35 protein-coding genes are annotated in these 42611 nt (G+C 68.7%); 13 read left to right on the forward strand and 22 right to left on the reverse strand.

From position 1 onward, the window contains the following. The first annotated feature begins 404 nt into the window (after positions 1–404). The gene (hpf, locus tag RIV12_RS11225; protein ID WP_075417119.1) at positions 405–1055 is read left to right on the forward strand and encodes a ribosome hibernation-promoting factor, HPF/YfiA family; all 651 of its coding nucleotides are present in this window, start codon (positions 405–407) and stop codon (positions 1053–1055) included. A gap of 135 nt (positions 1056–1190) precedes the next feature. On the opposite strand, the gene RIV12_RS11230 is transcribed toward hpf, so the two are convergent. From RIV12_RS11230 to mtrA, 3 genes are read right to left on the reverse strand one after another with little or no spacing between them, the layout of a single operon-like run. Continuing rightward, positions 1191–2972, reverse strand: coding sequence for an LpqB family beta-propeller domain-containing protein (locus RIV12_RS11230; RefSeq protein WP_309323922.1), 1782 nt, complete (start codon positions 2970–2972; stop codon positions 1191–1193). After that, positions 2969–4852: an MtrAB system histidine kinase MtrB gene (gene mtrB / locus RIV12_RS11235; RefSeq protein ID WP_075417118.1), complete on the reverse strand. Its 1884-nt coding sequence runs from the start codon at positions 4850–4852 to the stop codon at positions 2969–2971. Before mtrB ends, RIV12_RS11230 begins: the two co-directional genes overlap by 4 nt. A gap of 34 nt (positions 4853–4886) precedes the next feature. Beyond that, complete coding sequence (mtrA, locus tag RIV12_RS11240; protein WP_003786992.1) at positions 4887–5567, reverse strand: MtrAB system response regulator MtrA; 681 nt, start codon at positions 5565–5567, stop codon at positions 4887–4889. A 279-nt stretch (positions 5568–5846) separates the two neighbouring features. On the opposite strand from mtrA, the gene RIV12_RS11245 reads away from it, so the two are divergent. The 5 genes from RIV12_RS11245 (at position 5847) to RIV12_RS11265 (ending at position 11643) form a co-directional block, all read left to right on the forward strand. Then, entirely contained in the window at positions 5847–7283 is a 1437-nt protein-coding gene (locus RIV12_RS11245; RefSeq protein WP_309323924.1) for a DUF7847 domain-containing protein, read from the forward strand. Positions 7284–7290: 7 nt separating this feature from the next. After that, entirely contained in the window at positions 7291–7977 is a 687-nt protein-coding gene (locus RIV12_RS11250) for a DUF4129 domain-containing protein (RefSeq protein ID WP_309323926.1), read from the forward strand. Further along, positions 7974–9185, forward strand: a complete 1212-nt coding sequence (locus tag RIV12_RS11255) for a DUF4350 domain-containing protein (RefSeq protein WP_309323928.1) — start codon at positions 7974–7976, stop codon at positions 9183–9185. The genes RIV12_RS11250 and RIV12_RS11255 overlap by 4 nt, the downstream gene beginning before the upstream one ends. Continuing rightward, on the forward strand, positions 9182–10285 hold the full coding sequence (locus tag RIV12_RS11260) for an AAA family ATPase (RefSeq protein WP_309323930.1): 1104 nt from the start codon (positions 9182–9184) through the stop codon (positions 10283–10285). The genes RIV12_RS11255 and RIV12_RS11260 overlap by 4 nt, the downstream gene beginning before the upstream one ends. Before the next feature lie 65 nt (positions 10286–10350). Beyond that, the gene (locus RIV12_RS11265) at positions 10351–11643 is read left to right on the forward strand and encodes a DUF58 domain-containing protein (RefSeq protein WP_309323932.1); all 1293 of its coding nucleotides are present in this window, start codon (positions 10351–10353) and stop codon (positions 11641–11643) included. 23 nt (positions 11644–11666) lie between these two features. Here RIV12_RS11265 and RIV12_RS11270 read toward each other — a convergent pair whose 3' ends face one another. Continuing rightward, the gene (locus tag RIV12_RS11270) at positions 11667–12662 is read right to left on the reverse strand and encodes a stage II sporulation protein M (protein ID WP_075417112.1); all 996 of its coding nucleotides are present in this window, start codon (positions 12660–12662) and stop codon (positions 11667–11669) included. Between the two features lie 17 nt (positions 12663–12679). Between RIV12_RS11270 and RIV12_RS11275 the strand changes: the two genes are divergently transcribed. Next, complete coding sequence (locus tag RIV12_RS11275) at positions 12680–13558, forward strand: RDD family protein (protein ID WP_309323934.1); 879 nt, start codon at positions 12680–12682, stop codon at positions 13556–13558. A gap of 58 nt (positions 13559–13616) precedes the next feature. Here RIV12_RS11275 and RIV12_RS11280 read toward each other — a convergent pair whose 3' ends face one another. Together RIV12_RS11280 and RIV12_RS11285 are read right to left on the reverse strand one after the other, a co-directional pair. Then, positions 13617–13853, reverse strand: a complete 237-nt coding sequence (locus RIV12_RS11280) for a Trm112 family protein (protein ID WP_309323936.1) — start codon at positions 13851–13853, stop codon at positions 13617–13619. Further along, a complete protein-coding gene (locus tag RIV12_RS11285; RefSeq protein ID WP_034491867.1) occupies positions 13850–14284 on the reverse strand; it encodes a DUF3499 domain-containing protein in 435 nt (144 codons plus the stop codon). Before RIV12_RS11285 ends, RIV12_RS11280 begins: the two co-directional genes overlap by 4 nt. 234 nt (positions 14285–14518) lie before the next feature. On the opposite strand from RIV12_RS11285, the gene RIV12_RS11290 reads away from it, so the two are divergent. After that, entirely contained in the window at positions 14519–14821 is a 303-nt protein-coding gene (locus RIV12_RS11290) for a metallopeptidase family protein (protein WP_081379986.1), read from the forward strand. 42 nt (positions 14822–14863) lie between these two features. On the opposite strand, the gene RIV12_RS11295 is transcribed toward RIV12_RS11290, so the two are convergent. From RIV12_RS11295 to RIV12_RS11305, 3 genes are read right to left on the reverse strand one after another with little or no spacing between them, the layout of a single operon-like run. Continuing rightward, positions 14864–16789 carry a DUF5719 family protein gene (locus tag RIV12_RS11295; RefSeq protein ID WP_309323939.1) on the reverse strand — a complete coding sequence of 642 codons (1926 nt, stop codon included), beginning with the start codon at positions 16787–16789 and terminating at the stop codon, positions 14864–14866. Next, the gene (locus RIV12_RS11300; RefSeq protein ID WP_309323941.1) at positions 16786–20874 is read right to left on the reverse strand and encodes a glycosyltransferase; all 4089 of its coding nucleotides are present in this window, start codon (positions 20872–20874) and stop codon (positions 16786–16788) included. The genes RIV12_RS11295 and RIV12_RS11300 overlap by 4 nt, the downstream gene beginning before the upstream one ends. Then, entirely contained in the window at positions 20871–21191 is a 321-nt protein-coding gene (locus tag RIV12_RS11305) for a WhiB family transcriptional regulator (protein ID WP_003787027.1), read from the reverse strand. Before RIV12_RS11305 ends, RIV12_RS11300 begins: the two co-directional genes overlap by 4 nt. Positions 21192–21519: 328 nt before the next feature. On the opposite strand from RIV12_RS11305, the gene RIV12_RS11310 reads away from it, so the two are divergent. Then, complete coding sequence (locus RIV12_RS11310; protein WP_309323942.1) at positions 21520–22353, forward strand: TIGR03089 family protein; 834 nt, start codon at positions 21520–21522, stop codon at positions 22351–22353. Between the two features lie 9 nt (positions 22354–22362). Here RIV12_RS11310 and manA read toward each other — a convergent pair whose 3' ends face one another. Both manA and RIV12_RS11320 read right to left on the reverse strand, forming a co-directional pair. Continuing rightward, complete coding sequence (gene manA, locus RIV12_RS11315) at positions 22363–23553, reverse strand: mannose-6-phosphate isomerase, class I (protein WP_309323944.1); 1191 nt, start codon at positions 23551–23553, stop codon at positions 22363–22365. 68 nt (positions 23554–23621) lie between these two features. Further along, positions 23622–24203, reverse strand: coding sequence for a dTDP-4-dehydrorhamnose 3,5-epimerase family protein (locus tag RIV12_RS11320; protein ID WP_075417141.1), 582 nt, complete (start codon positions 24201–24203; stop codon positions 23622–23624). Between the two features lie 203 nt (positions 24204–24406). Between RIV12_RS11320 and rfbA the strand changes: the two genes are divergently transcribed. Next, complete coding sequence (gene rfbA / locus RIV12_RS11325; protein ID WP_075417104.1) at positions 24407–25279, forward strand: glucose-1-phosphate thymidylyltransferase RfbA; 873 nt, start codon at positions 24407–24409, stop codon at positions 25277–25279. 139 nt (positions 25280–25418) lie between these two features. Here rfbA and RIV12_RS11330 read toward each other — a convergent pair whose 3' ends face one another. From RIV12_RS11330 to RIV12_RS11340, 3 genes are all read right to left on the reverse strand, one after another. After that, positions 25419–27155: a DUF2142 domain-containing protein gene (locus RIV12_RS11330; RefSeq protein ID WP_309323947.1), complete on the reverse strand. Its 1737-nt coding sequence runs from the start codon at positions 27153–27155 to the stop codon at positions 25419–25421. 54 nt (positions 27156–27209) lie between these two features. Continuing rightward, positions 27210–28127 (reverse strand): SDR family oxidoreductase, encoded by a 918-nt coding sequence (locus RIV12_RS11335; RefSeq protein WP_428978937.1) that lies wholly within the window; start codon positions 28125–28127, stop codon positions 27210–27212. A gap of 135 nt (positions 28128–28262) precedes the next feature. After that, entirely contained in the window at positions 28263–29384 is a 1122-nt protein-coding gene (locus RIV12_RS11340) for a glycosyltransferase family 4 protein (protein WP_309323950.1), read from the reverse strand. A gap of 167 nt (positions 29385–29551) precedes the next feature. On the opposite strand from RIV12_RS11340, the gene RIV12_RS11345 reads away from it, so the two are divergent. From RIV12_RS11345 to RIV12_RS11355, 3 genes are all read left to right on the forward strand, one after another. Further along, complete coding sequence (locus tag RIV12_RS11345) at positions 29552–30664, forward strand: glycosyltransferase family 4 protein (RefSeq protein ID WP_309323968.1); 1113 nt, start codon at positions 29552–29554, stop codon at positions 30662–30664. Beyond that, complete coding sequence (locus tag RIV12_RS11350) at positions 30661–31671, forward strand: glycosyltransferase family 2 protein (protein ID WP_309323951.1); 1011 nt, start codon at positions 30661–30663, stop codon at positions 31669–31671. The genes RIV12_RS11345 and RIV12_RS11350 overlap by 4 nt, the downstream gene beginning before the upstream one ends. Before the next feature lie 139 nt (positions 31672–31810). Beyond that, positions 31811–32860: a glycosyltransferase family 2 protein gene (locus tag RIV12_RS11355; RefSeq protein ID WP_075417098.1), complete on the forward strand. Its 1050-nt coding sequence runs from the start codon at positions 31811–31813 to the stop codon at positions 32858–32860. Positions 32861–32881: 21 nt separating this feature from the next. On the opposite strand, the gene RIV12_RS11360 is transcribed toward RIV12_RS11355, so the two are convergent. From RIV12_RS11360 to RIV12_RS13130, 8 genes are all read right to left on the reverse strand, one after another. Continuing rightward, positions 32882–34135, reverse strand: a complete 1254-nt coding sequence (locus RIV12_RS11360; protein ID WP_309323954.1) for an ABC transporter ATP-binding protein — start codon at positions 34133–34135, stop codon at positions 32882–32884. An 8-nt stretch (positions 34136–34143) separates the two neighbouring features. Beyond that, positions 34144–35010, reverse strand: a complete 867-nt coding sequence (locus RIV12_RS11365; RefSeq protein ID WP_309323956.1) for an ABC transporter permease — start codon at positions 35008–35010, stop codon at positions 34144–34146. Between the two features lie 4 nt (positions 35011–35014). Further along, positions 35015–36109 carry an NAD-dependent epimerase/dehydratase family protein gene (locus tag RIV12_RS11370; protein WP_309323958.1) on the reverse strand — a complete coding sequence of 365 codons (1095 nt, stop codon included), beginning with the start codon at positions 36107–36109 and terminating at the stop codon, positions 35015–35017. Between the two features lie 187 nt (positions 36110–36296). Next, on the reverse strand, positions 36297–37391 hold the full coding sequence (locus tag RIV12_RS11375) for an acyltransferase family protein (protein WP_309323960.1): 1095 nt from the start codon (positions 37389–37391) through the stop codon (positions 36297–36299). Positions 37392–37409: 18 nt separating this feature from the next. Further along, positions 37410–39293 carry a rhamnan synthesis F family protein gene (locus RIV12_RS11380; protein WP_309323962.1) on the reverse strand — a complete coding sequence of 628 codons (1884 nt, stop codon included), beginning with the start codon at positions 39291–39293 and terminating at the stop codon, positions 37410–37412. An 80-nt stretch (positions 39294–39373) separates the two neighbouring features. Then, positions 39374–40216 (reverse strand): NAD-dependent epimerase/dehydratase family protein, encoded by an 843-nt coding sequence (locus RIV12_RS11385; protein WP_309323964.1) that lies wholly within the window; start codon positions 40214–40216, stop codon positions 39374–39376. A 64-nt stretch (positions 40217–40280) separates the two neighbouring features. Then, positions 40281–42350: a rhamnan synthesis F family protein gene (locus RIV12_RS11390; protein WP_309323966.1), complete on the reverse strand. Its 2070-nt coding sequence runs from the start codon at positions 42348–42350 to the stop codon at positions 40281–40283. 111 nt (positions 42351–42461) lie between these two features. After that, entirely contained in the window at positions 42462–42572 is a 111-nt protein-coding gene (locus tag RIV12_RS13130; protein WP_335342697.1) for a hypothetical protein, read from the reverse strand. Positions 42573–42611: the final 39 nt, after the last annotated feature.

The following is a 42611-nucleotide window of genomic DNA, read 5'->3' on the forward strand; positions in this document are numbered from 1 at the left end:
CTGGGGGCTCTGGCGCTGAGCGCCGCCCAGCCCCCGGCGCATGCGCGCGTCATGGTGCCTCCCAGCCCCCGGCGGTCATGGGACTCCGCAGTGCCCGTGACGACATTTGATCCGGGAGTGCCGGACTTGTCCGCCTGCGGCGATCAGGAGGCTTCTTCCGGGCGCGGCGCACGCGAAAGGGAAGCGTGAACAGCCCCATATGGTGTACCTTATGTGGCACAACGCACAGGCGGTTCCCGACGCCGACAAGGACAGTCGACAGGGTCCCCGCCTCGGTGCCTGAGGGCCCTCACGAGGTGATCAGGAGGTGATGACACCAGTCCCGAACCCGCCGTGAGACGTGGCGGGTACTTGTCGCAACGGCCCGTCAGGGTCGGCCCACGAGCCCAGAAAGAGGTTCCACCATGGATATCACCGTCGTCGGTCGTAACGCTGAGATCAGTTCTCGCCTGCGCGACTACGTCGAGGACAAGGCTGTCAAGGTTGAGCAGTTCGACCCCCGGGTCCAGCGCGTCGAGGTGGAGGTCACCCATGAGCGCAACCCGCGTCAGGCCGACACCGCCGAGAGAGTGGAGATCACCGTCGTCTCCAAGGGCCCGATCATCCGGGCGGAGGCCTCCTCCTCGGACCGCTTCGCCGCTTTTGATATCGCCATGGGCAAGCTGACCGAGCGCCTCCGCCGGGCCAGGGACCGCAAGAAGGACCACCACCGCCGTCACACCGTGGCCGCGCCGAACGAGGACCTCCAGACAGCACCTGACACGGAGGAGCCCCTCGTTCCCGAGACGGGTGACGCGCCGATTGAGGACTCCCCCTCCGCACCCACCGAACCGGGCGTCGCCGTTGAGGCGCAGCTCGGCGACTCCCCGGTGATCGTGCGTCAGAAGCTGCACGAGGCCAGGCCGATGACCGTTGACGAGGCCCTCTACCAGATGGAGCTCGTGGGGCACCCCTTCTACCTGTTCATCGAGAAGTCCACCAAGCAGCCCTGCGCCGTCTACCACCGTCACGGGTGGACCTACGGCGTCATCCGCCTGGACGCCCAGGTGCTGTAGCCCCGTCCGGCCCCGCGTCGCGGGGTCCGTCCTGATATCCGGGTGCTCCGCGGTCCTGACCGACCGGGGGCACCCGGAACCGCGTTCAGAGGCGTCGTCGGGACGCGAGCCGAGCGGCCGGAGCGACTCGAGAGATCAGGGCAGGGAGAAGGAGGGGTCGGAGACCTCCGAGGTGAGCACCCGCCACGTCGCCCCACGACGCTGCCAGGTCTGCTCGCCCTCGTCGATGATGATGAGGGACTCCTCGGAGCGGTCGGAGATGACGGAGCGGGCCCCGCGCACCCCGACCAGCGTGTTGACCGCACCGCCGACCTGGATGAGACGCACCTCTGGCACGCCCCCGCCCTCGGCTCCGGCAGCGGCCAGGACGCACACCGCGTTGGGGGCGCACCAGGAGAGTCCGCGCGTGCCCGCCCCACTGGCGCGAGGCATCTCCAGGGCCGGCCCCAGCCCGGTGGGACGGCCGTCCTGGTCCCTGATGATGATGGCGACGGCTACCCGTCCGTCGGTTCGACGCACGGCGATCCGCTCGGACTCCACGGACAGGTCGAAGGCCGTGACCGCACCGTCCTGCAGCCAGGACGATTCCAGGGTGGCACGCTGCCCCGAGCCGTTGACGGCGGTGAGCCGTCCCTCGGCCAGCAACCACGCCCAGCCGTGCCGGTCGCCCAGCGGCGCCCCCAGCCCACCGGCACCCGCGGAGGGGTCCCCCACCGAGAGGATGACACTGGCCGACTGCTGCCCCCGGGGCAGACGCAGCAGGCTGGAGGCCGACAACGCGTAGACGGCCCCGTCCGCCCCCAGGCTCGGGCTACGGGCATCACTGGTCCCCAGGACCCGGTCGGTCGCCAGGGTGATGCGCCTGGCCCCCGTGCCGCGGACGACGGAGCCCTCAGACATCCCCACGATGCCCCCGACCTCGGGGGCCATCGGTGTCAGCTGGGCGGGGGCACCGAGGTCGACGGTGCCTGCGAGCACCCGGACGCGGTCGATGCCGCTGATCTGGATGAGACTCTGCTCGATCTGGGCCACCATGAGCCGACGGGCCTCCTCCGAGGCGGGATCGGAGTCCGCGCTCAGGTGGACGGTGGCGGTACCCGACTCGACGACGACCCCCCGCCCCGCCCGCTCGGCGTTGCGCGGGATGAGGCTGAAGGCCCCCTTCGAGAGCCAGGCCGACGGTCCTGCCAGCAGCCCCGAGACGAGGGAGTCCGCCTGCGAGCTGCGCGGGTACCACCTCAGCTCGGGGACGAACCTGGACCGATCACGGGACAGGAAGGCCAGGGAGCTGACCGCGAAGTTCTGCATGAGTCGGGAGAAGGGCAGCAGGATGCCCTGGGGCAGACCGACGATGCGCCACTGACCGGTGGAGTTGGTGGCCAGGGAGAACTCGCCGGTATAGGTGGACCCCTCCTGGGCGGGGGTGAAGACGCCCCGGGAGTCCAGGACTCCCATCTGTCCGGAGGTCACCGTGAAGGAGCCGTTGGCCGCTACCGAGACCTGCGGCTCGGTCGATCCGCTGTAGGCGCTCACCGTCTCCAGGGGCTTCCACTGCGCGACGGCGTGCTCACTGAGGAACTGCTTGGCTGTGGCGAAGTCGTCGGAGAACCCCGCGATGGCGGCACGCAGGAAACCGTTGACGATGTCTTCGGCCGAGTCCCCCTCGCCCGGTCCGGGCGCGGTCTCGATGAGGGCGTTGGTGTCGGAGGCGGCCACTCCGGAGCGGGTGACGCCGCTGGAGCTCGGAAGCGCTGTGCAGCCGGCCAGCACGCCGGCGGCCGTGGCCGAGATCAGTCCCAGTGCGCTGCGCCGCGACAGAGCGGACGACCGGGGGATCCCAGAGGTCTCGACGGGCTCGGTGGACTCGGAGGACGTGCGCCCCTCGGCAAAGGCATTGCGGTGCGTCGGCCGCTTCATCGGCGCCACCCCTCTTCCTCGGTCTCCTCGGGTGTGCGGGTGGCGGGCTCCTGACCGGGGAGGACGACGACGACCCGGCCGACGTCCTCGGTGACCGCGTCATGGCTCTCCCCGGCCAAGGGGATGTCACCCAGGACGACGCTCTGGCGTGCCCGGCGCGTGGCGGGCGCGGGTCCCAGGGGTCCGACCGGGGAGAAGGACGACTCCTCGTCGATGAGGATCCCGGCGCGGGCCACGGCGGGTGCGTCCTGCGGGACGAGCTCGAGCGGTCCGGGACCATTCAGTCGGCCGGGACCGCCGTCGGACCCCTGGGTGCGGGGCAGGACCAGCAGGAAGGAGGAGCCGTCGGCCGGCCACCCCCAGGCCGACAGGCGACCGCCGTGCAGGCGGGCGTCCTCCATGGCGATGGACAGCCCCAGGCCGGTTCCTCCCAGGCTGCGCTTGCGCGAGGGGTCGGCGCGGTAGAAGCGGTCGAAGACCTTGGTGACGACGTCGGGACTCATCCCGATCCCGTGGTCGCGCACCCGCACCGCGACCGCGTCCTCGTCCACGGCGACGGTGACGTCCAGCGGATGGCCCTCGCCGTGCTCGAGCGCGTTGACCACGAGGTTGCGGATGATGCGCTCGACCCTGGTGACATCGATCTCCGCGGTGGCCGGTTCCTCGGGAAGGTGAAGGCGCAGCTCGGTGCCGGTGGCGTCGAAGTGGAACTGGGTGGTCTCAATGACGTTGTCGACCACCTGGGCGAGGTCGATCTCCTCCAGCCGGAGCTTGACGTTTCCGGAGTCGATGCGGGAGATGTCCAGCAGGTCGGTGAGCATGGTCTCGAAGCGGTCCACTGAGCTCGACAGGACCTGAATGCTGCGCAGGGCGAAGGGATCGGAGATCTCCTCGCGCGCGTCCTGGATCTGTTCAGTGGCCAGGCGGATCGAGGCCAGCGGGGTACGCAGCTCGTGGGAGACGTCGGAGACGAAGAGGCGCTGCACCTTGGACAGGGACTCCAGGCGTTCGATCTGGTCCTCCAGCGAGGTCGCCATGTGATTGAAGGACCTGGCCAGGGTGGATATCTCGTCCTCCCCCTCAATGCTCAATCGCTCGGCCAGCAGCCCGGAGGCCAGCCGTTCAGCGGCCCGGGCGGTGTGCCGCACGGGGCTGAGCACCCATCTGGTGAAGGCCCACACCACGACGATGAGAATGGCCAGGAAGCCCAGACCACCAATGGTGATGTTGCGCGAGGCCAGGGAGACGACGCGCTGCTCACTGGCCAGGCTGTAGACGAGGTAGAGGTCATACTCCCCGGCAAGGGGCAGGCTCACCCGGGTCCCCACGATGAGCCCGGGATCCGTGCCCCCCTCATCGTTGGGAACGGCCACCGACTGCCAGTACTGCGCCCGCGCCCCACCCTCGTCGAGGGCCCGGGACATCTCACCGGTGATGAGGGAGCGCAGGCGGGTGTCGGTCTCCAGGTCGTTGACGACCGTCGTCGAGGTCTCCTCCTCGTTGCGCAGCATGAGAACCCCCACCCCTCCTGAGGAGGAGATCGAGTTCTTGGCCCCGTTGACCTGTCGCTCCGCCGCGGCCGAGACCTCATCAACGGTGACTGCAGTGGTCGAGTCGAACTCGGCCTGGGCGACGCTGGCGCGCAACGCGGCGTCAGCAAGGATGACGTCACGCTGATCGGCGAACACCTCGGACCGGATGCGATCGGTCACGAAGGTCAGCAGCAGCACGATGAGGAGCAGGCCGATCACGGTCGCGGTACACACCATGCGAACCTCAAGGCTGCGACGCAGCAGCCCCGGCAGAGGCAGACGCCGAACCAGCCGCTCCTCCGCGGTGCCCACCGATGACCCCATCGACGTGCCCACTGAATTACGCATCGGGTTCATTGTATGGCGCCCGATGCGCCGTCGCTCACGCGGATTCGCCGACCCTGTAGCCGACACCGCGCACCGTCACCACGATCGAGGGACGCTCGGGGTCCTTCTCGATCTTGGCCCGCAGGCGCTGGACGTGGACATTGACCAGGCGGGTATCCGCAGGGTGCTGGTAGCCCCACACCTGGCTGAGGAGCTCCTCACGGGTGAAGACCTTCCACGGCGAACGGGCCAGGGTCACCAGCAGCTCGAACTCCAGCGGCGTCAGGGAGATGACCGACTCACCGCGCTTGACCTGGTGACCGGCGACGTCGATGTCGAGGTCCCCCGCACGCACATGCTCGGCCGCACCGGGGTTGGTGCGACGCAGACGGGTGGAGACGCGGGCCAGCAGCTCCTTGGACTTGAAGGGCTTGGTCACGTAGTCGTCCGCGCCCGCCTCGAGGCCGGCGACGACGTCCTGCGTGTCGGTCCGCGCGGTCAGCATGATGATCGGCACGTCGGACTCGGAGCGGATGAGCCGGCAGATCTCGACGCCGTCGAGCCCCGGAAGCATGAGGTCGAGCAGGACCAGATCGGGGTTGACCTCATGGAAGGCGTCCAGGGCCTTGGCCCCGTCATGACAAAGTGTGGGCGTGTAGCTCTCCGACTCCAGCATGATGCCGATCATCTCGGCCAGGGATGCATCGTCGTCGACGACCAGAATGCGCGTGCTCATAGCCCGTATCTTGGCATGAGCCCCAGGACCCGAGGGACATCCAGACCACCGAGGAGGCATCCACAGTTTCCTCAGGTCTCTAAGAGAATCCCTTCAGTTACGGGAAAAAACGGCGCCAGAACGCCCGAGAGCCGGAATTATTGCGGCCGAACCGTGATCTTTGAGGCGCCTTCAGACCCTGCCCGGAGTACGCCCGCAGGGGCTCACGCAGCCCCAGCAGCCTGATTTCCTCCTTCAGGGGGAGGGCGCGACGTCGGCCGGGCATGACAGCATGGGCTTATGAGTACCGAATCCCACCCTGACGACGTCAGTCCGAACGGAGTCCCGGGCCGCGAGGCTCCCACTGCCCCCGGTAGCGGCTTCGTCGGAGGCGACCAGGACGGATGGCAGGCCCCCGACGCCGGCGCCTTCACAGGAGCCCCCTCCTACCCGGCGCAGAACTCAGCACAGGGATCGCAGTATCCCGGTTACGGCAGCTACCACACGCCACCGGTCGGCCAACCCGGCTACCCGCCCCACACGCCCGGCGGCCAACCCGGCTACCCGCCCCACACACCCGGCGGCCAGCCCGGCTACCCACCCCACACACCCGGCGGCCAGCCCGGCTACGGAGGCGCCTCGGGGCCCGGTTACGGCCCTTATCCCGGCGCTACTTATCCCGGCGCTGCTGGAGGCCCCGGCGCACCCGGGTACCCGGGCTACGGCGGCTACGCATCGGTCCTGGCCCCCAAGCCGTCAATCATCCCGTTGCGACCGCTGTCCATCGGGGAGATCCTCGGAGGCGCCTTCGAGTCCCTGCGCGCCAACCCCAAGGCGATGTTCGTGCCCTCGCTGGTGGTGATGAGCATCGTGGGGCTCCTGACCGCCGGCAGCCTCGCCCTGTTCCTGTCCCGGCTCGGCCTGCCGAACCTGGCGTCCGGGCAGGTTGAGCTCTCCGAGGCCGAGTCCAGGGCCCGCCTGGACCAGCTCGGGTCGTCGTTCGTGGCTCTGCTCGTTCAGCTCGGGGTGACCAGCGTGCTGAGCATGTTGGCCACCTCGATCCTCATCGGCCTGCTCATCGTGACCGTCTCACGCACCATTCTGGGCCGCAAGGCGTCCCTGAGCGACGTGTGGCAGCGCACCCGGCCGCGGGTCTGGGCACTCATCGGTCAGACGCTCCTCATCCAGCTCATCATCACCGTTGTGACAGTCGTCTTCATCGCGATCGGCTTCGGTATCGGCTGGGCACTCCTGGGGAACATCATCGCCAGCGGGGCTGACGAGGACTCCGCCGGGGTCATCATCCTCGGCGTCCTGCTGATCCTGGCGCTGATCGTCGTGTTCGGGCTGTCCATCTTCGCCCTGATGTGCAAGCTGTGCCTGGCGCCGGCGGCGCTGGTCCTGGAGAACATCGGTGTCCTTGAGGGGATCTCCCGTTCCTGGGCCCTCACGCGGGGCTACTTCTGGCGGATCGTCGGCATCCGACTGCTCTCCTTCCTCATCGTCCTCTTCGCCACCCAGATGGCGTCCTACGGCGTCTCCTTCATCACACAGGGGCTCCTGCTCGCCGCTCCGGACGCCACGATCGCGCTCCTAGTGCTGTCGACGATGCTCAACAGCCTCATCCAGGCCGCGATCCTGCCCTTCGACTCCGCCGTGGTCGCGCTCATGTACACCGACCTGCGGATGCGCTCCGAGGGCCTGGACGTCGAGCTGCGTCGCGCCGCCGGGGTATGAGCCGACCGTGGTCCCTCTCAGCACGATCAGCGCCGAGGCCCCGGCGACCCCCGACGCCGACGAGGCCCGGCGCGCCGCGGGCAGGGAGCTCTCCCGCCCGATCTACCACGACCATCACGATCTGTGGGACCGGATCTGGAGCTGGATCCGGGAGCACTTCGATGCCAGCAGCATGGTCCCAGGGGTTCCCGCCTGGGTGTCGACGACCATCGTGGTCCTCGTCGTCGCCACCGTCATCGCATTGCTGATCCTCCTGCTGACCAGGTTCTCCTCGGCGCGCCGGGTATCGACGACACCGTCACTGTCAGTACTCACCGACGACCGTGACGCCGCCACCCTGACCCGAGCCGCGGATGCGGCGTCCGCACAGGCCGACTTCGCCACCGCCGTCGTCGAACGGTTCCGCGCCATCATCCGCTCCCTCGACGAACGCGGGATCATCGACGAGTATCCGGGCATGACGGCCCTGGAGGCGGCCACGCTCACCCACCAGGCCCTCGGCGAGCACCGGCTCGTGGCCCCGCTGCTTGAGGCAGCCCACCTGTTCGACGCCGTCCTCTACGGTCGAGTGGTCTCCACCCGGTCCCAGGACCAGCGGATGCGTGAGCTCGCCGATCAGATGGCCACGGTTGCGCCTCCAACCGGGCGTACCCTCGTCGGCGCCTCCGCCGAGGATCCGGGAGCACAGGCATGAGCACGTCCACGACGACATCTCAGCAGTCCGGGCCCCCGTCCTCCCCGATCGACGACTCCGCGGACCAGGTGACAGACCAGCGCTGGTCCCAGCGCTGGCGCCGGTGGCGCCCCGGTGTCATCGCCGTGTCCCTCATGCTCATCCCCGTCCTGCTCACCGTGTGGGCCCGGACCATCACCTCCACGGTCCCTCTGGCCATCGACAACCCCAAGGAATGGGGAACCATGGCCGTCGCCGAGCTGCTGCGCCACGAGGGGATCTCCGTGAGCAAGGCGAGCAGCGTCTCCGAGGCCCTGGATGCCAGTCGCCAGGGCGCGACCATCGCCGTGGTCAACGCCGACCGTCTCAGCGACCAGGACAGGCAGGCCCTGGCCCAGGCGGGCGGAGACGTCGTCGTCATCGGCTCCGAGGGCGGCAGCGACGCTCTGACGGGACTGACGGGCATGACCGCCAAGGGAACCGCGGCAACGGCCTCCACCACCCTGGCGCCGCGGTGCGACGACGTCGACGCCCAGGCCGCCCAGAGCCTGGCCGGTACACGCGCCTCCGTGTCCCTGCAGGGCGATGACGACGCCGTCGGCTGCTTCCCAGTGGGTGAGGACCGTTACGCCTATGCCACAGACTCCCTGCCCAGCGGGGCCACGCTGCGTGTCCTGCCCGATCCCGCACCGGTGACCAACACGCACCTGGCCAAGGAGGGGCACGCGGCCCTGGGCGTACGCGCGCTGGGCCACCACAACCGCGTCCTGTGGCTGGACGGGCAGCGCACAGAGACCCCCTCCGTGTGGAACTCCGCCTCCACACCCCCCTGGCTACCGGTCCTCATCCTTCAGCTCATCGTCATCGCCGGTGTGCTGGCAGTCGTCCAGGGGCGCCGCTTCGGCGGCATCGTGAGTGAGGACCTGCCCGTCGTCGTGCGCTCCACCGAGACCACGGTGGCGCGCGGGCGTCTCTACCGTCAGGGCTCGGACCGGCCCCGGGCCGCTCAGGCCCTGCGCTCGGGCACCGCGCTGCGTCTGGGCGCCGCTTTGGGCCTGCCCCCCGGGACCTCGCGCCGCGACGTGATCGCCGCCGTCGCCATGGCCTCGGGAACCGCCCCGACCACGGTGGACTCTCTTCTCTACGGTCCACCACCCTCCAGCAACAGTGCCCTGGCCACCCTGGCAGTTCAGCTTGACCAACTCGAGAGCGAGGTTCACTCCACATGAGCACGGACAGCACCGACCCCCGTCGCGAACCGGGCATCGCAGGTGATACGGGCACCGGCGTCCCCCACCCTCAGGCCCCCGGGGGCCCGGACGCCTCGGGTACCCGCAGTGCCACCCAGGCCCCTCAGGCGGCCCCCCACGAGGAGGCCGCCTCCGACCCGCGCAAGCACCTGGTGGCCGTGCGCAGCGAGGTGAGCAAGGCCGTCGTCGGCCAGGAGGCCGCTGTGACCGGACTGGTCATCGCCCTGCTCGCCGGCGGGCACGTCCTGCTCGAGGGAGTCCCCGGCGTGGCCAAGACCCTCCTGGTGCGGTCACTGGCCACAGCGCTGGACGTGGAGACCAAACGCATCCAGTTCACCCCCGATCTCATGCCCGGGGACGTCACCGGCTCTCTCATCTACGACTCCCGCAGCGCGCAGTTCTCCTTCCGGGCCGGCCCCGTCTTCACCAACCTCCTGTTGGCCGACGAGATCAACCGCACTCCTCCCAAGACGCAGTCGGCACTGCTGGAGGCCATGGAGGAGCGCCAGGTCTCCATTGACGGAGAGCCCCGGGGGCTGCCGGATCCGTTCATGGTGATCGCCACCCAGAACCCCGTGGAGTACGAGGGGACCTACCCGCTTCCCGAGGCTCAGCTGGACCGCTTCCTGCTCAAGCTGGTGCTGCCCCTGCCCGAGCGGGCCCAGGAGATCGAGGTGCTCTCCCGCCACGCCTCGGGATTCGATCCACGCGACCTGCCCTCGGCAGGGCTACAGGCGGTCGCCGGGGTCCAGGACCTGGCTCAGGCCCGGGCCCAGGCGAGCACGGTCGGAGTCACGCCCGAAGTGCTGGCCTACGCGGTGGACCTCGTGCGCGCCACCCGGTCCATGCCCTCGGTGGCCCTGGGGGTCTCACCCCGCGGAGCCACCGCGCTCCTGGCCGCGTCGCGGGCCTGGGCATGGCTCGCCGGCCGGTCCTTCGTCACTCCCGATGACATCAAGGCCCTGGCTCTGCCGGCTCTGCGCCATCGCATCAAGCTGCACGCCGAGGCCGAGATGGAGGGCATCACCCCTCAGTCCGTCATCGAGTCCGTGCTGAGAACCGTTCCGGTCCCGCGCTGAGACGCCGGTCTCGGACGACCAAGAGCACAGAACCGATCACCTGACTGACTCATGACAGGAGTGGCATGTTCCTGACGATGCGCGCCGTGTGGGCGATGCTTGCGGGGATCGTCCTGGTCCTCATCGCGCCACGCCCGGCGACCGTGCTGGCCTGGGCCGGCGTGGTCACCGTCCTCGTCATGATCGACGTGGTCTGCGCTCCCTCGCCCGGAGTGCTGCGGGCCTCACGCTCGGTGAGCCACGGAGTGCGGTTGGGTGAGTCGATCACCGCGACGCTCACGATCACCAACACCGGTCGGCGCCCGGCCCGCCTCCTGCTGCGCGATGCCTGGCCCCCGAGCGCAGGGGCGACCCACGAGCGTGGGACGATGACGCTCCCACCGGCCCAGCGCCGTCGTCATTCCACGGTACTCACGCCCCGACGCCGGGGGGATCGCGAAGCGGGACCGCTGACCGTCAGGCTGATGGGTCCTCTGGGCATCGCGGGGCGGCAGGCGTCATTGAACGTTCCGGCCTCCGTCCGGGTCCTGCCCGCCTTCCGCTCACGTCGTCACCTGCACTCGCGCCTGGCCCGGTTGCGGGAGATGGACGGACGCAGCGCCGTCATGGTGCGCGGTGAGGGGACCGAGTTCGACTCCCTGCGCGAGTACGTCGTCGGAGATGACGTGCGCTCCATCGACTGGCGCTCCACGGCCCGCCGAGGCGAGGTGCTGGTGCGCACCTGGCGACCGGAGCGCGATCGGAGGGTGCTCGTCATCATCGACTCAGGTCGCCTGTCGGCCGCCCGGCTGGGGGACGCCCCCCGACTCGACGCCCAGATCGAGGCCACCCTGCTGCTGGCGGCCCTGGCCTCCCGCGCCGGCGACCGGGTCGACGTCCTGGCCATGGACGACGCCGTGCGCGCACAGGTGCGAGGCAGTTCCGGACCGGTGCTCATGACCGAGCTGGCCGAGCACCTGACGGACGTGGAACCGCGCCTGACCGAGCTCGACTGGACCCTCATGGCCTCCCTGGTGCGTACGACGCTCTCGCAGCGCGCGCTGGTGGTTGTCATCTCCGCCCTGGACGGCAGCGGAGGGGACGCGACGATGATTCGGACGCTGACGACTCTGGCCCGGGATCACACGGTCGTTCTCGCCTCGGCCCTGGACCCCGAGCTGGAGGAGCTCAGGGCTGCTCGAGACGACACTGACTCGGTGTACGTGGCCGCCTCCGCGGAGAAGGACCTGGTGGAACTGGACGCCGTACGCCGCCGTCTGCGCCGTGGCGGGGTCGAGGTCGTGGAGGCCGCGGACCAGGGGCTCGCACCGGCACTGGCCGACTGCTACCTGGGCCTCAAGGCGGCGGGGCGGCTATGAGGTGCACCGTGCCGTCACCCGGCTCAGCCGGCCTCGGGCTGGACGTAGCCGGCCTCGTCATCCTCGAGGTCCCCCGTGGCTCCTCCGGCGACGGCGGAGCGCCCCAGGATGAGCGTGTAGGCCCACAGCAGTGCCAGTGCGCCGGATCCGATGGTGATCTTCACCGGCCAGGCAATGGGGGCCGGAGTCACGAAGGCCTCAATGAGCCCGGCAACGGCCAGGGCGGCGGTCAGGCCCACGGCCACCGTGATGAGGGCGCGTCCCTCGGCGGCCAGCGCGGCGGAGCGGCTGCGGGGGCCGGGGACCAGCATGGTCCAGAAGAGCTTGAGCCCGGCGGCACCGGCAATGAAGATGCAGGTCAGCTCCAGCAGGCCGTGAGGCGAGATGAGCGAGAAGAATACGCCGAGCATGTCGTGGTCGGCCATGATCGCCCCGGCATGCCCCACGTTGACGGCGTTGGTGTAGAGCATGGCGAGCGGCACGAGACCGGTGATCCCTCCAGCCACGCAGACCGCCGCGACACGGGCGTTGTTCGTCCACACCACAGCGGCGAAGTCCGAGGCGGAGTATGTGGAGTAGTAGGACTCGAAGGCCTCATGGGCGTAAGCGTCCAGCTTCTCGGGGCTGCCCAGGGCGGCCATGGCCTCAGGACTGCGCAGGGTCCACACCCCCACCACCAGCGCCAGGGCGATCTCGGCCACCATGACCCCGCAGGTCCACCAACGGATGCGGTACAGGGCCGCGGGCACGGACTGGAGAACGAAGCGACGCACCGAGTGGCTCCTCACCTCCCGCGTTCCGGTCAGACGGCCACGAGCCACCGCTACACGGGAGGACAGCTCGGCGATGAGCTGCGGATCCGGTGCGGCCGAGCGCACCCGCGACAGATGGCGGGCACACGTACGGTAAAGGGCCACGAGCTCGTCGGTCTCAGCGCCGCTGAGGTGGCGACGCCCCACGAGTACATCGAGACGTTCCCACTGATCGCGGTGAGCCGCAGAAAAGGCATCAAGATCCACGCAAGGAGTCTGTCACGATGACCGCGTCACCCACATCCTCCGAGCGGATGATCGAGCCCGAGCTGCTCATCACCGGCGAGGCAGTCGCCCTGGACATCACCCCGGCAACAGTCGTCAATCGCATCACCTCGGGGCTCGTCGACTACACCGTCTACGCCCTGGGGGCAGGACTGTCCGTGCTCATGGTCATGGCACTGACCATCGCCGACGGCTCAGATCTCCAGGAGAATCTCGCGTTCCTCCAGGCGCTGCTGTCCCTGGTCGCCCTCGCCTGGCTGGTCGTCATCCCACTGCTCGTCGAGTTCCTCAGCGGGGGCCGGAGCCTGGGCCGCATGGTGACCGGGGCCCGGGTGGTGCGGGACGACGGCGGCACCGTCAAGCTGCGTCACTGCCTGGTGCGGACCCTGCTCGCCGTCGTCGAGATCTGGGGCACCTGGGCCGTGCCGGCCCTGTGCGCCAGCATCGTCTCCAAGCGGGGGAAGCGGTTCGGGGACATGTTGGCCGGCACCTACGTGGTGCGAGAGCATCACCGGTCTCACACGGCGCCGCCGCTGCTGATGCCCCCCGAGCTGACCGAGTGGGCTGCGGGCACGGACCTGCGCGCCCTGCCCGGGGACCTGAGTCTGACGGCGCGAACCTTCCTGCAACGGGCCTCCTCCCTCATGCCCGCCTCCCGCCACCAGCTGGGGCTGGAACTGGCCTCTCAGGTCCAGGGATACGTCTCTCCCTCGCCGCCTGCGGGCACGCACCCCGAACGGTTCCTCGCCGCGGTTCTCACCGAGCGGCGTAACCGTGAGCTGGTGCTGGAGAGCCGCGACCGCCGACTGGAGGAGGACGTGCTCCGGGACATGGCTCGTCCGCCCTATGAGGTGGGTCGGGAGTCCCGGCGGCGCTGAAGCGCCCCTGACTCGCCCCCAGGCCGGATCGTCCAGGGCGGGACGGGGGCGCGCAGCCTCATCCCAGCGGGGCGGGAACGGGTACGCGTAGCGCCTCGTGGACCAGGAGGATCGGCACGCCGTCGCGCACCGGGTAGGCCAGGCCCGCACCCCGAGAGACGAGGGTCGGACATCCGGCGTCGTCGACGCCGTCAAAGAGCTCGTCCCCGCTCAGCGGGCAGCGCAGAGCGGACCTCAGCCCTATGGGGAGGACCGGCCCGGGCTCGGGCACGGATGCGTTGTCCGACAGGCTCATACGTCGTCCTTCTGTCCGCGCAGGACCCGCAGGTGCCCTCGCCGCAGGATCTCGTCCTCGGCGATCTCCGGCGGGGGCGGCAGCGGGGCCGTCAGGGACGCCGGCATGATCCCGCCGGGGCGGGGCCGGTGCTCGGCCGGCGAGGCGACGGGGCGCGGAGCGCGGGATGCCTCACGAACGGCGTCGGCCAGGGCCAGGAGGTCGTCCTCGCTGGGCGGCGCCGGCTCGAACTCGGTGGCCAGGCGGATGATCTGCCAGCCCCGGGGGGCGGTGAAGGAGGAGACGTGCTTATCACACAGGTCGTAGGCCTCGGGCTGCGCCTCGGTGGCCAGCGGCCCCAGCACGATGGTCGAGTCCGCATAGACGGAAGTCAGGGTGGCCACGGCTGGGCGCTCGCAGCCGGGCTTGCGGCAGTGTCGGACTCTTCTCACGCTCGCAGGTTACCGTGCCGCTGCCCGCCGGTCATCCAGACGCCACCTAGGCTGGCCGATGTGACCGACCTGTTCCCCTTCCCGCCCGGGCCGATTCCGCCGCGATCCGCCACTGCACCGGCGCGGCGCCCGAGCAGTCGTCGTGATCGTCACGGTCGGGGGATGCGTGGTCCGCTCCTGCCGCCGAACCTGCCGGCCTGGCGCACTCGCGCCGAGCGCTTCGATGAGCTCGTCGTGGACGCGGCCCAGGACCTGGCCAGGCGTTGGCCGTCGGTGGATCAGATCCAGTTCGCCGTCGAGGAGGTCCCTCCCTCGGACCCGGCGCCCTGGGAGCGCTCGGTAGTGCTGGGACGCGGCTTCACCGCAGAGCCGCGAGCGGGGCTGCCGGCGCGCGTCGTCATCTACCGACGACCGGTGGCCTCCCGAGCCACGAACGAGGCCGAGCTGGCCGATCTGGTGCGCCGTGTCGTCGTCGAGCAGGTGGCCCTCATGCTGGGACGCCGACCCGAGGAGATCGACCCGGGCTCGGCGCGGTGAGTCGGGCTCTCTCCCCCCCTCCCCCCGCCTGGGCGGAGCCCGTCAGTCCAGCAGGATGCGGCGCTGGGCCTGAACGGCGGCGTCGGGCTGAGCCGGCACGGTGGAGATGAGCGTCCCGGCCAGGTCTCCCCCGGCCTGAGCGGTCACGATGGTGGCGGCGGCCAAGCCACTCGATGTGCGCGACGCCCCCGACGAGCCCTCCTGACCGGCCGAGTTCAGGCGGACGGCGGCGACCTTGGCCGGCACCTCGACGACGACGGAGCTGCCCTTGGCGACCTTGACGTCCTGGCGCCAGGAACCGTCGAGGGAGGACAGGGTGACGGAGGTGGCCACGCCACTGTTGGCCACGGTGACCGCGGAGCTCAGGGAGGCCGAGCGCGGCACGGCCAGCAGGCCAGAGTCCGCGGCTCCCGGCAGGGCGGCCTGCGCCCATGCCTGGTCATGGACGAGGGCCTTGGATCGCGCAGGGTACTCACCACCGCTGCGCACCATGCGGACAGCGGCTCCCACCGGCGTGCTCGAGGTGACCTGCACACCGTAGGTGCCTGCGGGCACACCGGCCAGCTGGATGTCGAAGACGGAGCCGGCGTCAATGGTCACGGACTGCGCCCCACTCAGCGAGCGGGCCCCGTCCTTGCCGAGCATGGTCACCGACACGGTCGCCGGGGCCTGTCCAGGATTGACGATGCGCACGGCCGGGGTGTCGGAGGAGTCGGCACCGGTCTTGGCCTGGGGAACCTCGCCCTGTGAGGCGGGCTCGACGATCTCCACGCCGGGGATCACGAGGTCGGTGGCCGGGGCGGCTCCCGGGGTGATGACGTCGGTGCCGGCGGGGGTCTCCCCGTCGAGGGACTCGGTGACGAGCGCGGGCACCACGGAGCCGCCGTCGGCCTCGACGGATACGGCGATACGCGGGTCCTGGCTGCCCTTCGTCTCCAGGGCCAGGGAGGAGGAGCCGCCCGCGGGCACGGTGACCTCCCCGTTGCTGGGCAGGCTGAGTCGGCCGATGGATCCGTAGAGGGTGACCTTCGCGGTGGCGGGGGTGACGCCGGGGTTGGTCAGTCGCAGCTCGGCCGACGAGCCCGCCGCGATGGAGCCGCCCACGATCCAGGACATGGCGGCCGGCTGGGTGCAGGGAGCCGCGGTGAGCCCCCGCAGGTCACCGCTCTTGGTCAGAGTCGTCACCGATCCGACGGCGTTGGCCACCCGGCCGTCAGCGGGGACGAGGGCGAGGATGCCGCCCTCGGCGCTGTTCATCGAGGTGACGGTGTCGGTGGGAACGCTCCGACCCGCGTAGGTGGCCGACTGGGCGGCCCCGCTTCCCTTCGCGGGAACGATGGCGGTGGTGGAGTCCATGGCGCCGACGTCGGTGCCCCGCAACGTATTGGTGGGCGCATGCGGGCACACGTAGGTGGTGGCGCCTCCGGGCTGGGCCAGGCTCAGGGCCTGCAGCTGCGGGGTCGGTGTGGTCGGTGCGGCGTGCTCCCACCAGGCGACGCCTCCGACGGCAGCGGCGAGCGCGACCGAGGTCAGGATGCCGACGCCGCGAGCGACCGTCTGTCCCAGCGGCCGGCGGTGTCGCCTGGAGCTGCCGGAGCCCCTCCGACGCTTCTTAGAGGGGGTGTCGGGCTCGGCAGTGTCCGGGGCCTTGGAGGAGGAGTCGTCCGTGTCGGCCGTCTCCTCGTCGTCCGCGTGGGCGTCATCCTGGGCGGCGTCGCCGGTATCGGCCGTCTCCTCGTCGTCAGTGCCGGCGCCATCCTCGGCAGGATCAGCGGAGGCGCTGTCCGTGTCCTGATCCTGGCTCACGGGACCGCCGGCGGACTCGTCCTCGACCTCGTCCACGGTGGCGGTCTCGTCGTCCGCCTGATCCGGGCCCGGGCTCATCGACTCGTGCTCCGGGGGCCGGGACTCAGACGTGTCCTGCGACTCCTGCTGGCTGTCGGTGTCGTCCTCACGGGGCTGAGTCATGAGGCCATCTCCTTTCCGCGTCGCAGGGGCAGTGCCGCCACCAGGGTCAGAGCCCAGACGGCCCAGATCGTGTAGGTCGCGGCGGCGGTGGACTTGCGGGTGTGGGTGACGACCAGCTCCCCGCCCTCGGAGCCGACGGCGAAGCCCTGCTTCCAGCTGCCGTCCTGGGTGGGGACCGTTGTGGCCTCGAGGCGCCGACCATCGAGGGTGGCGCTCCAGCCGGCGTCGGCCCGCTCCACCATAACGAGGGTTCGGGCGCCCGATCCAGCGGGGATCCGAGTGCGGGTCCCCGAGCCGGTACCGGTGGAGGCGACCGGGGTGACCTCGCCTCCGGCGTCGACGAGGCTCAGGCGGGCCGAGTCGGGGTGCGCCGAAGACGTGACCCGCCAGGAGTTGCCCGAAGTGGTCTGGGCGAGCTGTTCCAGTCCTGGCGTCGAGGCCAGGCCCACACGGGCCTCGGCGGTGACGGCGTCACCCTCCTTGTGATCGAGCAGGACGACGGCGATGCCGTGGGCCGCCAGAGCATCGGCGGCCCCCTTGTCCTGGCCGGCGGTGGCGCGGGTGACGATCTGGGCGAGCTCGGCGTCAGCCGGGTCCTCCAGGACGAGAGCCTGAGCGGAGGAGGTGAGGCTGCGCCCCTTCCCCTGCCCGTCCCTGGTGGGCTTGAATCCGGGGGCGGCCAGGGCCCCCGCGGCACGGGTGCGCGCCTCGATATTGACCGCTCCGGGCAGGACATCGCTGATCTGGGTGCCGGGCCCGCGCCAGATGGTGGCCTGGAGCCCCTGAGGGGTGGAGGTGAGTCTGAGGACCCTGCCAGCCGCCCCCGACCCCTGGAACTGCTCGGCGATGAGCGGGATCTGCTGGGGCGTGGAGTGCAGCGCCAGGACCTGCGGGTTGCTGCCGCGGTGGGCCTGGTAGGACCAGACGGCGCCGACCACCACCGGGGCGAGCAGGACGAGACAGGCCGCGGTCGTGAAGGCCGCCCTGAGTCGACGTGATCCCGCCCGCCTCGCCTTCGTGTCGGCGGCCGTGGAGGACGTCGCGTCGGTGTCCTTCCGACTCCGGCGCTCCAGGGCTCGACGGCCGCCTCCGGCCCGTTGTCCGATCAGGGTCAAGATGGCCTCGCCCGCGGTCAGGGCCGCCGTGAGGAAACCGCTCAGCGCCAGGGAGAGACCGGCCCCGGCCCAGCCGTTGACGGGGGCCAGGCCGCCTCCGGCGACGTCCGGGCCCAACCCGGTCGGGGTGCGCAGGCAGAGCCCGGCCAGGACGAGGCCGCCCAGGGCCAGGAGGATGCCGGTGCGGGCCACCCGGACGCGTCGGGAGACGAACAGACCGACGACGCCGAGGACCGGGACCAGCGCGAGCACTACCCGGAGCAGAGCGCTCCAGGGCCCCGAGGTGACGAGGGCGTTCAGGTCCACGGGAGAGCCGGCCAGCAGGTCGAGACTGCTCGGTGCCGGTGCGGAGACGGGCAGGCCGATATCGGTCAGCAGCAGCCGAACCCCCTCGGCCCAACCGGCCCTCTGGCCCAGGCGCCAGGCGCCCCACCAGGCCGGGGCGGCGGTGACCAGCATGGGAACCAGGGTGAGGATGAGCTTGAACCCGCGTCGTGTGGTCACGGACAGCAGCAGGATGATGACGGTCAGCACGGCCGCGGTGGCCGGGACGGCCGCGACGACGACGCTCAGCAGCAGTCCCGCGACAGCGGCGGCCGTCGCCGACCCGTACCCGTACTTCTCGGTGGAGGGCAGGTCGACCTCGGCCTCCGGGGCGGCCGGGTCGGGGGCATTGAGGGATTCGAGAACCTCGCGCGCGGTCGCCAGGGCGGAGGCCGCTCGACCGGCCTCCGCCTCGTCCTCACCACGGTCATGAGTGTCATCGCCCGAGGTCCCGGCCTCAGTATCGGCGGAGGCCGTCACACTCGTGGTGCTCGGCTCCGCAGCCGCGCCCACCGAGGCGTCATCCGAGGCGGGCGCCTTCTCAGCGTCCCCCTCCTGCGAGGACTCGGTGGCGTCCTGGACGCTCGAGACGGCCTGCGCCTCCTCGTCCAGGTGGGCGAGATCAGCGACCCTCTCGGTGGAGAAGCGGTCGAGCTCGGCGCGTTCCTCATCAGTGAGCAGGTGGGCACCCACCAGCCCGGACAGAACGAGGTCCCGCCGGTCGGCGCCCACGGCGCGGGCCAGGGCAAGCAGCGCCCAGGGAAGGACGAGGTGGACCAGGAGAGCGCCGAGACGTCCTTGTCCCAGGGAGAGCAGGAGGCTGGGAGCCAACGCCCACACGAGCGCGGCCCAGGCCCGCAGAGCCACCTTCCGGGTCATCGTGCCGGCGGCGAACCATGCCCCCAGTGCCGCCAGGGGCACGGCCAGGAGTATCAGAGCACTGATGAGCGCGCTGGTCTCCACCCCCACCAGCCGCCCCAGAGCCGCCGGCCCGGCCAGGATGGCCAGGAACGGGGTGACGCCGCCCGGGTAGCCGTCCGCCGTGGCGATCCAGGTGCTCCAGGCGGTGTCCCACATCTGACGCCAGCCGCCGCTGAACAGGGGCAGAGCCCCACCGGTGATGGAGCGGGTGAGCAGCAGTCGGGACAGGCCGAAGGTGCTCAGCGCCAGCACCAGCACCATGACCGCGCTCAGGGTGCGGCGCCGGCTACGGGCCAATGCGGCCAGCTCACGCAGCTCGAGCTCACTGGGGGCTGCCGCTCGGGCACGACGCTCGCGCTCCTGGCGGGTGCGGTCACGACGCACCCCACGGATCTCGGCCGACGTCGCGTAGAGACGCCCCAGCGCGGATGCGGGCACCTTGGTGTGCTGGGCGAGCCGGCGTCTGGCCGCTCTGATCCGTCGGCCACGTCCGGCCACGGTCAGAGCCGCAGCGAGCTCGTCACGGGCGAGCGCCGGTGCCTTGGATGCGAGTCGCCACACGACCCGCATCAGTCCGAGAACGACGAACCAGGTCAGCAGCAGACCGATGGGGCGGGTGGAGAAGGCCGCCCAGTTGGTGAGCTGGGCACTGCGCCGAGCCCGGAAGGATCTCTCCGGGTCGGGCTCGGGGAGCTTGACCGCGATGGCCTCGGCATCGGTACGGGGCTGCGCACTGGAGGAGTGCGAGACGGATGCGGGGCGGCGGAGCCCCTGGTAGGAGGCCCGTCGGTGGCGGATGACGGCGGTGGGTTCGACGATGACGCGGTATCCGGCCAGGCGCGCGGCACGTGAGAACTCCAGACCGTCGCCGAAGGGGCCGAGCCACGGGGCGATGCCGCCGATCTCTTCCCACACGGCCCGGTCGACGAGGGCGCCGGCCGTTCCCACGGCCAGGACATCGCTGCGGTCGTCGTGCTGGCCCTGGTCGACCTCGCCGGGGACGATGTCGTTGGCGCGACGGGCCGAGGCGGTGGCGCGCAGCCCGACCTCGAGGAGCAGCTCGGGGTTGTCCCAGCCCACCTGCTTGGGACCGACGACTCCCACGGAGCGCGCATTGGTCGCAGCAGTGAGGAGCCGCTCGAGGCAGTCCTGAGCAGGAGCGGAGTCGTCATGAAGCAGCCAGAACCACACTTGGTGCTCCGGCATCTCCGGGGTGGCCTCGGTGGGCGCGACGAGCCGCTGCTCGTAGGCGGTGATCGGTGAGAGTGCTCCGGTGGGGCCGGTGATGGGACCGGAGCCTGACAGCAGAAGGTCCCGCACCGAGGTGCGCGGCCCGCTCGAGGTGGCCTCACTGTCTGGATCCTCTACGCCGTCGACAGCCTCCGGACTACGGCGTTTGCGGTTGCCGGCGGCGACGAGTCCGGCATAGGCGGCCAGCCCCCGGGAGACGGCGTCTCCGAAGCTCTTGGCCTCCTTGGCCCTGACGACGCGCACTGCGGTGACGGCGTCCAGTCCCGACCTCTCAACAAGCTCCTCGATCGGGGTCCCGTCCCCCAGCCCGTTGGCTCGCGAGGCGACATCGACGACGAGAACGACGTCGGGCGCACAGGTCTGTGCGGTGATCGCGGACAGTGTCTGCGCCAGAAACGGGCTCGCCCCGGCCGACACGACGACGGCCAGGGCTCCTACCCGACTGGCTCCCTGTGTGGAGCCGGTGCGGGTCATACTGCGCGACGCTTGAGCTTGCGCCGCTCGCGCTCCGACATACCGCCCCAGATACCGAAGCGCTCATCGTTGGCGAGGGCGTACTCGAGGCACTCCTCACGAACCTCACAAGTCGCACAGACTCGCTTGGCCTCGCGTGTGGAACCACCCTTCTCAGGGAAGAACGCCTCCGGGTCCGTCTGAGCGCACAGAGCGCGCTCCTGCCATGCCAGAGGACCTTCATCGACGTCGTCACCGCCACCAAAAAGGAGCGACAGTACTTCCGCGTCAGGCTCCTCCGGGTGCTTCAGTGGGCCGTCGCCGAGGATGTTCCACATGCCGGCCTCCCTTCGATCCGAGCTTCTTGCCAGTAAGAATTACATGCGTGTGAGACAAGGCCAGTCAAGCCACCGAGGGAAACTTCACCCTCTCGTGACCACCGACATCATTCCTTGATATCTCAAGGAATAACCCCATCTGGTCGCCACCATATGTCGACTTCCTACAAATCCCCTGGGAGGCTCCCACTGCCTGGCTGACAGCGGGAATACACACGGAATTTCAGAGAATTTCAGGGTGCCTGGCGCACGTTTCCATATTGCCCCGACCGGCTGGATGCCACCAGGGAGTTTCCTGATAGTCAGTAGATCTGCTTCAATCAGAGTCATGCGCGACCCCCTGCTCCCGCTGCTCCCCGGCCCTCAGGATGCCGACAGGCCGTGGCTCATTTGTTATCGAATCGACGAGCGAGTCGAGCTGACCGGACACGTCCTGTCCATGTGGATGGCGAAGATCGCGGGATTGATCACAGCAGAGTCAGTGCAGGGTGACGGAGTCCATGTGGGGCTTCCTCCGCACTGGCGGACCGTCGCCTGGGCGTGCGGTACGTGGATGGCGGGGCGCAGTGTGCTCCTGGGAAGCAGTGAGGAGATCAGCGCCGCCGGCCTCGTCCCCGAGCTGAGTGTGGCCTTCACCCCGGAGGACCTCTGCGATGAGGCCGAGGCACAGGTACTGGTCCCTCCAGCCTCGCTGGCGCTGCGTTGGCCGGGAGAGCTGCCCGCCCTCGTACTCGACGGCGCCGCCGACCTCATGCACTATCCCGACCATTTCACTCCGGTAAGCGCCGCTGCTGACCTGATGTGTCTCAGCGACCTCGGTGACCGCGGCGTCCTCTCCTCCGATCCCGCTGCGCCTGCGGCTCAGGGCGGACCTGCGGGCACTTCCCCGTCAGATCCACGACCCACGTCCCTGACGCGCGCCCAGCTGGTGGCCCAGGTCGAGGCGTCCTGCCGAACCGCAGGAGCCGACAACCGGTCCGCCTCACGTGCTGCCCTGGTGCGCCATGCCGACACCGCCCAGATGCTCCAGGAAGTACTGGTCGCCTGGCGCTCGGGGCGCACAGCGGTGATTCTCACCCCCGAGGCGGGTGACGACATCGCCGCGACCGCCATCCGGCAGGAAGGCATCACCGAGTGGACCGGCGGGGCTCAGCCCCACTGAGCACCGGGGTCAGGGGACATCGGCCTGGACAAGGGTGCCCTCCCCTTCAACGGAGAGGCTGCGTTCGTCGGCACCGACGAACACCGCCTCGCCCTGGGCGAGCGTCTGCGAGTCGGCCTGGGTCACCAGCGTCATGGCGCCCTCGACGGCCAGGAGGATGCGTGGTCCCCGTCCGGGGACCGGCAGGCGGCCGTCGGCGGCCACCACGGTGGTCACCATGAGCTCGAAGTCATCCACCGGCGCGTAGTAAGCCCGAGTCGCGCGAGACAGGTACTCGGGGGCCGGGCGCACCGGCGGCGCCGCCACGTAGTCGACACAGGCCAGCATCTCGGGGACATCGATGTGCTTGGCGGTCAGTCCGGCGCGCAGCACGTTGTCGGAGGAGGCCATGACCTCCACGCCCAGACCGGAGATGTAGGCGTGAACGCTTCCCGCGGGCACGAACAGCGCCTCACCGGGCTGCAGGGTGACCGGGTTGAGCAGAAGCGCAGCGGCGATGCCGGGGTCCCCGGGGAAGGTACCCGCCATCTTCACGACGTTGGAGTCCACTCGCAGCGACGGGGACGTGCCGGCCTCGAACCTGGCTGCGATCTCAGTGACAAGGGCGTCGATCTCCTGGGGACTCGGACGCGTGGCGGCTGAGACGACGTCGGAGAAGACCTGCCTGATGCCGTAGCGGGTGGGGTTGAGGCGCAGGGTGCGGCGCATCCTGCGGGCCAGAGGGCTGTCCAGGCCGGCGAGGACCTCGACGGCGCGGCGCGGGGCCCGGAAACCGGCGACGGCCTGGAAACGGGTGAGGGCCAGGACCATCTCCGGCTTGTGGTTCGTGTCCTTGTAGTTGCGGGAGGGGTGGTCCAGGGCGATGCCCGCCTCCTCCTCCAGGGCGTAGCCCTCAGCGGCCTGGGCCTGACTGGGGTGGACCTGGAGGGACAGTGGCTGCTCGGGCGCAATGAGCTTGAGGAGGAAGGGCAGCCGGCGCCCGAAGCGCCAGATGATGTCCTCACCCAGGAGACGCTCCGGCTCGGCGTCGATGAGATCGGACAGAGAACCGCCTTCAGCGACCTGGGCCGGACCGGCCGGGTGGGAGCCGTACCAGGCCTCGGCCCACGGGGCGCCGTCGTCGGCCACACCCAGGAGCGCGGGAATGGCGGAGGTCGACCCCCAGGCGTACTGCTGGCGGGCGGGCTCAAGTCGTCTCATAGCGCCTCACCGTACCGACTCTCAGGCACGTCCTAGCCCTTGTTACCGTACCGGTACGGTGGCGCGTCCTAGGCCTTGGCCCCGGGAGCCGGGAAGGGCGTGACGTCGGCCAGGCGGGGGTGCGCCTTGTCCTTGTCGGAGAGGATCGCATCGCTCAGCGCGATCGGCCAGGGCACATTCGCCGTCTCGTCGGCCAGGTTGAGGAAGGTGTACTGGGCGTCGGCCGACCAGTGGTCGTTGACCAGGTAGGTGTAGGCAGTATTGGGTTCCAGCGTCTGGTAGGCGTTGCCCACGCCCCGAGGCACGAACACCGCCACCGACGGGTCGATCTCGCAGGTGTAGACGGACCCGAAGGAGGGCCCCTCGCGCAGGTCCACCCAGGCTCCGAAGACCCGGCCGGTGGCCACAGAGACGAACTTGTCCCAGGGCTCGGCGTGAATACCCCGGGTCACCCCGACCTCATTGTTGAAGGAGATGTTGTTCTGAACCGGACCGAAGTCGGGCAGCCCCAGGGCCAGCATCTTCTCCCTCTGCCAGTTCTCCTTGAACCAGCCGCGGTTGTCCCCGTGAACAGTCAGGTCGATCCGCAGGAATCCCGGAATCGGCGTCTTCTCGATCGCGAGCGGCTTGCCCAGCTCGATCTGCCCCATGAACAGTCCCTTCCGCACGTGTCAGTCCCGATATCGGCGTCGCCACCTCGGCGCAGCCCTGTTGACGGAGTCTAACGGCGCCGCCGCACCAGTACCTCAGGGACGCGGCCGCACGAGCCGAACGTGCCGCGCGCCACGGACATGCACCCCGGATTCGCCCGATCCTGGTGCCACTCGAGGGCCGGATGGGTCATGCTTGGGGCATGCGAGGAATCATTCTGGCCGGAGGCTCCGGCACACGACTCAACCCGATCACACTGGGGACCTCCAAGCAGCTGGTGCCCGTCTATGACAAGCCGATGATCTACTACCCGCTGAGCACCCTCATGCTCGCCGGGATCCAGGACGTCCTCATCATCACCACCCCTCATGACGCCCCCTCCTTCCACCGCCTCCTGGGCGATGGCTCCCAGCTCGGCGTCAACCTGTCCTACACGGTTCAGCAGGAGCCCAACGGCCTGGCACAGGCCTTCGTCCTGGGTGCCGACTTCATCGGCTCCGAGAGTGCCGCCCTGGTCCTGGGCGACAACATCTTCTACGGCCCCGGCATGGGCACGCAGCTGCGCCGTCACACCAACCCCGACGGCGGCGTCGTCTACGCCTACCAGGTTGCCGACCCCACGGCCTACGGCGTCGTCGAGTTCGACGAGGACTTCAAGGCCATCTCCATCGAGGAGAAGCCCGCCCGTCCCCGTTCCAACTACGCCGTGCCCGGCCTGTACTTCTATGACAACGACGTCGTCGAGATCGCGGGGAACCTCAAGCCCTCCGCCCGCGGCGAGTACGAGATCACCGACGTCAACCGCACCTACCTGGAGGCCGGCAGGCTCACCGTCGAGGTCCTCCCCCGTGGTACCGCCTGGCTCGATACCGGTACCTTCGACTCCCTGGCCGACGCCACCAGCTTCATCCGCACCGTCCAGCACCGTCAGGGACTCAATATCGGCGCCCCCGAGGAGGTCGCCTGGCGCATGGGCTTCATCGACGACGAGGGGCTGCGCCGGCGTGCCGAGCCCCTGGTCAAGTCCGGCTACGGCGCCTACCTCCTGGGCCTGCTGGAGCACCAGCAGGCCTGAACGGCCACCGGAGCATCCGACGCCGGCTCCTTGAACCAGTACTGCGGGCGGGCGGCACCAGCTGGTGCCGCCCGCCCGCAGCCTTCAGCGTCGACTCGACTACACGACCCCGTTCCTGACGAGGACGCCGGAGAGCCGGCTACTCCTGCTGATCGGCTGTACGCGTCAGCAGCGCCGCGGCGATCCCCAATGCCGCGGTGGCAACGCATGTCGTGAGGAACCAGACCGTCATCGGTGGCACGGGTACGTTCCACCACCACTCGATCTCCTTGTTGAGATTGAACTCCCAGGGCTCCCTGTTCCCGTGAACATACCGCATGATCAGCGTATGCAGGCTGATCGCCTGGCAGACCGCCCCGCAGATGAAGACCCAGACGGCCTGCGGGGCCGTGAACCATTCCCTTTCATCCTGATCAATGGACAGCATGAGGAAGAAGGTGGGCGCCAGCATCGGGAAGAGATATCGGGCCTGGTACTCCTCGATAGGATTCATGGCACCGTTCGCGTAGAACACCGCCGGGAGCCCGATCATCGTCACCACGAGGACCGCTAGAGCCGCCCACTTGCGCCACCCGCCACGACGAAGAGACACTGCCACAAATGCTCCCGCCGCCATAATAGTCAACATATGGGGGCTGCGGATCTGCAAAGGAACATCATACCAACCCGGGCTCCACGCATGCCCCCAGAACCCGCCAAGATACTTCGGTGCGGTCTCTATCCCGACGATCAGCTTCTCGAAGAAAGACTGTTCAGCAGCAGAATGAGCCGGCTCCTCAAGCCGGGAGAAGATAGAGACCCTGGACACCTGCAACGACGACATGAAGGTGAAGAATACGAAGACAACGACTCCGGCAGCAACACACAGCTCTCGCCACCATCGCCGAGCCCGCCGCACAGCGAAAATCAGAGCAAGACCGATAACAAGAAGAACCAACAAGGACTTCCCAACAACCGAATCCATCAAATTCGCGACACGGGAGAAGTAAGCGACTTTAGACGTCTGGGACGATGACGTGAAGACAATGGAACCGACGACAGCCGCCCCGACAAGAACGCACAGCTCCGGCCATCTCCGACGAGTCCATCGCACACTGAAGAGCAGGGCGAGGCCAACAATAAGAAGGAAGAAGGCCGCATCATACCGAGATGTCAGGCACATGACGGCACCAGTCACGGCACAGAGCAGCAGGATGCTGCGGGGACGCCCTTCCTGTTGAGTTGCCAGATACAGCGCCGAGGTATACACCAGAAGCCCTGAGATGGACCATGAACTGGGATTGACGGAGGAGATGAAATAGACCCCCATGGGGATCCACGAGGCTGCGACCGCCCCGATCAGCGGTCGCTTCAGCCTCTGGGGAGCACAGAAGCCGATTGCCCCCAGAAGAGTGACAGCGATCAGCACATTGACCCCGCGCATGACCAGCACCGAGGTCTGCACGTCATGCCCGACGAAGAGATGATGAAAGTGGTAATAGCCAACCGGGTAGGCGCCGTTGTCAAAACGCGCCGACCACCCTATCTCGGAGTCCTGATATCCAGGCACACACCCCGCAGAAATACTCGATTTGAAGGTATAACATTCCACGACATCGCTGGCCACCGCGATGGGGACACGAACCACTGGCTTACCATTGACCGTATCCATCCTGCATGACCCGTCCGCCGGACGCGGACACCAAATGCTACCCAGGTGATAGTCCTCGTCAGGAGAGCCCTGTACTGGCGAGGACACCGCCCACCCAAGCCCGGTGAGCAGCATGAGGAATAGGAGAAGCCCAGCGATCAGTGCCGATCGCCGCGGCGACGCCACTGAAGTCGCAGAGCGGACTGAAGTCGGCAGTCGTAAGTATTTTGCGAGCTCACGTCTCATGCTGATCTCCGACGGGAAACAGGGACTAGGGATTGCAATCCGGTCGGATTCAACCTACAGGAGCTCCCGAAGATAAGCCTCCAGGCGCTCCGAGGAGTCGGCCGGGGTGAAGCCCGTGGCCTTGATCTTGGAAAGATCCAGGGCAGAGCTCAGCGGCCGCGGGGCGATCCCCTCCTGATCGGCGTAGTACTCCTCGGTGGTGACGGACGTGACCTCGTCGGGACTGTGTCCGGCACGCTCATAGACCCGCTTGGCGATATCGGCCCAGGAGAGGATCGGACCGTCGCCGGAGAGGTTGTAGGTGCCGTAATCGGCGCCCGAGGAAATGAGGTGGATGATCCCCGCGGCCAGGTCGGAGGCGAAGGTGAGGCGGCCGGTCTGGTCGGACACGACACTCGGCGCGATGCCGCGCTCAGCCAGGGAGAGCATCGTCTTGACGAAGTTCTTCCCATCGCCCACCACCCAGGAGGTGCGCACCAGGTAGTGGCGGGGGCAGACGCTGACGGCGGCGTCCCCTGCGGCCTTGGACTGCCCATAGACCCCCAGCGGCGAGGGGGTCTCCTCCTCGGTGTGAACCGGTGTGGCGCCGTCGAAGGTGTACTCGGTGGAGATGTGCACCAGGGTCAGGCCGTGCTGGGTGGCCGCCCGAGCCAGATTGACCGGCCCCACCGTATTGGCTCGCCAGGACAGACGGCGGCCCTCAGGGGTCTCCGCCCCGTCCACATTGGTCCAGGCGGCGGCATTGATGATGACGTCGTAGCCGGACCAGTCCCAGGCGGACATGGCGGCCGTGTCAGAGATGTCCACCTCCGGCAGATCGACGCCGGTGGGCTGGAATCCCGCCTGTGGCAGGAGCGCCATGAGCGCACGCCCCAGCTGTCCGTTGGCGCCGGCGACGAGAACGCGGCAGCGCGTCTGCCCTTCTTCGCGCCCGGCACATGGGAGGGAGGTCCCCTCAGTCTGCAGAGGCATGCTCTCGTTCACTGGCCGTCTTTTCCTTCCCGCCAGGCGTCGTCTCGCCGAAGTCCCACATAGGAGTGACCTACCAGTGAAGCCTACACGAGCACGCTGCAGTGAAAGAGACCGTCAATCGAAGGGCACGAGGCGTCAGCGCGCCATGGCGGCGCGGTAGGCCTCGACGTGCGCCTGGGCGGAGGCCTTCCAGGTGAACTCGGCGGCCCGCTGGAGGGCGGCGGCTCCCAGAGCCCGACGCCGCTCGGGCTGGGCGTCCAGGACCACGAGGGCCCGGGCAATGGCCTGAGCATCCGATCCACAGTAGGCCACGGCGTCGCCACCGACCTCCGGCAGGCTCAGCTCGCGGGTGGTGAGGACGGCGGCCCCGCAGGCCATGGCCTCAAGCACCGGCAGGCCGAAGCCCTCGCCGATGGAGGGGTAGGCCAGGATCTCGCATCCGGACAGGAACCCGGGCAGATCCTCCAGGGGCAGGTAGCCGGGCCGCAGAACGTTCAGGTTCGGGGGGACCTCGGCCAGGGCGGGCTCGATGTCCGCGTCCCAGCCGGGTCCTCCGGCCAGGACCAGGGCCGGGGCGTCGTCGGAGTCATGGAAGACCGCCCTCCAGGCGCGCACCAGGTTGGGAACGTTCTTGCGGGGCTCGAGGGTCCCCAGGAAACCGATGTAGCGCTTGCCCTCCAGGCCGAGGGAGGCGGCCACGCGGGCCCGTTCGGCGTCATCGACCGGATGGAACATGGAGGTGTCCACGCCGTGGTAGGCGACGTGGAAGCGCTCGGGGCTGCCGCCGACGTACTTAATGGTCTCGTCACAAGTGGCCTGGGAGGGCACGACGAGCGCGTCGGCCCGACGCACGGCCCGGCGGATGGCGCTGGTGAAGAACTTCTGCTTGAAGGGCGAGTGCGCCTGCGGGTGGGAGAAGAACGTGGCGTCGTGAAGGGTGACGACCACGGGCACCTGGTGCAGGGCCGGGAAGGTGTAGTGAGGCGAGTGCAGGACATCGGGGCGGATCCGATGAATGAGGGCAGGCAGCCCCGTCTGCTCCCAGGCCATTCGGGCGCCGCGCGACTCCATGGACTGCGAGACCGGGAAGAGGTGGGCACGAGGCACCTTGGCGGAGAAGTGCGCCACATCCCGTTGCTGGACGGCCATGGCCAGGTTGACGCCTGAGGCGATGAGCTCGGGCACGAGGTCATCGACATAGCGCCCCACACCTCCGAGATCAGCCGGGATCGCCGTCGCATCAAGAAGAACCTTCATGACGGCAGGCTACCGCGCCGCGAGCGGCCACCCCGTACTCTGAGCCCATGAGCGCAGATCATTCCCGCCCGGCGCACTCCCCGGTCCCTTCCTCCCCCTCCGACTCCCGCACGGCTACGTCCGATGTCAACGGCTCCCGCCGCCCTGTTCGTCCCCGCGGCCCGCGGGTGGGCATGGTGGTGGAGCAGCTGTGGCAGCCCGTCCCCGGGGGCTCGGGCACCTACATCGTCGAGCTGTCCCGGGCCCTGCGCGCCCGGCAGGTGCCCGTGGCCGGAATCACCGCCCGCCACCAGGCGGCGCCGTCGCCCAGGGAGACGGGCCTGCCGCCCATGCCGATGCGCTCGTCCCACCTGCCGCGCGCCGCCCTGTACGAGTCCTGGAACCGCCTGGGACTGCCACGGGCCGAGTCCATCCTGCCCGGCGCCCAGCTCATTCACGCCACGACCTGGGCCCTGCCCCCCACCTCGCTGCCGCTGGCCGTCACCGTGCACGACCTGGCCTTCCTGCGCGCGCCCGAGCACTTCACCGCACGCGGCAACGCCTACTTCAGCCGTTCCCTGGAGCGCGTCATCGCCGAGGCGAGCGCCATCATCGTCCCTTCCCAGGCCACTGCCGACGACTGCATCGCGGCGGGGATCGATGCCGCTCGCCTCTATGTCATTCCGCACGGGGTGCGCACTCGTCCCGTCAGCGACGAGCAGATCGGGGACTTCCGGGCCACCCGGGGCCTCACGCGCGACTACATCCTGTGGACGGGCACGCGCGAGCCGCGCAAGAACCTGCTGGGACTGCTGCGGGCCTTCGCCCTCCTCATCGAGGAGCACGACGACGCCGGCGACCTCGACCTGGTCCTCGTCGGTCCGGCCGGGTGGGGCGACGACGCCGCCGAGCGCGAGCTGCTGACCCGGCTGGGGGATCGGGTCCACGTCACCGGCAGGCTCGATGACGACGAGCTGGCGGCCGCCTACTGCGGCGCCCGCGCCTTCTGCTTCCCCTCCATCTGGGAGGGCTTCGGTCTGCCGGTCCTGGAGGCCATGGCCTACGGGACCCCCGTCGTCACCAGCACCGGGACCTGCATGGCCGAGGTGTGCGGGGAGACCGGCCTGCTGGCCGACCCCGCCTCACCGCACGAGATCGCGGGCAGGCTCGCCCGGGCCGTCGGTCCGGAGCACGACGAGCTGGCCGAGGCCGGCCGCGAGCGCGCCCGGACCTTCACCTGGGAGGCCTGCGCCGCTGCGCACACGGAGGTCTACCACGCCCTCATCGGGGGTGCGGTGTGACGCAGCCCGTCAGGCGTCCCTCAGCTCGCATCGTCATCGTCAACTGGCGCCAGGCCGAGCTGACGATCCGGGCGGCCCGCTCCATCCGTGAGCAGCTGGGAGACGGGGACGTGCTCGTCGTCGTGGACAACGCCTCCGGCGACGGCTCGGTCGAGCGGCTTCGCCGGGAGGGGCTCACGGTGGTCGAGTCGAGCGAGAACCTGGGCTTCGGCGCCGGAGTCAACCTCGGTGCCCAGGGCATGGTTGAGGATGTCCTGGTCCTGCTCAACAATGACGCGGTGGCCGAGCCCGACTTCCTCGAGGCGCTCCTGAGGACCTTGAGCGATCCGCCATCCGCAACGGCTCCGGCAGCGGCCACGGCACGGATCCTGCTGGCCGGCCGTTGGAAGCCCGCCGCTCAGGGTCGGCAGGACGCGCTCGTCTCACCACGCACCGGCAGGTGGACGCGTGTCAGTGACGAGGCCGCCGCCCGCGGCGAGGGTGAGGTCCTGGTCAACTCCACGGGCAACCAGGTGGACGCCTCCGGCAATGGCTACGACCGCGACTGGCTGGTGCCTGCCGGGCAGGAGCACTCCCCCAGTGAGGTCTTCGGCCTGTGCGGGGGGGCCTGCGCGATCCGACGCGAGGCGTGGCAGGCCCTGGGCGGCTTCCGCGAGGACCTGTTCATGTACTACGAGGACACGGACCTGTCCTGGCGCCTGCGCGAGCGCGGTTGGCGAGTCGTCTACGTGCGCGAGGCAGTGGTACTCCACGAGCACGCCTCCTCCTCGGGTACCGGCTCAGCGATGTTCATCCGGGTCAACACCCGCAACCGGATCCTGACGGCCGCCGCGCACAGCCCGGCCCCGGTGGTGATGCAGGCACTGGCCCGCACGGTGGTGCGGGCCCTGCGGGGACCGCAGCGCGGCCCGGTGATGACAGGACTCGCCCAGGCCGTTGCCGGCCTACCGCGCGAGCTGCGTCAGCGTTCGAGGGGCCGCGCGAGACGCCCGTCGAGAAACCACTGATTGCGGCAACCGACTACGCCGACCGCACCCAACGGCTACAGTTGCATAACTGGGACGTTGTCGGAACGCCCCGACCCCTTCGGCAGTAATCGCCACGCACGCCGCGTACCCCTCATCGGATCAAGGAGGACCCCCGAAGATGGCTGGACAAGCCGCACGATCCCCACGAGTCACCGTGGTGACCCGGACTCGGAATCGTCCCCTGATGCTCACCAGAGCGGTCCAGTCGGTTGGAGCGCAGACCTTCCAGGACCTCGAGCTCGTCATCGTCAATGACGCCGGCGAGGGCGAAGCGGTGGACCAGGCCCTGGCGAGCGCACCCGAATGGCTGCGGGAGCGCACCCAGGTGGTCACCAACGAGACCTCCCATGGCCGCGAGGCCGCCCTGGAGGACGGCTTGGCCGTCTCCTCCTGCGAGTTCTTCGCCATCCATGACGACGACGACTCCTGGGAGCCCGGCTTCCTGGCGGCATGCGTGGCTCACCTCGATGAGAACCCCGGCCACGGTGCCGTGGCGGCAAGCTGCGACCTGATTTTCGAGACCGTCACCAACGAGGCCCTGACCGAGCTCAAGCGAGAGGCGCTGGCACCGGGCAAGGAGAGCTGGACCCTCATCGACACGATGGTGGCCAACTACGTACCGCCGATCTCCCAGCTCATTCGCCGCGAGGTGGCCGACCGCATCGGTCACTGGGACGGCAACCTGCTGACCCAGGCCGACTGGGACTTCAACCTCCGTCTGCTGGCGACCTCTCCGGTGGGATTCATCGCCGGCGAGCCGCTGGCGTACTGGCACCACCGCGACTCCACCGACGAGACGATGGGCAACTCCGTCGTCGTCGACGACGTCCGTCACCGCATCGACAACCTCGCCATTCGGGACCGCTACACGCGGCTGTCCCTCGAGGGCGACGGAGCCGCAGGCTCCTCCGACGGTCCGGCCGAGCCGGCCGGCCTGGGACTCATGCTGGTCTCAGCGGAGTACTACCACCGGCTCGAGCAGCAGCTGAAGCAGCAGGACGCCCAGATCGCGAAGCTTCATGAGGGCATGTACGACCTGCATCTCTCGGTCCGGCAGGTCCTGGTCCAGCTCCACGACGCCAAGGCGAAGATCGACCATCTGGAGGCCACGGTCAAGCCCTTCTTCCGCACCGTGGCACAGCACGTCAAGAGGATCCGGCGGCGCTGAGCGACGGCCCCGCCGGTGCCCTCAGTCCTTCTTGGCAACCGTGACCATGGGGCGCGACGGGGAGATCCGTTCGTAGTGAGCGCCCAGGGCCACCAGGCCCCCGGACTCCATGCGCGGTCCGGGGACGATGTCGAATGAGGTGGCCTTCTGGTAGGCGTCGATGACGCTGGAGAGCTGCCAGGGCTGGATGGATCCGGAGATGAGGTAGGCGCCCGGGCGCAGCATCATCGCGGGGATGGAGACGTCCACGGTCCCCTCTCCCGGCTCGATCGTCTCGGGCTGGAAGCCGTCGTCGAGGCCGTGCAGGCCCCAGGCGAAGATGCCCTCACGGGTGTCGATGGAGCAGCCGAAGACGGGCTTCTCGATCGTCTCCTCGCAGCGGTAGTGCAGCCGGATGGTGGCCTCGTCCCCGGTGCGCATGGAGCCCACAGACCTGCCCGTGCGGTCGAGCAGCTCGATCCGCGTGATCTGAGCCTCCCCGCTGCCGAAGCGGGTGCCTTGTCCGTCCTTGACCTTCTTGGCGCCGTGGGTGATATCTGAGTACTTGTCAATGACCTCGGGGGCCGCTCCGACCTCCTTGAGCCGGCCGTGGTCGAGCCAGGCGACCTCGTCGCAGAAGGTGCGCATCTGTGAGAGTCCGTGGGAGACGACGACGACGGTGCGGCCGTCCTCGCGGAACTCGGCGAACTTGTCCATGCAGCGTTCCTGGAACTCCATGTCTCCGACGGCCAGGACCTCATCGACCAGAAGGATCTCCGGCTCGACGTGGATGGACACGGAGAAGCCCAGACGCACGTACATGCCCGAGGAGTAGTTCTTCACCGGCTGGTCGATGAACTCCCCGACCCCGGAGAAGTCAACGATGTCATCGAACTTGGCCTCGATCTCCTTACGGCTCATCCCCAGGATGGCGCCATTGAGGAAGATGTTCTCCCGCCCGGAGAGCTCGGGGTGGAAGCCGGAACCGACCTCCAGCATGGCGGCCATGCGCCCACGGGCGGTGATGGAGCCGGAGTCGGGGGCCAGGATCTTGGCGATGCACTTGAGCAGGGTGGACTTGCCCGATCCGTTGTGCCCCATGAGCCCGAAGGTCTTGCCCTCGGGGATGTCGAAGGTGATGTCCTTGAGCGCCCAGAAGTCCTCGTAGACGCCGCGGCTGCGCTGCAGAATGGCGCCCTTGAGGGACTGGTTGCGGTGGTGGTAGATCCTGAAACGCTTGGAGACGTCCTCAATGCGCACGGCGGGCGATGCGGAGGTTCCATGTGATGCAGCCATCTTGAGTCTCAGAGCTCCTCAACGATGCTCGCCGAGTGCCGGCGGAAGAAGGTCAGGCCCAGCGTGAGCATGACGACCGCCCACCCCAGACAGGCCAGGGAGACGGGCAGCGACGGCAGGGCGAAGTCGTACAGGCAGGATCGGAAGGCCTCGAGGTAGGTCTCGGCGGGGTTGAGCCGAGCGATCGTCGCGATGGGGATCGGAGCTCCGTTGATCTGCCAACCGGCGTCGAACAGGCGGTTCTGAACCCCGTTGAGCATGGTCAAGGGGAAGACGACGCCGGAGGCGTACATCCAGATCTGGTTGAAGATCTGCCACAGGTGGCCCAGGTCCCGGAAGTAGACGGTCGCGATGGACAGGATGAGCCCCAGTCCGACGGCGAACATGCCCGACAGCAGAGTGACGACGACCAGCGCCGGAATCATGAGGAGGACCCCGGGGCCCCCCATGATCATGGCGATGATGACCAGCACGAGCAGCTCGAAGGCGAAGTCCACGGCCAGGGACAGCACCGCGGAGTAGATGAGGACCTGGCGGGGGAAGTAGACCTTGGTGAGGAGCCCCGCGTTGTTCACGAGGGCATTCATGGACGTCATGATGCCGCTGGAGAAGAAGGTCCAGCTGAGCACCCCGATGCCGATCCACAGTGCGAAGGAGTCGATCCCGGAGTTGCGGCCCGGCTCCACGCCTCCGCGGAAGACGACGCCGAAGATGAGGGCGAAGATGGCGATAGTGGCCAGAGGGTTGATGAAGGACCACAGACGACCCAGCGTCGTTCCCTTGAACTCGGAGGAGACCGAGCGCTGGGTCAGCCGCAGGGTGAGGTCCAGTGTCTGACGGGCATCCTCCGAACGGAGCAGTCGAGACAGCCGCATAGGCTCACGCCTCCTTCGCTGTGCCGGTGGGCATCGGTGGAACCGCCCCTTCCTGGGCGTCGATCCAGTCGCACAGGCGGTTGATGCCCTCGGTGACGCCGACTCGCGGCTCCCAGTCCAGCATCTGACGGGCACGCGCGGTATCCGCCCAGGCGGCACGCACGTCACCGTCGCGGAACTGTCCGGTGACGTGCGGGGCGGGTGCCCCGTAGCGCTCGGCGATGGCCTGAGCGACCTGCATGATGGTGGTCCGCTCCCCCAAGCCGATGTCGTAGGGCAGGGCCGCTGCGGGCGAGCGCAGGACTCCGGCCACGATGGCGGAGGCGACGTCGTCGATGAAGACGAAGTCCCGCACGATCTGACCGTCCTCGTAGACCGGGATGGACCGACCGGACCTGGCCAGGCGGGCGAAGAGGGAGACGATGCCGGTGTAGGGGTTGATGAGGGACTGACCGGGGCCGTAGACGTTCTGAAGCCGGAAGAGCACCGGGGTGACGCCGAAGGATCCGCACCAGGAGGTCACCAGGTTCTCCTGGCAGAACTTGGTGGCGGCATAGACATTGGCCGGGGACGCCTTGACGGCGGTGGAGGACTGGACCAAGGGAGTCAGGCCGGTGAAGTCCCACTGCCCGGCCTCGAGCATTGCGTGGGTGCGCTGGCCGGGGTAGGAGGTCCGTCCTTCGGCGTCGACCCACTGCCCCTCGCCGTAGACGGCTCGGGAGGAGGCCAGGACGATCTTGTCGGGGCGGATCTCGTGGCGCACGAGGGCATCGAGCATCTGGGTGGTGCCGACGACGTTGACGCTCGCGTGGCGGGAGGCCTCGGTGAGGGACTGACCGGTTCCGGTCTCCGCGGCCAGATGGACGATGACGTCCGGGGTGACCTCAGTGAAGAGGAGGTCCCAGTCCTCAGCGGCGGACACGTCCAGGCGGCGCAGCTCCACGCGATCGTCGAGCTCCGCGGGGCGCTCCTGGGACAGGTGGATCTGCGGATGCATGTTGTCCATGGCCACGACGCGGTCGAAGGCGTCAGCCAGGTCACGCGAGATCGCGCAACCGATGAATCCGGCACCACCTGTCACGAGGCAGGTACGGGTCACGAGAGTCTCCCTTGGGTTGTCGAGTCGGGCCGATGGCGCGCTGACGGGGCACGCCACGACCTCGCCACTATTCTCAGCGCTGCCGGAGCCAATAGTGCCAGCAGATGCCGTTGCCTTCGACACGCCCAGGGGTCGTAGGCCACTACCGCGGGCTGTGGCTAACCACCCGGACCCGCCCCGGTGCGGGTCAGCGTTCAGCCTCGGAGACCTCGGGCCGCCAGGTCATGCCTTGGAATGCCTTGGTGAAGAAGTCGGTGACGGCATCAGTGACCTTCACCAGCGCCACCGACAGGGCGAAGATGATGACGCACTCGGCGGCCAGCAGCATGTAGCGCTGAATGGGGTAGAAGCCGGCGACGTCGATCTTCTCAAGGACCTGTTCGATCACCACATGGTGGACGAGGAAGATCGGGTAGGAGTACGTGGCGATGAGACTGACAACGGCCCGCACCGGCTGGATCGCCACGTAGCGGCCGGCCACCACGAGGATGAGGAAGACCGAGATCCCGACGATCGTGGTAGCCACGTCCTCGGGGATCCTCCCGGGGAACATGGCTGAGACGGCCAGAGCCACTGCCGCCGGAACCACCACGGCGCCGTGGATCCGACGGATGTACAGGACGAGGTAGCTGCCGAAGGCCAGCTCGGGAAGACGCGTGGTCAGCACCGCGGCGGAGGGGTAGGCCGGGAAGTAACGCTGCATGATCACCACGGTGGCGGCATAGACCACGAGAAGCACGGCTCCGGTGATGACCGGGAAGCGGTCAATGGCCCACAGCAGCACCGGGAAGACGAGGTAGTACAGGAGGATGAAACCGAGGAACCACTCACCCAGCAGATACATCGTGCGGAAGCGGAATGCCTGGGCGAGTCCGTCAATACCCAGCACCGTAAGGATGAAGGACTTCACTGGGCCTGCGTTGGGGGGTCTGCCATTGGCGGCGAGGAAGAGGGCGAGGGTTCCTAGGACCCAGGCGGTCCAGAACATCGGGTAGATGCTGCGGAAGCGCTTCCAGTAGAAGCGTTTGAGGTTGATCGGCCGCCGGTAGGTGAGCGTCAGGGCAGCACCGGAGATGATGAGGAACAGGGAGACGCCCAGGGCACCCACATAGATGCCGAAGGGCTCGTATGTCAGGACATACCCGCCCCCGTGTTCCTTGAGATGAAAGTTGAAGTGGGTGAGGACGATGAGCACAGCGGCCACAGCCCTGATGAGGTCCAGGTAGAAGACCCTGGTCCTTGTCCTCGTATGTTGAGCCGGTTTCGTTGTCATGTCCTGCATCGCAGCACCACCCGGATACTAGGCTCCTCGCAGCTTACGGTAGGCGCGTCTGGCCGGCCCCTTGAGGACCGGCTGGACGGACGCCGGAACCCACCGATTCAGCCGCCCCTTGAGCCATTGCCGAGTCGTCGGCGGGGACTGGATCATCTGCACCATCTGCGTCTCCGTGGCCCTGCCCCAGCGGTCAGCGATGGCGGAGGTGAGGTCGCGCACGTAGAAGGACAGGTTCGTCAGCTCAATGCGGGCGAAGGAGTCGGAGAAGAGCCAGCCGCAGTAGTAACCGGCTCCCTGGGCCACGTAGCCGTGAGCGCGCTCGATGGCATGCAGGATGGTTCCGTCGATGTCGCAGGGCTCGGGCGGGAACTCCTCCCACTGCCAGTCGTGGTCGAACAGTGGCTTGAGGGCCTTGGGACGGAACCAGAACATGGAGCCCAGCGGCGCGACGGGCTCCTTGTCCGGGTCGAGGGGGACATGGATCCCCAGCTCGCGCAGGAGTGCCTCGGTGCGGTCGAAGTTCGGGCCCCAGCCCAAGGTGTAGACCGGGAAGTAGTCGGCGTGGTTCGGCGGTGTGGGAGTCAGGAGGCCCAGGCGCGGCTCGGCCTCGAAGGTGGCGATGACGTTCTTGACGAAGTCGCGCGTCGGCAGCAGGTTCTCGAAGCACTTGTAGGCGAAGCCGTCACCCACCGAGTACGGGGAGAGCTGGGTGACCTTCTTGTCGTGGGTGTAGCACACGACGTCGTAGTTCTGGACGACGTCCTTCCACCCCACGAGGAAGGGGCCGACGTCGCGTCCCCGGTTCTCCACGAGGCGCACCTCGATGTTGAAGGGGAGCCCCTGGCAGGCGGCCTTGACCTGCTCGACCTTCTCCGGGCTCGAGGTGCTCAGGAAGATGTCGATGCCCTCGGGCATGTTGCGGATGTACTCCAGCGTCGGCTCGACCAGCTCCATGTAGTACAGGTGCGCGATGAGAGCGACCTTCTGCCGCTTGGGCTCGCGGGTGACGGTCTGCGTGGGCAGGACGTAGGTGAGCTGGAGGTTCTTCACCAGGTCCGCCATGTTCATGGAGCGCAGGGCGTTGTCCCAGATGAGGTTGACATCGAAGTCCGTGTGGTCACGCAGGTAGGCGTAGAGCTCGGCACTGGGCTGACCCACGGACTGGCGCAGGACGTCGTCGTAGGGGCGGAAGAAGGAGCGGCGCTTGAAGATCGGGCAGCGCTTGTCCCGGATGACCTCGACCGGGGCGAAGAGAATGGGGCTGAAGTTGAAGCCCTCCATGTCCTCGGTGTTGACGTAGACGTCGGAGGTGAAACCGAGGCGCTCGAAGCGCTGGGTGAAGGGAACCTCGTGCATGCCCACCGACTGCTCGTAGCCGTTGATCTCGGGCATCTCGTCCCAGTAGTCCTGAAAGGCCTTGGAGGTGACCAGGGAGCGGCGGTAGGCGTGGAAGTGGGACTGGAGGTGGCGGGGAAGATACCCCTCTTCGGCATAGCCGAAGGGGTCGAAGGGGACCTCGTGGAACCAGGTAATGCCCCAGAAGTCGATGTTCCGACGGGCCATCTCGGTGAACATCTCCTTGAAGGGGTAGACCGGCCCCATGATGGTGGCGTTGAACAGCACGACCTCATCGAACTCGGAGAGCCTCTCCCAGCCGTGGCTCTCCATGGCCGTCTTGTAGGCCCAGACGTCCAGTCCCTTGTTCTCCCGCAGGATGATGTTGTCCGTGAAGGCGCCCAGCTTGGCGTAGCTCTTGGCCGTCAACTCGCCGTTGACGACGATGGTCAGCTCGGAGAGGTTCTTCACCATATCGGCGAGCAGAGTCTCCACGTAGGAGTCCACGACGCCCTGGGCGTCGAAGAAGAAGAAGATCCCGAGTCGCTTCGGGTCCTCGCCAAGCGTTGCCATGGTGTCCCTTCTAGACAGTGGTTCAGAGCCGCTCACTGCGGCAGAGGAAAGAGCGGGCGATACGGGTCTACCCGAACGCGTCAGCTTGCGCTTGATGCGAGGATACGGCGGATCTTCGTCGGATCGCCCCATACACCGGGTGAGTCGTAGGGCCGATCCGGAAATGCCCCGTACTCCAGGGTGATGCCCAGGTCGTTGTCCCGGATGTAGGCCTCGACGCGCTCGGCCAGGGTCATGGGTTCGCCGGTGCAGGCGTTGATGATGCCGTCGACCTCGGTCTGGTCCACGATCGCGGCGATCTGCTCGCCCAGGCCGTCCACGGAGATGAAGTCGTAGCGGTTCTTGCCGGTGGTGAAGGGGAAGGTGGTGCGCCCCTCCTCTGCGGCGGCCAGGAGCTTGGAGAAGATCGAGTTGCCGAACTTGTCGTCTCCGACGATGTAGTAGGCGCGGATCCACTGAGCGATGGCGCCGTGGGCCTGGGCGGACAGGAAGGTGGCCTCGCGCAGGGCGTTCTTGGCGATGCCGTACAGCGAGGCGGGAGCGCAGGGCGAGCTCTCATCGATGGCGCCCTCCCAGTAGCCGACCTCATGCATGGTGCCCATGACGGCGAGCTGGGGCAGGCCTCCGGCGTAGAGGTTCTCGATCAGGTGGAAGTGCTTGGCCAGGTCGTCCAGGTGGGCGTGGGAGGCGTGCTTGAAACCGTCGCGCCAGGCCATGTGCAGGACGACGTCGGGGCGCCCCATCTGATCGTAGATGTCCGTGTCCCCGGAGAAGAGCTCCAGCTGAACCTTCTCAGCCCGCTCGTCGACGCCGTCGAGCCGCAGGTCGAGGGCCTTGACAGTCAGGCCCCGCTCCAGCAGTGCGGTGACGACGTGGCGGCCGATGTAGCCGCCGGCTCCAGTGACGAGAACTGTCTGTGCCATGGACCGGAATCCTAACAGGTGGGGGTCTCACGATGAGGCGGAGGGGTGGAAGGGCGGGATCCCGTCACGCGTCGGAGGCGGGCCGCGCGGATCGCCGGGGGCGCAGACGCCCGCCGAGGGATCTCGCCGCTCCCTTGACGCCATCGGTGACGCCCTTCGCCCCACCAGTGACGTAACGGTATGCGGGTTTGAGGGCGCCCGCCATCTCAGGGTGATGGACATCGACGTAGGAGCGCATTCTCGGCCCCAGCCCGGCCCGGGGCCCGAACCGGGCCTGCAGGAACCTGACCTGTTCGTCGGTGTAGGCCGGTAGGTCCGCGGTGAGGGCCCGCTGCTTGTAGGCCAGGGCGCCGTAGAGCCACCCGGCCCAGGTGGGGGTGAGCACCTCGCGGGGGTGGAAGCCGCTGGACATGGCCGCGTAGACGGTCAGCAGCTCGAGCACCTCGGCGACGCGGGCGCGCCGCAGACGCCGCACCGACTCCTCGGGGTCGGCGGCTGCCTGCTCGGTCATCCGCACCAGCTCCTTGGCCCCCTCACTCAGTGTGCGCAGCGCCTCCGGGCGAGCCAGGAACATGGCGTCGACCGGCACCGCCGGGGCGATCGGGTCCAGGGCCGCCGTCAGGCCGAGCCGCCGGGACAGGGCCTCGGCCGCGCCGGCCAGGCCGTCCCACTGGGGCCCGCCGTGAGGCCGGCCGATGTGGCAGGCGGCGGGCATGGCCACTCCGAGGCTGGGGTGAGACTCGAAGAGGTCGATGAGACCGGCCACGTGTCCCGGCGAGTCCAGTAGGCAGTCGAGGATCTGGCGGCGGGCGACGTTGTCAGCCCCCTGCTCGGGACCGTTCAGGGGCCCCGCCGTGATCCTCAGGACGAGGTCCACACCGTCATCGCCGCCACCGCTGCCATCGCTGACGCCGTCACCATTGGAGGAGGCGGGGCGCCCGGGATCCCACAGGTCGTCGCACTCGGTGAGGAAGGCGATGGTTCCGCGCGGATCGAGGTCGCGCACCGCGCGGAAGGCGACAGTCGTGTCCCCCGCCGCCCCGTCCTCGTCCGCTGGGCGGCGGCCGGTGACGCGCTCCAGGTCGGCGGCATCCAGCGGTTCGGGTGAGGTGACCACCACCCGCCAGTGCGGTGGCAGGCTCGCCAGGCGCTGAGCAAGACCGTCCGCCTCGGCGCGCTCGACCCCCTCCCCTGCTGCCGGGACGTGTACGACGACGCAGCCCGAGGGCTGCCGAGCGGGCGAGCTCGCGTCTGGGCCGGGCTCTGCGGACCCGAGGGCGGACTCGGTCACGACCTCGGTGAGCCCCGCGTTGACGATGAGGTCACGGGCGGCCGCGGTATGGACGACGTCGGACAGAATGAGGTCCTCGTTGTAGCCCGCCTGTGCAGCGGCCTTCAGCAGGTCCCCACCGACGACCGCCTGCCGGTCCTGGTGAAGGGGGTCGTGGAAGAACGCCCGGCGCTTGAGCAGGGGGCAGCCATCGGCCAGCAGTGCCGGGGCCTCCTCGATGGCCGGGTTGTCCGAGTGGTAGCGGTCCACGGGGAAGGCGACCTCGTAGGAGTGGCCGATCCCGGTGAAGTGGTCGGTGAAGCGCGACTCGTGCCACTGGATGGAGTCGCGGTAGGAGGAGACCGGCGGCATCTGCTCCCAGTACTCCCGGAAGGCCGGGTCCGACAGCAGCCGACGGCGCACCGCGATCCAGTGCGACTGGATGTGACGGGGCAGCTCGCGCTTGGCGAGGAAGGGGTGGGGGCGCATGACGCCGTGCTCGGTCATGCCCCAGAACGAGATGTCGCGCCGGCTTGCGGTCCGGGTGAGAACCTCCTCCCAGGGTCGTAGCGGCGCGTAGTAGGTGTGGTTGGTCAGGATGAGCTCGTCGAAGTCGGCGAGCCGGTCCCAGCCGAGGTGCTCCAGCCCGGCACGGTAGGCGCCGACGTCGAGCCCCTCGTTGGGGCGCTCAAGGATCTCGTCGCAGGAGGCCTCCAGCCGAGCCCGGTCGGCATCATCGACGGGAGAGTTGGAGACCACCAGGATGTGCTCCGCATGGGGGCGCAAGGAGGCCAGGGCATGGACGACGTAGTCACGGACCTGATGATGAGAATCGAAGTGGAAGTAGACGATTCCTCGGTTCATGTGGCGGCCCTTCCCGGCAGGCTGGTCGACGAAGGCGGTTGATGAAGAAACAGCGGGGCGGCCAGTGTCTCATGCACTCCTGACCGCCCCGCCGCGCGCCTCGATCCGATATCAGCCGATCGTCGCCGTTCCCGTGGGTGAAACGGAGATCCGTCCCTTCTCGAAGGTCTGGGTCACGGTTCCGTCTGCTTGGCGGACCTCATAACCGACGGGCAGCCCCATCTTGGAGCGCTCCCCACCGGCAGCGGTCCAGGCCGTCAG

Source organism: Actinomyces stomatis (assembly GCF_031292835.1).
In the GTDB taxonomy this organism is placed as follows: domain Bacteria; phylum Actinomycetota; class Actinomycetes; order Actinomycetales; family Actinomycetaceae; genus Actinomyces; species Actinomyces stomatis.

Excerpts from the sequence above, each read along its gene's own strand:
- RIV12_RS11230 (WP_309323922.1), bottom strand. The coding sequence starts at position 2,972 with ATGAAGCGGCCGACGCACCGCAATGCCTTTGCCGAGGGGCGCACGTCC.
- RIV12_RS11280 (WP_309323936.1), bottom strand. The coding sequence starts at position 13,853 with ATGAGCCTGTCGGACAACGCATCCGTGCCCGAGCCCGGGCCGGTCCTC.
- manA (WP_309323944.1), bottom strand. The coding sequence starts at position 23,553 with ATGAGACGACTTGAGCCCGCCCGCCAGCAGTACGCCTGGGGGTCGACC.
- hpf (WP_075417119.1), top strand. The coding sequence starts at position 405 with ATGGATATCACCGTCGTCGGTCGTAACGCTGAGATCAGTTCTCGCCTG.
- RIV12_RS11330 (WP_309323947.1), bottom strand. The coding sequence starts at position 27,155 with ATGAGACGTGAGCTCGCAAAATACTTACGACTGCCGACTTCAGTCCGC.
- RIV12_RS11365 (WP_309323956.1), bottom strand. The coding sequence starts at position 35,010 with ATGCGGCTGTCTCGACTGCTCCGTTCGGAGGATGCCCGTCAGACACTG.
- RIV12_RS11380 (WP_309323962.1), bottom strand. The coding sequence starts at position 39,293 with ATGGCAACGCTTGGCGAGGACCCGAAGCGACTCGGGATCTTCTTCTTC.
- RIV12_RS11295 (WP_309323939.1), bottom strand. The coding sequence starts at position 16,789 with ATGACTCAGCCCCGTGAGGACGACACCGACAGCCAGCAGGAGTCGCAG.
- RIV12_RS11355 (WP_075417098.1), top strand. The coding sequence starts at position 31,811 with ATGGCTGGACAAGCCGCACGATCCCCACGAGTCACCGTGGTGACCCGG.
- RIV12_RS13130 (WP_335342697.1), bottom strand. The coding sequence starts at position 42,572 with ATGGGGCTGCCCGTCGGTTATGAGGTCCGCCAAGCAGACGGAACCGTG.
- RIV12_RS11265 (WP_309323932.1), top strand. The coding sequence starts at position 10,351 with ATGTTCCTGACGATGCGCGCCGTGTGGGCGATGCTTGCGGGGATCGTC.
- RIV12_RS11340 (WP_309323950.1), bottom strand. The coding sequence starts at position 29,384 with ATGAAGGTTCTTCTTGATGCGACGGCGATCCCGGCTGATCTCGGAGGT.
- RIV12_RS11335 (WP_428978937.1), bottom strand. The coding sequence starts at position 28,127 with ATGCCTCTGCAGACTGAGGGGACCTCCCTCCCATGTGCCGGGCGCGAA.
- RIV12_RS11255 (WP_309323928.1), top strand. The coding sequence starts at position 7,974 with ATGAGCACGTCCACGACGACATCTCAGCAGTCCGGGCCCCCGTCCTCC.
- RIV12_RS11310 (WP_309323942.1), top strand. The coding sequence starts at position 21,520 with ATGCGCGACCCCCTGCTCCCGCTGCTCCCCGGCCCTCAGGATGCCGAC.
- RIV12_RS11305 (WP_003787027.1), bottom strand. The coding sequence starts at position 21,191 with ATGTGGAACATCCTCGGCGACGGCCCACTGAAGCACCCGGAGGAGCCT.
- RIV12_RS11360 (WP_309323954.1), bottom strand. The coding sequence starts at position 34,135 with ATGGCTGCATCACATGGAACCTCCGCATCGCCCGCCGTGCGCATTGAG.
- RIV12_RS11385 (WP_309323964.1), bottom strand. The coding sequence starts at position 40,216 with ATGGCACAGACAGTTCTCGTCACTGGAGCCGGCGGCTACATCGGCCGC.
- RIV12_RS11260 (WP_309323930.1), top strand. The coding sequence starts at position 9,182 with ATGAGCACGGACAGCACCGACCCCCGTCGCGAACCGGGCATCGCAGGT.
- RIV12_RS11320 (WP_075417141.1), bottom strand. The coding sequence starts at position 24,203 with ATGGGGCAGATCGAGCTGGGCAAGCCGCTCGCGATCGAGAAGACGCCG.
- RIV12_RS11245 (WP_309323924.1), top strand. The coding sequence starts at position 5,847 with ATGAGTACCGAATCCCACCCTGACGACGTCAGTCCGAACGGAGTCCCG.
- rfbA (WP_075417104.1), top strand. The coding sequence starts at position 24,407 with ATGCGAGGAATCATTCTGGCCGGAGGCTCCGGCACACGACTCAACCCG.
- mtrB (WP_075417118.1), bottom strand. The coding sequence starts at position 4,852 with ATGCGTAATTCAGTGGGCACGTCGATGGGGTCATCGGTGGGCACCGCG.
- RIV12_RS11375 (WP_309323960.1), bottom strand. The coding sequence starts at position 37,391 with ATGCAGGACATGACAACGAAACCGGCTCAACATACGAGGACAAGGACC.
- mtrA (WP_003786992.1), bottom strand. The coding sequence starts at position 5,567 with ATGAGCACGCGCATTCTGGTCGTCGACGACGATGCATCCCTGGCCGAG.
- RIV12_RS11300 (WP_309323941.1), bottom strand. The coding sequence starts at position 20,874 with ATGACCCGCACCGGCTCCACACAGGGAGCCAGTCGGGTAGGAGCCCTG.
- RIV12_RS11390 (WP_309323966.1), bottom strand. The coding sequence starts at position 42,350 with ATGAACCGAGGAATCGTCTACTTCCACTTCGATTCTCATCATCAGGTC.
- RIV12_RS11275 (WP_309323934.1), top strand. The coding sequence starts at position 12,680 with ATGACCGCGTCACCCACATCCTCCGAGCGGATGATCGAGCCCGAGCTG.